This window comes from Variovorax sp. FG153 (genome assembly GCF_057809595.1).
In genome coordinates, this window is record NZ_JBMDKG010000011.1 from 109340 (window position 1) to 165039 (window position 55700).

Sequence of the window (55700 nt, forward strand, 5' to 3'; positions counted from 1 at the left end):
AGGCCCGTCATCGTGAGATGACGGGCTTTTTTGTGTCGCCTTGTTTCGGCGCCCGTGCGCCGAGGCCCTGAAAGAACCGATTGTTCCTAAGGTGCGGGCCGCGTAGTGCTTTTTTCGCCGTGACCTTCTGCACTGGCGAGCTCGCCGCGCTTCACCTACCGTTCGGGCGGTTTCAACGCAACACGGGAGCAGCTCATGGCGGTAGACATGTTCATGCGCGTCGAAGGCGCGAATGGCGAATCGAAGGACGCGAACCACAAGGACTGGACGGACATCAAGTCCTTCGCATGGGGCGCGACCCAGCCCGGCAACATGGTCAGCGGTGGCGGCGGTGGCGTGGGCAAGGCCAGCTTCAACGACCTGCAGGTGCTCGCGCGCATCGACAAGGCGGCGCCGTCCGTCATGAAGAACTGCGCCAGCGGCAAGCATCTGAGCAAGGTCGAGGTCTCGGTCTGCAAGGCCGGCGGCAGCCAGATCGAATACACGCGCGTGACGCTCGAGGAGGTGCTGGTCACCTCGGTGCAGTACACGGCCGAGCAGGGCAGCGACGCGGTGTTCGTGCAGTACGCGTTCCAGGCCGCCAAGGTCAAGCAGCAGTACTGGGAACAGACCGACAAGGGCGGCAAGGGCGCCGAAACCCAGCTCGGCTGGAACATCAAGGAAAACAGGGAAGCCTGAGCACCGCGCGTGCGGGCCGGCGCGCGAGGTGCGCCGGCCCGCGTGCGCCTGTGCGTTGCATTCGCTTTGTCGCAAGGTCCCCGCCCCCATGACCCGCAGCTTAATCGCCCACAGTGCCCTGGGCGAGCGCCTCAAGTTCCGTTCGATGACGGGGCAGGAGCGCATCTCCACGCTGTTCGAATCGCGCGTGCGGCTGGTCAGCGAGCTGCCTGGCATCTCGGCCAGGCAGATGCTCGGCGAGGACATGACGATCGAGGTCAACCTCGCGACCGAGCTCGGCGGCGTGGGGCAGCGCTTCATCAGCGGGCAGGTCACGCGCTTCGCGCGCGTGGGCAAGGACGACGGCGACATGCACGTCTACGAAGCCGTGCTGCGCCCCTGGCTCTGGTATGCGACGCGGCGCTCGGATTTCAAGATCTTCCAGTTCAAGACCGTGCCCGACATCGTGCAGGAGGTGCTCGCGCCTTACGGCTTCGGCATCGACGCGCGCCTGAGCGGCAGCTACCGCAGCTGGGACTACTGCGTGCAGTACGGCGAGACCGACTTCGACTTCGTGAGCCGGCTCATGGAGTCCGAGGGCATCTACTACTTCTTCGCGCATGCAAAAGGCAGCCATCAGCTCGTGCTGTGCGACGGACCGGGCTCGCATGCGCCGCTGCCCGCGGGCCCGGTGAAGGTGCCCTACCACGCGGGCGTGCTCGCGGCGCAGATCCTCGAGCAGGACTTCATCGACAGCTGGCACCACGCCGAGGACATCGCCTCGGGCCATTTCGCGACCGACGACTACGACTTCAGGAAGCCTCACGCCGAGATCGACACGCTGCGCCGCCAGCCCGCGGGCCACAGCCGCGACAGCTACGAGATCTACGACTGGCCCGGCGGCTACACCGAACTCGGCGACGGCGAGAACTACGCACGGCTGCGGCTCGAACAGCAGATCGGCCGACGCGAATCGATCGAGGCCGAAGGCAACCTGCGCCACATCGCGCCCGGCTACCTGTTCGACCTCGCGCGCCATCCCGATGCCGAGGACAACCGCCGCTACCTGATCGAGGCCGCGAGCCACGACTTCCAGGAGAACGCGCTGCGCGTGGCCGCCGCCGGTGCTGCCTACGGCGAATCGACCAGCAGCACCAGCTACCGCCAGGCCTTCGCGGTGGTGCCCGACAGCGCGCCGTATCGAGTGCCGCGCCTCACACCGCGCCCGCGCACCACCGGCCCTCAGACCGCGGTGGTGGTGGGCCCCGCGGGCGAGGAGATTTACACCGACGAGTACGGCCGCATCAAGGTGCAGTTCCACTGGGACCGCTACGGCCAGCGCGACGAGAACGCCTCGTGCTGGATCCGCGTCTCGCAGACCTGGGCCGGCGGCGGCTACGGCAGCATGCAGATCCCGCGCATCGGCCAGGAGGTGATCGTCGACTTCCTCAACGGCGATCCCGACCACCCGATCGTCACGGGCTGCGTCTACAACGCCGCGCAGATGCCGGCCTGGGAGCTGCCGCGCCACAAGACGCAGTCGGGCATCCAGACGCACTGGAGCAAGGGCGGCGGCGGCAAGCACATGCTGCGCTTCGAGGACCAGCGCGGCAGCGAGCACATCGAGCTCTCGACCGACCATGGTGCCACCCACCTGCACATGGGCTACCTGATGAACCAGGGCTCGGAGGTGCAGCGCAGCTACGGCTTCGAGCTGCGCACCAACGAGTGGGGTTCGATCCGCGCCGACAAGGGCCTGCTGCTGACCACCTACACGCAGGACTTCACGCAGCGCGTGTCGCGCGACAACCCCGACGGCCACGAGCACATGGGCGCCGCGCTCGCGCAGAGCGGCGCGCTGATGCAGTCGGCCGGCCAGGCCATCGCCGCCACCAAGGCGCTGGTCGGCGCCATGGCCAAGGGCAAGGGCCAGCAGCTCATGGGACTGGTGCAGGGCGTGCAGTCGCTGGCCGGCGCGGCGCAGGCCGTGAGCGCGCTGGCTGGGGGCGATGCTTCCGACGAGGCCGGCGTCTCGGGCGATGCCGACCCCGCCATGGCCGATGCGCAGCGCATGCTCGACCTCTCGCGCAGGATCGACAAGCCCGTGGTCTCGATCGTGAGCCCCGAGGGCCAGACCATGATCAGCCCCAAGCCCATCGTCGTGAGCTCGGGCCAGAGCGTGTCGATGCGCTCGCAGTCGGCCATGACGCTCACCACCGGCGCGCAGCTCACGCAACTGGTGGCGGGCGGCATGCTGACGCAGATCGCCAAGGGCGGGCAGGTCAACGTGGTATCGGGCGGCGACATCGTCTCGCATGCGAGCGAGGGCGCGATCAACCTCGTGGCCAAGACCGATGCCTCGGTGACCTCGACCGAGAGCAACGCCAACCTCGTGGGCCGCAAGTCGGTGCTGGTGCAGGCGGTGGACCAGGACGTGTTCGTGATGGGCAAGACCAGCATCTCGCTGATCTGCGGCAAGTCGTCGATCGTGCTGCTCGAGGACGGAACGATCCGGATCATCGGCGTGAAGGGGCTGGTGAACTTCACGGAGGATCTGGATCAGCGGGGCGGGAAGATCTTTCTGAACTGCGAGGCGCCGGTGGGCGCAGCGCCGCCCGAGGCCACCGAAGAGGAACAGGCGCCCACCTTGCCCGCGGCGGCGGCGCCGGCGACACCGCAGAGCGCGGCCACCTCCGGTTCGCCCATCAAGTCCAAGGTTCTCGCCGAGCAGATGAAGAGGCTGAAGGATGCGAACTGGAAGATCGTCTATGGGCCGAGCGGCAAGGGCTCGCACACCAATCTGCAGACCAAACGGATCACGCTTGACAGCGACGTCAAGACGAACCCGGCGATGTTCCACGAGCACCTCGCCCACGAGCTCGGGCATGCGCTGTATCCGGGAAAAATCGATCTTCAATCAAAGGAGAGCTACATCGACAGCATGCTGATGTCGGAGGGCGCGGCACAGATGAACGAGATCACGGTGCAACGCGAACTGCTGGCGATGGGCGCGGACGACATCAAGGCGACGACCAATCCCATTCACATGGCCATCTACAACGGCGCCTACGACAACGCCTTGAAAACGGGCGACACCGAATCGGCGATCCGGACCATGGGCACGATCTACGGCACCGGGAAGACTTCGACGACCCAGGAGTCCTACTACGACTACTACGCCAAGGGCTACCCCCAGGCCCTGAAGGCCATGTCTCAAAGCAATCCGAAGGGCCCGAAGTGAGCGCGGCGATGAACGGTCCGTCGTCTGCGTTGTCGTTGTGGAGCATGGTCGATGCCTTGTCCGCGCAGATTCCGTTCTCGGCGCCGGCCGTGGCGAGGCTTCTGCCGGGGCACTTGGCGGAAGCCTCGTCGGCCGATGACGAACCGTTCCGCTTCTTCGAGGGCGGGCCGATCCGCCTCGGCGATGGTGTCGAGATATCGAGCGTCGACCTGAGGATCCGGCGTGAACCCGGGCACCCCGGATTTCTCGTCATCGAGCTGCAGGGCCGCTGCGTCCCGCTCGAGGAGGTGAGGGCACGCCATCAGCTGCTGTCGCTCACCGGCGTGCCGCGCGGCCGTTCGCCCGAGGAGGCGATCACCCTCAGCGCCGAGACGACATGGGGACGGCTGTCGTTCGGCTTCAAGGAACGCCGCCGCGACTGCCTGGCCTACATCGTCTTCGCGCCCCACTGAACTGCAGGACGCCCATGCGCTATCACATCCAAGAAGGCCACTTCGACCTCCCCGACGACGGCCGCATCGACCGCTCGATGAACGTGCTCGCCATGCCCGACGGCAGCGGCGTCACCTTCATCGTCAGCCGCGACGCCTTGCGCGCGCACGAAACCCTGGCGCAGTTCGTCGAGCGCCAGATGAACGACCTCAAGCGCCAGGTGAGCCAGCTGCAGGAGACCTCGCGCAACCCCATCGGCGTGGGCCCCGCGATGCGCAGCCTGGCCGCGATCGAGATCGCCACCCGCTTCAGGCAGAACGGCCAGGCGCTGCACCAGCGGCAGGCCGCCTTTCAACTGCCCGACGGCCGCGCGGTGCTGATCCTCACCGCGAGCAGCCCCGAGCCCTTCGGCGAGAGCGAGCTCGCGCTGTGGCAGCGCACGCTCGCGAGCTTCCAGCCCAGGGACTGACGCGGCACCGCGCCCGCGTGCCTCGCCATCGACCATGCCCGGCCAACCCGCAGCGCGCCTGCACGACCCCATTGCCCACACCAACGCGCATGCGCGCTTCTGGGCCAAGTTCGCCGGCGGGCTGATCGGCGGCATCGCCGTGGGCTTCGCGGCCGGCGTGGCCGTGGCGGCCGTGGTCGGCACCGGCGGGCTCGCGGGGCCGCTGGTAGCGGGCGCGGTGGTGGTCGGCGCGCGCATGGCCGGCGGCTACGTGGGTGCGAGCATCGGCGAATCGATCGCCGATGCGCTGGTGCCCGAGACGCTCACCGTGACCGGCGCCATCACCAGCGCCTCGTCGGACGTGTTCGTCAACGGCAAGGCCGTGGGCGCGGCGCGGGCCTCGCCCGACATTCCGATGGACACCGTGAGCTGCTCGCGCGACTCGCCGCAGATCCTGCTGGCCGAGGGCGCCGAGACCGTGTTCATCAACCGCGGCGTGGCCTCGCGCAAGGACGACCACACCGAGTGCGGCGCCAAGGTCAGCGAAGGCTCGCCCAACGTCTTCATCGGCGGGCCGACCGCGCGCGTGCGCGAGGTGGCCGACGAGGTGCCGCTGATCTCGAAGGTGCTGGTGACCGTGTTCAACGTGGTCATGATCTATCGCGGCCTGCGCTGCCTGCCGAAGCTCGCGCGCCAGGGCCGCCAGGCATTGCCTTGCCTGATCGAGGGCGCGGTCGGCGTCGGCCTGGGCATCCATGGCCTGGTGAGCTCGTTCGGCAACCCGGTGCATGCGGCCACGGGCGCCAAGTTCCTCGGCGGCGAGGGCGAGCTCGATTTCAGCCTGCCGGGCCCGCTACCGATCGCGTGGCAGCGCTTCTACAACAGCCGCGACCTGCGCCACGACGGACCGTTGGGGCAGGGCTGGAACCTGCCGTACTCGATGCTGCTGCGCCTGGGGCAGGGGCATGACGGGCAGCGGATGCTGACGCTCGTCGACCGGCAGGGTCGCGAGTTGCCGCTTCCCGACATTCCCGCCGGCTCGCGGCGCCATGACCCGTGCGAGGGCGTCGAACTGTGCCGAACCGAGAGCGGCCACTATTTCATCCACGTGCCCGGCGGGCTGTTCTACATCTTCGAGGCGCCGCCGGCCGATGCGCCGACGGGTTGCACGCTCAGGCTGGCAAGGCTCGAGGACCGCAACGGCAACTTCATTGCATTGAGCCACGATGCATCGGGCCGGCTCGCCGAGATCGTCGACGGCACCGGTCGCCGCATCGTGCTCGAGCACGAGGAGCGCACGGGCGCCGCGCGGCTGTGCGCGGTGCACCTGGCGGCGGGTGCCCGCGGCGAGACGCCCGGCCTGCTGGTCGCCTACCGCCACGATGCCGAAGGCAGGCTGGCCGAGGTGAGGGACCGCGCCGGCGCCGCGACACGCCGCTTCGGCTATGACGGGCAGGGCCTGATGCGCTTCCATGCCGATGCGGCGGGCCTCGAATGCCACTACGAGTGGACCGGCGTGAATGCCGAGGCTCGCGTGCGCCGGCACTGGACCAGCGACGGCCGCCGCTACGAGGCGAGCTACGCGCCGCCGCGCGCAGGCCAGGCTTTCGGCGAAACCCGCGTCGTCGACAACCTCGGGCGCGTGCTGCTGTGGCAGTGGAACGACGCGCACCAGCTCGTTTCGCACACCAACGCGCAAGGCCAGCGCTGGCAGGCGCGCTATGACGAGCTGGGACTGCTGGCCGCGCTCACCGAGCCCGATGGCGCGACCATGCGGTGCGACTACGACGCGCAAGGTTTTCCCTGCAGCCGCACCGATGCGTTGGGCCGCACCTGGCGCACCGGCTGGACCGACTTCGGCCTGCCGTGGCACGAGACCCTGCCGGATGGCAGCGCCTGGACCTACGCCTACAGCGACGAAGGCAACCTCGTGCGCGAGACCGATCCGCTGGGGCATGTCACCGAGTACGCCTACGACCGACGCGGCATGCCCGTTCGCGTCACCGACCCCCATGGCGGCAGCCAGAAGCTGCGCTGGAACGAGCGGGCGCAGCTCGCGGCCTTCACGGACTGCTCGGGCAGCACCACGCGCTACGACTACGACGGCTGGGGCTACCTTGCGGCCGTGACCGACGCGCTCGGCCAGCGGACCCTGCTCGCGCACGATGCCAGGGGCCGGCTGCTGTCGGTGTCGCGGCCCGACGGCAGCCATCAGGGCTTCGAGCGCGACGCCGCGGGCCGCCTCGTGGCCGCGACCGACGCGCTGAGCCGCCGCACGCACTTCGTGCTCGGTTCGCGCGGCGAGCCGATGCTGCGGCGCGACGCGGAGGGCCGCCAGATCGCCTGGCACTACGACGCCGCCGGGCGACTGCAGCGCCTGGTCAACGAGAACGGCCGCGCCTTCGAGTTCGTGCGCGACCAGGCCGACCGCATCGTCGAGGAGCGTCGCGTGGATGGCACGCGCGTGCAGACCGAACACGACGCCAACGGTCGCGTGGTGGCGGTGACGCACTGGCCCGGCATCGGCGACGAAGACCTCTCGCTCGACCCCGCCGCGCAACCGCGCCGGATCGCGCGGCCGCTTCGCACCGAGCTGGTTCGCGACGCCGCGGGCCGCCTGCTCGAGAAACGCACCGCAAGCCATCGCTATCGCTACCGCTACGACCTGCTCGACAGGCTGGTCGAGGCGCTCAAGCTCGAGGTGGTGGAGGGCGAGGGCGCATCGGCCACGCTGCGTCCCCTGCATCGCACCTGCCTGGCCTACGACCGCCTCGGCCGCATCGTCAGCGAGATCGCCATCGACGAGCGCAGCGGCGAACGCCACGCACTGCATCACGAGCACGATGCCTTCGGCAACCGCACGCGCACCGTGCTGCCCGCGCTGGATGGCGCGGGCGGCGCCAGCGGTGCGGACGACGGGCGACGCGTGCTCGACTACCTCCACTACGGTTCGGGCCACCTGCACCGGATCGACTTCTCGCACGAGTCCGCGGGCGAACCCGCGCGGCGACGTGTCGTGTGCGACATCGAGCGCGACGCCCTGCATCGCGAGGTGGCGCGCAGCCAGGGTGCGCTGTCGCTGCGCTTCGCGCTCGATCCGCTCGGGCGGCGCAGCGCGTCGTGGTGCCGGCCGGGCGCGCTGCCCGGCGCCTTCTCGACCGCCGACGAGGATTGGCGGCGTGCGATGGACAGTGTCGGCACCGCCGATGCGCGTGTGCTCGATGGCCTGATGAAGGAGTACCGGCACGATGCCGTGGGCGAGCTGCGCGGCAGCCGTCATTCCATAGAAGGCGCGACCGGCTACCGCTATGACGCGACCGGACGCATCGAGGAGCGCGTGCGCATCGTCGGCGCGGCGCAGCAGCCCGATCGCGCCGATCGCGGCGACCGGCACGAGCGCTTCGGCTACGACCCCGCGGGCAATCTGCTCGACGCCGCCGCGACCTTCGCGCCGCCGCAACTGCGCGACAACCTCGTGCGCGTGAGCGGTGCCCATCGCTACGTGTATGACGGCCACGGCCGCCTGGTCTGCAAGAAGTCGGGGCGGCACACCGAGCAGCGCTTCGACTGGGACGACGAGAACCGCCTCGCCGCCGTGCACACGACGCGGCGACCGCACACGCCCGAGGCGATCAGTCAGACCACCCGCTTCGACTACGACGCACTCGGGCGACGCGTGGCCAAGCGCGATGCCTTCGGGCACACGCGTTTCGTCTGGGAGGGCATGCGGCTCATCGAGGAGCGCCGTGGCGGGCAGGCCGTGGCCTACGTCTACGAGCCCGGCAGCTACGTGCCGCTCGCGCGCCTGGAGGCATCGCCGCCCGAGGCCGGCGGGCGGCACGGCGGGCGCATCCGCCACTTCCACACCGACACCGCGGGCCGGCCCGAGGAGTTGAGCGACGAGCAGGGCCGCCTCTGCTGGCGTGCCAGCTACCGGACCTGGGGCGCGACCGTCTCCGAGCACTGGGAACTCGCCACGCTCGATGGCCGGCCGGCGCTGTCCGCAATGCCACGGGACGACGATTCGCCGCGCATCGAGCAGAACCTGCGCCTGCAGGGGCAGTACCTCGACCGCGACACCGGCCTGCACTACAACACCTTCCGCTACTACGACCCCGACATCGGCCGCTTCATCGGCCCCGACCCGATCGGCCTGGCCGGTGGCATGAACCTGCATGCCTATGCGCCGAACCCCATCGCGTGGATCGATCCCTGGGGCCTCAACACCCTGGAGAAGGGCTCGCCGCTGCCCGATGCCGCCAAGGTGTATCGCGTGAGCACCGACGGCCCCTTCAACTTCGATTTCAACGCGCGCGAGCTCGATGCGATCGGCAAGGGCAAGCTCAATCCACCGGGCGTGTCGGTGATCCGCGCCAACAGCGCCGACGAGGCCATGGGCATCTGGAACAAGGCCTTTCCCAACCGTCCCGCGGCCAGCGTGGGCGAGATCGGCGCGGCCGACCTGCGCGCCACGGGCTTCGACGTGATTCACGACCCTTCCAAGGGCGCGCTGGGACAGAATCACGCCAGGCTGATCCATCCCGAGGGCGTGGATGGATTCAATGCGAACAAGGGAAAGCTGCTCAGCGCATTCAAGGGATGCGCAGGATGAACATGATCGACCACATCGTTTCGCGCCGCGGCGGCGAGGTGTACGCCACCGTCGAATTCCTTCCGGACGAGAAGATCGACTTCTTCTTTCGCGGGCGCTTGCTGCGCAACGACTTCCCCGCGGAGCTGCTCGCGCTCGTCGCCGAATACGAGGGCATCGTCGAGGACATGGTGTTCTCGCTCGTCGACGAGGTCGAGGAGAGGATTTACGCCTATGACCTCGGGTTGCGCGAGATGGGCGTGGGAGTTTTCAATCTCTCGATAGGCACGCATGGCGAGATCTCGTTCTTCACGAAATACCCGACTGGCAGCGGCTTCAAGGACCGGTATCCGGGTTGAGGCGCAAGCAGTAGACGACGAATAGCTGCGTCTACACTCGTTCCAAACAAAGCTTTCGGCCGCCGGGAGACGGTCGATAGCGACTCGTGCGCTGCGCGAGCTTCCGCAATTTCCGGAGGGATTGGGATGAGGTTAGTGAAGGCGAAGCAGGAGCTGGTTCATCGGATTCGGCTGAACGAGGCCTCGGGGAACGCGCTTACGAAGCAAGGGCTTGCGAAGTACCTGTCCTTGTTTGCCGAATACGTCGTTCGGAATCCAGTGGCCCTCGCCACATCCGCGGCACTCACGCTCGGAGGATTGCTTCTTCTGGGGTTCTTTCTTCGCATTGGGTTCATGCCGGATGTCGATCTGGCGGGGTCCATGGCACTGCTTTTTGCCGCAGCTCTTGTAGGCATCGGCACTCTGATCGCGCTGATACTGGCCACCGTCCTACCCGGCGTGAGCATGCGCTACCTGCTTGATGACGCGAAGATCCCGGTGAACTGGTCTTCGGTGCTGGCTACGGCCGGACCTGCTGTCTTGTCGATCACCCTTGCGGTCTTGTCGCCGTTGATGCTTGAGCCGGCAAAGAGACCGAGCATCTGGGTGATTTCCCTGGGTTGTTGGGCGATCGCGCCCATCTTGGGAATCAGTTTGATCTGGTTCGCTCAACGCCGTGCGACGCCATTCACTTGGCGTGCGCAACTTCAGAAGATATGGCCCTTTTTTGTGTCCAGTGTCCTGTGGACCCTGGGACTTTTCCAGGTCTTGCAGGCAGCCATTTACATGGGAGTGGACAGCCCTCATCCGCAGGTCCTCACGATCGTTCTTCTTGCGGTCTGGCTTCTTCTGATCGGGGCGATCAATTTGTTCATGACGCGGATACCGCTGCGGGTATCGCTGATCGTCGGGCCTATCGCAGGGATTTTTAGCTTGGCTGTCTTGGCTCTCCTCACAAGCAGCTATTCGACGGTGTCGGCAACGACGATGAGGATGCTCGGCATCGGCGACATCCCCAGCACCAACCTGCTCCTCACAGCTGATACCTGTCAAGCATTGAGCGCGGCACCGGGCACACTGCATTGCGAAGCCTTGCCCGATAAAGCGACGGCGGGAGTACTCAAGGACGTCACCATCCTCTCGCGCATCGGTTCGAACGTCGTCGTCGAAGGCCAGATTCCCAAAGCAGATCCAACGCAACCGCGGCCGCGTTTGATCCTTCGCAAAGAGGCCGTGATCGCGTGGACCATGCCCGGCACCAAGGGCCGCTGACCTGGCAACAACCGCGCGCTCCTGCGCGTTCTTGTTCTTGTCACGGTCGTGCCACTGAATTCGACCGGCCCACAATTGTTCACTTCCAAGGGCTGGCCTTGCCCGCCTTCTCTGCCTACATTCCAAGGGGTCACGCCCCGCGCAAGCTCCCTTGGCAAGCGCGAAGGCGAGGCACAAAAGGCGACGGCCGAGGTGCGCTAACACCCCGGCCGTCTAACCAAGTGACGTGCATTACTTTGGAAAGGCAGCACACCAAATGGCTGAAGAGATTATGGCCGGCGCCCCCGCGCCTTCCGCGTTCATCCCGCCCACAACGCCGGACGCATTCGATCTACTCGAGAACAAGTTGTCTCAGCTGCATGCGCTGCTGAGCAGTTGCTACGGCATGGGCAGCGACTGGTTCGAGGAGATAGGCCCGAGGCGGCGCGACATGATGTTGTGGATCGCCTCGGACCTCACGCGCGACGCTGAATCCCTTCTGCAGGAGGTGGCGCCTCAGGTGCTGCGGGGCTCAGGCGCCTAGAGGCCGAACACCGCGACCGTCGCCCAGAATGCCAACCATCCTGCGCCGAAGGCTATGAGCGACATGCCCAACAAGAAGGCAAGCAAGTAGCCGAACCGCTTCGGTCCATCCGCGGCGCGGGGTACGCACCACACATAGATCGCGACGGCCCAAGCCAGCAGAAAAACGAGCGATCCTGCGGCAATGCTGCCTGAGACAGGCACGATCTCTCGCCGGTCGAGCCATGTGACGCCGAGGTTGAGCAAGGGAATCGCGGCGGCCCACAGAAAAACGTTGAGAGCGAGTCGAGAGCCGACCTTCATCGGATCGCCTCCCCTTTGTAGTAGTACTCCGGCATGGGGCTTTCCCACCCGGGCGCTTGGTAGCCCGGTGTGGGAACGAGCGGTACTTAGCCCATCACGCTCTTGAGTAGACCGGCCACGTAAGAGCTGCTGTTGTATTCCCCCGAGCGCATCTGCGAGCCACGCACGTTCTTGGGTGCGGAATAAGGGGCCACGTAGCTGGCAAAGCGCTGCGAGTTTTCGATCAGCTTGCGTGCGAATTCCTGGCGGCTCATGCCTGCTGGAGGATTCAAGGGAATCCGCACTTTCGCTCCACCGGGCAGCGAGTTCTCGTACTTGTTCGTCCTGATCAGCTTGAAGTTGCCCACCCCGGCTTCGGTGAACGTCGGCTGCCCATCGATGACGGTGATGCCGCTGTAGGCGTCGTCGATGATGATTGAGAAATGAAGATCTGGTGGATCAGGCCAGCTGACGTATCCCGCCAATCCAGCTGCGACACGGCCATACAAGGTGACGGTGGGCTCGGAATGCTGGGCTTGAGCTACGGATGCTGCACTCGAAGACATAAGTACTCCCTAGTGTGGCGGCTCTCGAACGAGAGCGCGAAACATCATATGACGTGAGCTCGTCGCTGCGTCAATCAGGCTATGAGTGCACGCGGACAGGTCACTCGATGTGCCGCCGATCGTCGCGCGGATGGCGGTTGGTTCGATGACGTTGACCTGAGATGTCTAGGTCTGCCGCAAAGGATGAGGGCGATCTTCTGACGCGCGATGCGTCAATCCCATGATCAGGGATCTCGATGGCGCGTTCAGCAGCCCAGGCGCTGCTTGATCTCGCGCAAGCGCAGCGAGTGGGCCGAGAGAAATTCCGGCCCCGCATCTTCCTTGGATGCGCCGCGATAGCTGATCTGCCCGATGTCGTCGTTCGACGCGCGCGGCCCCGTGTGGCAGGCCGGCGAGCAGTAGCGGCAACCGTTGACCTGCCGGTAGAACGCCCTTGCCGTCTGCATCGCCGAACGGCAGTCTTCGTGCCAGTCGAGCGACAGCGTGTTCACCGGATGCGGCCAAAAAATGCACCCCTGTGCGTGTACCTCATGGTCGCCATTGAGTTGTGCGGTCTTGTTGACGCAGTACTGTGGCATTTCGATCCTCTTGGCCCCTTTGCTTGGGGAGGATCGTAGGAGGGAGAGGCGGGGAGGTGAACGTCACTCCGGGTGATTGACATTTGTGGCCCGCTTCCATACGGGTCAGGCAAACGCTTTCAGTGTCCGGAAATTCGAGATCTAAAGTATTCAGTCGTCTCAGCGTCGCTGCAGTAGATGTAGCAGCCCTTCATGCCACGCGTCATGAGCGTACGGTAGGTGTTCTTGATGATCAGAGCAGCCAAGGCCTTGGCCTTTTCGGGCGTGGCCTTCACCTGTGTCTTATAGCCGCGCAACGTCTTGTCGTGACGGTCCCGCGCTTCAGGCACGGTGACGACTTCGCCATCTCGCACGATCAGATCGGGGCCGATGATCACGCCGATGTACTCGACTTCGAGGCCTTGGCAGGTATGGATACAGCCGACTTCGTTGATCGAGTTGGGCGCGACGATCCACAAGCTGCCATCGACATCCAAGTTCCAGCGCCTGCGATAGTCCGAGCCGATCACGATGTCGAAGGATTGCGGGCTCTTCTTGCTGATCCAAGGCCAGCAGTAGCCGGCAACCACGCGGGCGGCATTCGTCGAGTTCTTTTGCTCGATGGCGGCGTGGAGCGCGCCGGGTGTATCGAAGACACGGAATTCGAAGCTCGTATCCGTGAGCGTCTTGTTGGCGGTTTCGCGAACGTCGAGCGTGTTGTCGAGCCAAGCGATGTAGCCGTCCGATCCGCTGCACCTGAACTGAGAGGCTAGTTCGTGTTCGAGCAACTCGGCACCTTTGCCGCCGCCGAAGCCGCGGATCGCTTCCTTGGTGCCGATGTCGCTCATCGCGACACGCTGGTCCTCATCGATGAAGAACACAGTGCACTTGGAAGCAGCGACCAATTCCTTGATTTGGTTTTCGCCGAGGTTGCCGTAGAGGCCACTCTTTTCGTTCAGCCGGTGAGCTTCGTCCACGATCAGGACGTCGAAGGTATTGGCAGGCGTATCGATGAAACCGCCAGAGCCTACGAATAGATTCGAGTACTGAGTGCGCCGCATCGTGCCTGCCAGCTTGCTCTCGTACACCCGCCGGGGTGCGGCGTTCTTAGAGACGTACTTGCAGTTGAGCCCCGCGCTCGTCAGCGCGACCAGTGCGTTGATGGCCAAGACCGTTTTGCCGGTCCCTGGTCCTCCTTCGACGATCACTACCTTGGGATGCGTTGCAGATGCGGAGCGACCGGCCGCCAAGATGTGTTCGTACGCTTCCTTCTGATCGTCGATCAGGATGAACTCGGCGTTTCCTTTGAGCAGTCCCGCCAAGCTATCGCTCAAAGCCTTCGACGGTCGAATCCTTCCGTTGACCAGCTCATACAGGACTTTCGGATCGCCGTACTTGATGTGCTGCTTGATGAAGGTCCGCAGTTGGCTGCGCTCGGTCTCGCCCTTGAGGAACAGCGGGGCCTTCTCGATGTAGCCAGCGTAGTGATCGGAATCGATCACGCCATCGCGTTCGTAGTTGTGCAGGTATGCGCAGGCCTGGACGCCGATATCGCCCGTGTGCACCGCTTCGTTGAAGCCTTCGAGCAGGGAGGCGTACGACCATGCTTGGTAGGAAGGGTGGACTACTTCGCGCTGGCCCTTGCCCAAATAGGTGGTGACCAGGGCATCCTTGGTGGAAGCCCGCACCTTCTCCCATTGCTTCAGCTCGACGATCACAACCTTCTTTGATTGATCGGCGTCGCGACCCGTGAGGCTGATGTCGATGCGCTTGGAACTCTGCGGGATGTGAAGCTCGACTGCGACGCCCACGTCATCAGGGATCAACGGGTCGCGAAGAACCTTCGACATGTAGCCCAAGGATTCTTTCCACGCGCGCATCTCTGCCGTGGGAACCTTGCGGCCTGTCACGCTGTGGTACTTGCCGAGGATGACGTCTTCGATGTCCCTGTCGTCGTTGTCGCTGAGGAACTGACCTTTGCTGGCTTCGTAGACGATCACTTCGGATTCGCTCCGGGGGCCACGTTGGTGTCGTTGCTCTGGGCTTTCCGACTGCTGCCTCGGACCTTGTCTGCGGGGTAGCGAAGCTCGTTGGACCGCAGCTTTTGCTGCACGGCTGCATTCAAGTCGACGCCGAGGACCGAAGACAAGCGGACGAGGTACAGCAGCACGTCGGCGAGTTCGTCTTGGACAGCTTGCGCGGTTTGCGGGTCGGAGCCGGCCTTGACGGATGCCTCTTCGGACATCCACTGAAAGATTTCGTTGAGTTCGCCGACCTCGCCGGTCAGCGCCATGACCAAGTTCTTAGGGGAGTGGAACTGGGCCCAATCGCGCTCGGTCGCGAACTGGTCGAGCTTCGCAGCAAGCCCTGCGACGTCGACGAGAGGAGCGTCTCGCCCCGGACTGTGGACCTCGGTCACTTGAAATTCTCTGGTTTCCCCTAGCACGGCATCGAGCCAGGGGCGGGTTTCAGAAGCGGTTTCGAGAAACGAGTGTATCTAGCGATGAGGGCGATTCGTTGCTTCTCCCTCTGGGAAAACCCAGGGAAGACCCAAAAGGGGCAACATTGTTAAATTCGATGCCTTCAGGCTTAAAGCAAAAAGATTGGCTCGACCCGGCCTTGTCGAGGCCTCCGCATGGGACCTTCGCTCTTCTCCGCCTCGACATGACTCGCATATTCAGCTTTGAGGATTTGCCGACCGCTGACCTCGTCGTGGACGCCATCTATGAGGGCGGTAGCGCACGAAATACGGGAAGCGATCCGATTGCGCGCTTGCTCCCTGGGGCAGGCAACCAAGGCGGGTTTCGTGCGTCTGGCCTAGGCTCCCAGAAGAAGTTCGTGGTTCTCTACTCCAGCGGAGAGGAGGGGGACTGGCCCGACCGACTGGATCTCAATACGGGTCAGTTCGTGTACTACGGTGACAACCGCACGCCGGGCCATGACCTTCATGACACCACGCGTCGCGGCAATCTCATCTTGAAAGCTGCCTTCGAAAGCGCACACGGAGGTGTGGCGAAGAGATCGCAGGTCCCTCCGTTCTTTGTCTTCACGAAATGCCCGACGGCAAAGAGCAACAGATCCGTTCAGTTCAAGGGGCTCGCGGTGCCAGGCTTCTCGGGGCTGCCTATGACGGAAGACTTGGTCGCGGTATGGAAGACGACCTCGGGCGAGCGGTTTCAGAACTATCGCGCAGTCTTCACGGTACTGAACACGCCAGTTGTTCCGCGAGCTTGGATCAACGGACTCTCTGAATTCGGCTCGGTACTTTCAAGCGCGCCTAGTGCATGGCGCTCATGGGTCGAATCGGGGGTCTATAGCCCTCTGACCTCCGAGCCCACGAAAGTGATTCGAACAGAGGAAGAGCAAACGCCAGACACGGAGCTGAAGAAAGCAATCCTTGAACAGGTGTGGCGGCATTTCAAGGATTCGCCCTACGCCTTCGAATCGTTCGCTGCGCGGATCTATCAACTGACTGACCAACGTGTGGTCATTGACGAGATCACCCGAGGCAGTGTGGATGGTGGGCGAGATGCCGTCGGCAGGTATCTGCTGGGTTTGAGTGCTGACCCGGTGTACGCAGAGTTTGCTTTGGAGGCAAAGTGCTATCGCCCGTCATCTGGGGGCATATCGGCGAATACGGTTGGAGTGCGTGAGGTCGCTCGATTGATTTCGCGCATTCGGCATCGACAGTTCGGCGTACTCGTGACCACGTCCTGGGTCGCAAGGCAGGCGTACGCAGAGGTGAGGGACGATCGTCATCCCATCGTTTTCATCTCGGGTCGAGATATCGCCGAGGTGCTGATCAAGTCTGGCTATAGCTCTGGCGAGCGAGTAGCTGATTTGCTTGCTGAGTGGCCTGTAGGCACGAACGACAGCCCACAAGATCCGATCTAGCTTGCCCGCGCCGGATCTCCCAGTTGCCTTGGTGAGTTCGGGCAAAGAAAAAAGCCCCGCTATCTTTTCAATAGCGGGGCTTTCTAGATTGGTGCCGGAGAGATGAATCGAACACCCGACCTTCTCATTACGAATGAGCTGCTCTACCGACTGAGCTACACCGGCGAAGCCTTCGATTATAGCGAGGTTTTCAGTCCTTTTGAGCGTGGTACTGGGTCAAACGCTCGACTTCGTTTCGCGAACCCAACATCACGCTGACGCGCTCGTGCAGCTTGGTGGGCTGCAGCTCCAGGATGCGCTGCTTGCCGTTGGTGGCGGCGCCGCCGGCCTGTTCCACCAGCCAGCTCATGGGGTTGGCCTCGTACATCAGGCGCAGCTTGCCGGCCTTCTCGGGCTCGCGCTTGTCCCAGGGGTACATGAAGACGCCGCCGCGCATCAAGATGCGGTGCACGTCGGCCACCATGCTGGCGATCCAGCGCATGTTGAAGTCCTTGCCGCGCGGGCCTTCCTTGCCGGCCAGGCATTCGTCGATGTAGCGCTTCACGGGCTCGTCCCAGTGGCGCATGTTGCTCATGTTGATCGCGAATTCCTTGGTGTCGGGCGGAATCTGGATGTCTTCCTGGGTCAGCACGAAGCTGCCCTGCTCGCGGTCGAGGGTGAACATGGCGACGCCGTTGCCCACGGTCAGCACGAGGGTGGTCTGCGGGCCGTAGATGCAGTAGCCGGCGGCCACCTGCTGGGTGCCGGCCTGGAGGAAGTCGCCCTCCTGCACGCCGGGGTGGCCCTCGGGCTTCTTGAGCACGCTGAAGATGGTGCCGATGCTGACGTTGACGTCGATGTTGCTGCTGCCGTCGAGCGGGTCGAACATGAGCAGGTACTCGCCCTGCGGGTAGCGGTTGGGCACGACGTAGATGCTGTCCATCTCCTCGCTGGCCATGGCGGCGAGGTGGCCGCCCCATTCGTTGGCCTCGATCAGGACCTCGTTGGCGATGATGTCCAGCTTCTTCTGGATCTCGCCCTGCACGTTCTCGCTCTCGGCGGTGCCGAGCACGCCGCCCAGGGCGCCCTTGTTGACGGCCTGGCTGATGCTCTTGCAGGCACGGGCAACCACTTCGAGCAGCAGCCGCAGCTGGCCGGGGATGAGGCCGTCGGCGCGCTGCTGTTCGACGAGGTAGCGGGTGAGGGAAATCTTCTGTTGAGCCATGAGGGTTCTTCGGTTTCTCTTCGATGCGTTGCTTGTGTGCGGATCAGCTGCCGGCCAGGGCGCGGGTCACGACTTCGTGGGTGTCCTTGCTCAGGTCGGGCTTGGCGGCCACGCGCGCGATGGCTTCGCGCGCGGCGCTGCGGTAGGGCTCGGCGAGCTTGCTCCAGCGGTCGAGGGCGCGCGCGAGGCGGGCGGCCACCTGGGGGTTGAGGGCGTCGAGCTCGATGACGCGCTCGCTCCAGAACACGTAGCCGGCGGCGTCGGGGCGGTGGAAGGCGCCGGGGTTGGCGCTGCAGTAGCTGAAGATGACGCTGCGCGCGCGGTTGGGGTTCTTCAGCGAGAAGTCGGGGTGCTTCATGAGCTGCTTCACTAGCGGCAGGATGTCGCCGCCGCGGTCGCTGGCGCCGGCCTGCAGCGAGAACCACTTGTCGATGACCAGGGCCTCGTTCTTGAACAGGGCATGGAAGCGCGCGAGCGCCTGCGCGGCCAGGGTGTGGCCCGAGGAGACGAGGGCGTTGAGCGCGTTGAAGCGGTCGGTCATGTTGCCCGCGTCCTTGAAGCGCTGCAGGGTCTTGCCGGGCCAGACGGTGTCGCCCGACGAGCGCGCGGCCAGGCACAGGAAGTTGAGCGCCATGCCGGCCAGGGCGCGGCGGCCCGAGCTTAGCGGATCGGGGCTGTAGGCGCCGGTGTCGTGGTGCGCCTCGTAGGCCTGCTGCCAGTCGCTGAACAGGGCGGTGGCGAGCTGGGCGCGCATGGCTTCGCGCACGAGGTGCACGCGCTGCGGATCGACCACGTCGAGCTGCTCGGCGATGTAGGTTTCCGACGGCAGGGTGAGCACCAGCTCCTTGAAGGCCGGGTCGAGCTGCGGATGGCGCAGCACGCTGCGCATGGCTTCGAGGTAGGCCTCGCCGAGCACCGGGGTGGTGTCGGTGGCCAGGGCGGCGATGCCCTGCAGCGCGGCGCGCAGGCCCAGGCGCTGGCCGGCTTCCCAGCGGTTGAAGGGATCGGGGTCGTTGGCCAGCAGGGTCAGCAGCTGGGCGTCGCTGTACTCGAAGTCGAGGATCACCGGCGCGCTGAAGCCGCGCAGGATCGAGGGCACGGGCTCGGCGTCGAGGTTGGTGAAGGTGAACTGCTCGCCGGCGCGCGACAGCACCAGGGTGCGGGTGCCGGCGCTGCCTTCGGCCTCGCCCTCGAGCTGCACGGGCAGCTCGCGGCCGCTGGCGTCGAGCAGGCCGAGGTTGAGCGGGATGACGAACGGTTCCTTGTTGGGCTGGCCCGGGGTGGGCGGGCAGCTCTGCAGCACGCTGAGGGTGTAGCTGCGGTTGGCGCTGTCGTACACGCCGCTGGCCTTCAGCCGCGGGGTGCCGGCCTGGCTGTACCAGCGCTTGAACTGGGGCAACAGGCGCGCGAGTTCGGAGTCGGGGTTGGCGTCGGCGATGGCCTGGGCGAAGTCGTCGCAGGTCACGGCCTGGCCGTCGTGGCGCTCGAAGTAGAGGGTGATGCCCTTCTCGAAGCCCTTGCGGCCCACCAGGGTCTGCATCATGCGCACGACCTCGGCACCCTTCTCGTAGATGGTGACGGTGTAGAAGTTGCTGATCTCGATGTAGCTGTCGGGCCGCACCGGGTGGGCCATGGGGCCGGCGTCCTCGGGGAACTGGGCCGTGCGCAGCACGCGCACGTCTTCGATGCGCTTGACGGCGCGCGCCGAGGCGTCGGCGCACAGGTCCTGGCTGAACTCCTGGTCGCGGAAGACGGTGAGGCCTTCCTTCAGCGAGAGCTGGAACCAGTCGCGGCAGGTCACGCGGTCGCCCGACCAGTTGTGGAAGTACTCGTGGCCGACCACGCTCTCGATGTTGCTGTAGTCGGCGTCGGTGGCGGTGGCCTGGTTGGCCAGAACGTACTTCGTGTTGAAGATGTTCAGGCCCTTGTTCTCCATGGCGCCCATGTTGAAGTCGCTGGTGGCCACGATCATGAAGCGGTCGAGGTCCAGCGGCAGGCCGAAGCGGGCCTCGTCCCACAGCACCGAGTTGATCAGCGAGTTCATCGCGTGCTCGGTCTTGTCGAGGTCGCCGGCGCGCACGTACACCTGCAGCAGGTGTTCCTTGCCGCTGCGTGCCTTGATGCGCTGCTCGCGCGCCACCAGCTTGCCCGCGACCAGCGCGAACAGGTAGCTGGGCTTCTTGAAGGGGTCGACCCACTTGGCGAAGTGGCGGCCCTCGGGCAGGTCGCCGTGCTCGACCAGGTTGCCGTTCGACAGCAGCACCGGGTAGGCGGCCTTGGCGGCGCGCAGGGTGACGGTGTACATCGCCATCACGTCGGGCCGGTCGAGGAAGTAGGTGATGCGGCGGAAGCCCTCGGCCTCGCACTGCGTGAAGAAGGTGTCCTCGCTCACGAACAGGCCCATCAGCTTGGTGTTCTTGATGGGGCAGCAGGTGGTGAAGAGCTCGAGCTCGAACGAACCTTCTTCCGCCGCGGGCAGGCCGTCGAGCACGAGCTGGTCGCCTTCCATGCGGAACGAGGCGCCCTGGCCGTTGACCAGCACGCGCGCGAGGTTGAGCTCGTCGCCGTCCAGGCGCAGCGGCTGCGCCGGCACGTCGGGGTTGCGGCGCAGGCGCATGCGGTTGAGCACGCGGGTCTTGGCCGGGTCGAGGTCGAAGGTGAGGTCGACGGTGTCGATCCAGAAGGCCGGCGGTGCGTAGTCTTCGCGGCGGATGGCGTTCGGTGCGGCTTGGGCACCGCTGAAATCAGGCAGCAACGGCATCGAGGGTCTCCAGAAAATTCGAATGGGCGAGTTCGTTGTAGTCGCGCACGGCGGCGATCACGTGGGGGCCGGCGAGTTCGGTGGCGCTGTGGGTGCTGCACACGGCCACGGCGCGCATGCCGCCGCGGCGCGCGGCCTCGATGCCGAAGGGGGCGTCCTCGAACACGATGCAGCGTTCGGGCGCCACGCCGATGCGGCGCGCGGCCTCGAGAAAGATGGCGGGCGTGGGCTTGCCGCTGAAGCCTTCGTCGCCGCCGACGATGGCCAGCGGCAGCGGGTCCATCTTCAGGCGCGACATGGCGAACTCGATGTTGTGGCGGTCGCCCGCGGTGCCCACGGCCACCTTCAGGCCGCGCGCGACGGCGGCCCTGGCGAAGGCGGTGAAGCCGGCGACTTCGGTGAAGTTGTCGCTGAACATCGCGCGGTAGATCTCTTCCTTCTCGTGCACCAGCGCCTGGCACTCGTCATCGGACAGCTCGCGCTCGAACAGCTCGCGCATGCACTCGGCGCCGGTGCGGCCCGTGGTGCGCGCGAGGATGTCGCTCACGTCGAGCACCAGGCCGTGGCGCGCCACGAACTCGACCCACGAGCGCGCATGCCAGGGCATGGAGTCGATCATGGTGCCGTCCATGTCGAAGATCAGGGCTTCGACCTTGCCGTTGAGGTTCATGCGGGGCTGCGCGGGTGGTTGCGGTGGTGACGAAAAGGAGGAGGCGGGATCAGACGCCCTGCTTGAGCGAGGCTTCGATGAACACGTCGAGGTCGCCGTCGAGCACCTTCTGGGTGGCCGAGATCTCGACGTTGGTGCGCAGGTCCTTGATGCGGCTGTTGTCCAGCACGTAGCTGCGGATCTGGTGGCCCCAGCCCACGTCGGTCTTGCTGTCCTCGAGCTTCTGCTGCTCTTCCATGCGCTTGCGCATCTCGTGGTCGTACAGGCGCGAACGCAGGCGCTTCCACGCCACGTCGCGGTTGCTGTGCTGGCTGCGGCCGTCCTGGCACTGCACCACGATGCCGGTCGGGATGTGCGTGAGGCGCACGGCCGAGTCGGTCTTGTTGATGTGCTGGCCGCCCGCGCCGCTGGCACGGAAGGTGTCGGTGCGCACGTCCGCCGGGTTGATCTCGATCTCGATGGAGTCGTCGATCTCGGGGTAGACGAAGATGCTCGCGAAGCTGGTGTGGCGCCCGCCCGAGGAGTCGAACGGCGACTTGCGCACGAGGCGGTGCACGCCGGTCTCGGTGCGCAGCAGGCCGAAGGCGTAGTCGCCCTCGACCTTGATGGTCGCGCTCTTGATGCCGGCGGTGTCGCCCGGGGTCTCGTCCTCGAGCTGGATCTTGAAGCCCTTGCGCTCGGCGTACTTGGTGTACTGGCGCAGCAGCATGCTGGCCCAGTCGCAGGCCTCGGTGCCGCCGGCGCCGGCCTGGATGTCGACGAAGGCGTTCAGCGGGTCGGCCGGGTTGTTGAACATCCGGCGGAACTCGAGCTGCTTGATGTCGGTTTCGAGCGTGGCGGCGTCATCGGCGATGGCCTGCAGGCCGTCGACGTCGCCTTCCTCCTTCGACATCTCGTAGAGCTCGGTGTTGTCCGCGAGGCCGCTGGTGAGGCGGTCGAGCGTGACGACGACGTCGTCGAGCGACTTCTTTTCCTTGCCCAGCTCCTGGGCCTTCTTGGGGTCGTTCCAGACGTTGGGATCTTCGAGCGATGCGTTGACCGTCCTCAGACGTTCGGCTTTGGCATCGTAGTCAAAGATACCTCCGGAGATCCACGGTCCGGGCGCTCAGGTCCGCAAGCGTTGCGCCGATCTGGTTGATTTGTTCTGCGTCCATGGGGTGGTCCTGACTGTGTGGGTTGGCGAGGGGAGGAGAGGCGTGCCCTCCAGGGAACCCGCCATTTTCTCACGGGTGGCGGATGACCCCATGGGCAGTGCCATTCCAGTGCCGCCAAAGGCGAAAAGCCCCCTGGGCGCGGCGCGCGCAGGGGGCCGGGAGGGCGTGGGGCGGCGGCGTCAGAACGCGGGAACCAGCGCGCCCTTGAACTGGGTCTCGATGAAGCTCCTGACCTCGGGCGACTGGTAGGCCGCCACGAGGCGTTTGGCCCAGGGCTTGTCCTTGTCGGCGCGGCGCACGGCGATCAGGTTGGCATAGGGGCCCTTGGGCGATTCCTTGATGACGGCGTCCTTGTTGAACGAGAGGCCGGCCTTCTCGGCGTAGTCGTTGTTGATGGCGGCGATCGCGAGGTCGTCGAGCGAGCGCGGCAGCTGCGCGGCGTCGAGCGGCACCAGCTTGAGCTTCTTGGGGTTGGTCACCACGTCGAGCGGGGTGGCGGTGTTGTTCTTCACGGCCTCGGGTTTGAGCGTGATCAGGCCGGCCTGCTGCAGCAGCAACAGCGCGCGGTTGCCGTTCGACGGGTCGTTCTGGATGCCGACCGCGGCGCCCTCGGACAGCTGGTCGATGCTCTTGAGCTTCTTCGAATAGAAGCCCAGCGGCGCGGTGATGGTCAGGCCCACGGGCACGAGGTCGAAGCCGCGCGCCTTGATCTGGTTGTCGAGGAAGGGCTGGTGCTGGAAGGCGTTGGCGTCGAGGTCGCCGGCCGCGAGCGCGGCATTGGGCAACTGGTAGTCGTTGAAGACCACGACCTGGACCGTGAGGCCGTCCTTGGCGGCGACCTTCTTCACCACTTCGAAGATCTGCTCGGCGTTGCCGACCGAGATGCCGACCTTGACGGTGTTCTTGTTGTCCTGGGCCTGGGCGCCGCCGGCGATGCCGCCGAGGAGGGAAGCCGCCAGGGTGGCGGCAAGGAGGCCGCGGCGGCGAAGGATGCTGTGCATGGTTGGAGTGGCGCTGCGCGCTCGAAAAAGAAAGGCGCGAATGTGGCAGCACGCGGGCGCGATGGGAACGAACCAATGCGCATATCCATATGGGAGCCCCTGCTCGCTTTATGGTGTATGTGGTTGAAGGTTGGCGCCTTCTTATGTGATTTCGGGAATAAGCATCGCCCGATTTGTTCGTTCCCTTTCGATGCCTTTCTTTTCATACTCGCCACCTTTTTGCGAATCCGTGGCCGGTGTTCCTGTTGGCGGCCGCGCGCATCCGTTCCTTGGTTCCCCCAGACATGAGCAACCCATCGTCCGACCCGGCCCGCGGCAGCGCGGAACCGGTCATCCGCCTCCAGTCGGTGCAGAAGTCCTTCGCGCTGCCCAGCGGCGAGGTCTTCGACGCCGTGCAATCGCTGTCGCTCGACATCCAGCAGGGCGACGTGTTCGGCCTGATCGGCAAGAGCGGCGCCGGCAAGTCGACCCTTCTGCGCCTGATCAACCTGCTCGAGCGGCCCGATGCGGGCCGCGTGCTGGTCGGCGGGCGCGACCTGACGACGCTGTCGCGCCGCGAGCTGCGCGACACGCGCCAGAACATCGGCATGATCTTCCAGCAGTTCAACCTGCTGCAGAACGCCACGGTGTTCGACAACGTGGCCTTCCCGCTGAAGATCCACGGCCGCCACTCGCGTGCCGAGATCGACGCCCGGGTGCGCGAATGCCTGGCGCTGGTGGGCCTGTCGGAAAAGATCGACACCTACCCGGCCCAGCTCTCGGGCGGCCAGAAGCAGCGCGTGGCGATCGCCCGCGCGCTGGCGCCGCGCCCGCAGGTGCTGCTGTGCGACGAGCCGACCTCGGCGCTCGACAGCGAGACCACGCGCTCGCTGCTCGAGACCTTGCGCGACATCAACCAGAAGATCGGCGTGACCATCGTGATCGTGACGCACGAGCTGTCGGTGGTCGAGGTGCTGTGCCGCAACGTGGCGATCCTCGAGAAGGGCCGGCTGGTCGAGCAGTTCGAGGTCGATGCCGCGCCGAGCGAGGCGCGCAAGACCGCGCTGGGCCGCGAGATCGACGAACTGGTGCGGCGCCGCGAACGCGATGCACGCGAAGCGCGTGAGGCTGGCGAAGCCGCCTCGGCCAGCGCCCCGGTTGCCACGCAACGCAGCGCGCTGGAGGTGGCCTATGTTTGAGAACATCGCCCCCATCCTTCCCGAGCTCTGGGTCGCGACCGGCCAGACCTTCATGATGCTGGCCATCGGCCTGTCGGCCGCGGTGCTGATCGGCGGGCCGCTGGGCATCCTGCTGTTCCTGCTCGGCCCGGGCCAGTCGCTCGCCAACCGGCCCGCGTTCCTGATCCTGAACTGGCTCGTGAACACGGTGCGCTCCTTCCCGTTCATCATCCTGCTGGTGGCGCTGGTGCCGTTCACGCGCATCATCGCGGGCACCTCGATCGGGCCGCTGGCCGCGGCGGTGCCGCTGTCCTTCGCGGCCATCCCCTATTTTGCGCGGCTGGTCGACCAGTGCCTGCGCGAGGTGCCGCGCGGCGTGATCGAGGCGGCCCATGCGATGGGCGCCTCGGAGCTGCAGATCGTCTGGCGCGTGCTGGTGGTCGAGGCCCGCTCGGGCCTGGTGCTGGCGCTCACGGTGCTCGCGGTGAGCTTCCTCTCCTACTCGGCGATCGCCGGCGTGGTGGGCGGCGGCGGCATCGGCGACCTGGCCATCCGCTACGGCTACTACCGCTTCCAGACCGACGTGATGGTGCTCACCGTGGCGCTGCTCGTGGTGCTGGTACAGATCCTGCAATTCGTCGGCAACACCGCGGCGCGCAGGCTCGACAAGCGTTGATTCGCTTTTCCTTTTCCCTCTCTCTTTTCCTGCAAAGCCTTCCGTCATGACCACCGCACTGCTGCGCCGTTCCGTCCTCGCCCTGTCCCTCGCCGCGCTGTCGCTCGGCGGCCTTTCGCTGCCGGCGCAGGCGCAGGACGCCAAGAAGAACCTCACGATCGGCGGCACCGCCGGCTCGAACATCGACCAGCTCAAGCAAGGCATCGTGCCGATCCTCGAGAAGAAGGGCTACAAGGTGAAACTGGTCGAATTCAACGATTACGTGCAGCCCAACCTGGCGCTGGCCCAGGGTTCGCTCGACGCCAACTTCTTCCAGCACCAGGTCTACCTGAAGAAATTCGCGGCCGACCAGAAGCTGGACCTGGCCGAGCTGGTGCAGGGCCCGATCGCGCCGCTGGGCGTGTACTCGACCAAGCGCAAGACGCTGGCCGACCTGAAGGACGGCGACCGCGTGACGCTGCCGAACGACCCGAGCAACCTGGCGCGCGCGCTGGTGCTGCTGGAGCAGAACAAGCTGATCACGATCAAGCAGGGCGTGGATCCGCTGCGCGCTTCCGAGAAGGACGTGGCCGACAACCCCAGGAAGCTGAAGTTCATTCCGCTCGAGGCTGCACAATTGCCGCGCTCGCTCGGCGACACCGAGTACGCGATCATCAACGGCAACTTCGCGATCTCCTCGGGCCTGAAGCTCACCGAAGCGGTGGTGCTCGAGAAGACGCCCGACTACTACCTGAATGTCGTGGCCGTGAAGACCGCGGACAAGAACACCGCCTGGGCCAAGGACCTCGTGGAGGCCTACCACTCGAAGGAGTTCAAGACGGTGGTCGACACGAAGTTCCAGGGCTACGCGAAGCCCAGCTTCCTGCAATAAACCAACTACTTTCTGAGAGGGACCTTCCCATGCCCGTGCTGGCCGTGTTCGATGCGCAAGCGAGCTGGAGCGACACCCATGTGTGCGACGGCTGGATCACCGATCGGCTGGCCGCGCAGGGCGTGCGATGGGGGCGCGAGGACGCCCCCGCGCCGCTCGCGGGCGAGGAGGTTCGCGTGCTCGGGCAGGCCGGGTTGTTCTATGTGCCGGAAGGCGAGGGCTATCTGGGCCTGCTGCTCGAGGCCGGCGAATGGGTCGCGCTGCCGGTGGGGCGGGCCCGGGTGTTCTTCGACGACGGCGAGGGCGCGGACGATGCGCTGCCGCATGCGGCGCTGCCGGGCTTCGAGGCCTTCGTCGAAGAGGTGCTGTCGTTGACGGGGAACGACGCCGACGAGGGCTGAGGCCCGCCGCCGCTCCCCGGGCGGCGCTTTTTCTTCTTTCTAAGCCGCCAGGCGCTGCGCCGTTCGCCCTTCGGGCCGCACCAGCCCCAGGTGATCGCGCAAGGTACGCCCCTCGTACTCCGTGCGGAACAACCCGCGCTTCTGCAGGATCGGCACCACCCCGTCGACGAAATGTTCGAGCCCGTGCGGCAGCGCATCGGGCATCAGGTTGAAGCCGTCGGCCGCGCCGCCCTTGAACCAGTGCTCGATGTCGTCGGCGATCTGCTCGGGCGTGCCCACGATCACGCGGTGGCCGCCGCCGCCCGCGAGCTCGCGGATCAGCTGGCGCACCGTGTAGCCGTGGGTGCGGCCGGCCGCCACCACCGCGTTGAAGAAGGTGTGGTTGCCGTTGCCATTGCCGGGCAGCGGCAGGTTCTCGGGCAGGCGCTCGTCGAGCTTCAGGCGATCGGGCGCGATGCCCAGCGTGCCCGCGATGCGCGTGAGGCTGTAGTCCCAGGGGATCAGGTCGACCAGCTCGTCGCGGCGACGCAGCGCCTCGGCCTCGGTGCCGCCGACGATGGTGGTGAGGCCCGCGAGCACCTTCACCGCGTCGGGGCCGCGGCCCAGCTCGGCCGCGCGGGTCTTGAGGGCGCGCGCATAGGCCAGCGATTCCTCGAAGGACTGCGAGGCCGAGAACACGGCCTCGGCATGGCGCGAGGCGAGCTCGCGCCCGTCGGCCGAGGCGCCGGCCTGTACCAGCACCGGATGGCCCTGCGGCGCGCGCGGCAGGTTCAGCGGGCCCTGCACCGCGAAGTGCTCGCCGCGGTGCGCGATGGGGTGCACCCTGGTGGCGTCGACGAAGCTGCCCGTGGCCTTGTCGCCGACAAAGGCGCCGTCTTCCCAGCTGTCCCACAGCGCCTTCACGATGTCGGCGAACTCCGAGGCGCGCGCGTAGCGCTTCGCATGGTCGGGCGTGGCCTCGAGGCCGAAGTTGCGCGCCGAGGGCAGGTCGGCCGTGGTCACCATGTTCCAGCCCGCGCGGCCGTTGCTCACGTGGTCGAGCGTGGAGAAGCGGCGCGCGATGTTGTAGGGCTCGTTGTAGCTGGTCGAGGCGGTGGCGATCAGCCCGATGTGGGTGGTGGCCGCGGCCACGCAGGCCAGCAGGATGGTGGGCTCGAGCGCGGTGATCGGGCGGAAGTGGATCTGGTCGACGATGGCCGCGTTGTCGGCCAGGAAGATCGCGTCGAGCTTGCCCGCTTCCGCGATCCGTGCGGTGCGGATGTAGTGCTGGATGTCGGCGAAGGCCCGGGGGTCGGCCTCGGGCAGGCGCCAGGCCGAGGGCACGAAGCCCGAGTGCAGGATGTTGACGTTCAGGTGCAGCCGCCGGGGAGGCGCGCCGCGGGTGGTGGAGCCGCTCATCGTGCGATCACTTCGAGAAGTAGTCGGGCAGCCGGTAGCCGGCCCACACGGGATTGGCGAGGAAGACGCGCTGGAACTCTGCCGACTGGTAGGCCGCGACGATGTCCTTCGCGAACTTCGCGTTCTCGTTGCCGCGCTTGACCGCCACCACGTTGACGTAGGGCAGGGTCATGTCCTCGAGCTTGAGCGCCTCGGTGAGCTTGAGGCCCGAGGCGACGGCGAAGTTGCCCTGCACGGCCGCGAGGTCGGCGTCGGCCAGCGAGCGCGGTGCCTGGGCGGCGTCGAGCGGCACCAGCTTCAGGCGCTTGGGATTGCTCGCGATGTCGCGCTCCGACACGCTCAGCGGATTCACGCCGGCCTTGAGCTGCACCCAGCCGATGGCCGCGAGGATGTTGAGCGCGCGCGCCGCGTTCACCGGGTCGGCCGGCAGCGTGACGGTGGCGCCGTCGGGCACGCTGGCCAGCGACTTGTGGCGCTGCGAATAGAGGCCCATCGGCGGCGTCGGCACGTGGACGATCGGCACCAGGTCGAAGTTCTGCTGCTGGTTGGTGGCGTTGAGGTAGAGCGTGTGCTGGAAGATGTTGGCGTCGATCTGGCCGCGCTCGACGGCGTCGTTGGGCTGCACGCCCTGGCTGAATTCGACGTACTTGACGGTGTAGCCGAGCTTGGCGAGCTGGGGCTCGATGCCCTTGGTGAAGGCGTCGCGGTACGGGCCCGGCATGAAGCCGACGCGCAGGTCGGCGGCCTGAGCCGCGACCGCGAGGCCCAGCGTGAGGACGAGGCCGCCGGCCAGGGCCAGGCGGCGGGAAAGGGCGAAAGGGCGCATGAGAGAGGGGCTCCAGAACTGAACCGGGCACTCTAGGAGCCGCTGCCGCGCGCGCGAACGAATATTCGCAAGCTTGCATATGCGGACAGCGGCCATAGGATCGCAGGCATGACCCAACACATCGGAATCGTGGGCTGCTCCGCCGAAGGCGCGGCCCTTTGCTACAAGACCATCTGCGTGGAGGGCGCCGCGCTGCTCGGGCCCCATGCGCACCCCGAGGTGTCGATGCACACGCCCTCGCTCGCGGACTACGTGCGCTGCCTCGATGCGGGCGACGTGGCCGGCGTGGGCGAGCTGATGCTCGCTTCGGCGCGCAAGCTGCAGGCCGCGGGTGCCGACTTCCTGATCTGCCCCGACAACACGATCCACCAGGCCTTCGAGTACGTGGCGCCGCGTTCGCCGCTGCCCTGGCTGCACATCGCCGAGGTGGCCGCCGACGAGGCCGTGCGGCGCGGCTTCCGGCGCATCGGCATCACGGGCACGCGCTGGCTGGTCGACAGCGAGGTCTATCCGTCCAGGTTCGCGGCGCGCGGCCTCGAGTACCGCCGGCCGAACGCGCAGGAGCGCGACGAGACCGGGCGCGTGATCATGGACGAACTGGTCAACGGCATCTTCAGCCCCGCGGGCGTGGCGAGCTTCCAGCGCGTGATCGAGCGCATGAAGGTAGAGGAGGGCTGCGACGCGGTGGTGCTGGGTTGCACCGAGATCCCGCTGATCATCGGCGATGCGAACTCGGCGCTGCCGACGCTCGATTCGACGCGGCTGCTGGCGCGCGCGGCGTTGCGGCGCGCCGTGCAGCAGGCCTGACTAGGTAAGGAAATCCTCGATCAGCTTCGCCACCCGCTGCGGCTGGTCGTGGTGCAGCATGTGGCCGGCATCGGCCAGCTGCTCGATGCGCACCGAGGGCACCGAAGCCAGCCGCTGGTGGAACTCCTCGAGCGTGTAGCGGTTCTTCCACCAGCCCTGCAGGCTGTCGTCGGCGGCCTCGATCATCAGCGTGGGCGCGGCAATGCGCGCATAGAGCGCGCGCACCTCGTCGACGCGGAAGATGTTGGCATTGACGACCTTGTGCGCGGCCTCGCCGAGGATCTGCCAGCGGGCGCTGCCGTCGGGCTGCGCGCGGCTGGCCGACCAGTGGCTCGCGAGCCAGTCGGCCTTGTCCTGCGACAGCCGCGGGTTGGTCTTCATGAGCCGGCGCGCCACGCCGTCGACGGCCGAGTAGCCGGCGAGCTCGAGTTCGCCGCGGTGCAGCCGCTTGAGTTCGTCGATCCATTGGCCGTAGCGCGCGGGCGCTTCCTCGGGCTGGCGCGCGGGCATGCCGAAGCCCTCGAGGTTGACCAGCCGGCGGATGCGCTCGGGCCGCACGCCCGCGTAGTGCATGACGACGTTGCCGCCCATGCTGTGGCCCACGAGGTCGACCGGGCGCGCGGCCTCGCCTTCGCCCGCGTAGTGGTCGAGCAGCCATTCGAGGTCGGCCAGGTAGTCGGGCAGCCAGTAGTTGTCGACCCCGCCGCCGTCGGTGAGGCCGAAGCCGCGCCAGTCGGGCGCGACGATGAAGCGCTCCTCGGCCAGCGCGTCGACCACGAACTGCCAGGAGGCGGCCACGTCCATCCAGCCGTGCACCAGCACCAGTGGCGGCCGCTCGGCCGAGGGCTGGCCCCAGAGGCGCACGTGGTAGCGGAGGTTGCGCACGGGCACGAATTCGCTGCGCGAGGGACGGAGGGCGTGGTACATGGCTCCGATGATAAGGAGCCGGGTCGATGCGTACAGTCCGCCAGACGACAGTGGCGTGACGGCCGCGCCGCTCGGGTTTGGCGCCGCCGCCAGCGCGCCGCGAAGCCCGGCGGTACATTTCCGCGCATGCAAAAAATCAGACTCGGTCAGAGCGACCTTCACGTCACGCCCATCTGCCTCGGCACCATGACCTTCGGCGAGCAGGTCGACGAGCCCACGGCCCATGCCATCCTGGCGCGCTCGCTCGAGCGCGGCGTCGACTTCATCGACACGGCCGAGATGTACTCGGTGCCCACGCGCCAGGAGACCTACGGCGCGACCGAGACCATCATCGGCAACTGGTTCGCGGCCAACCCCGGCGCGCGCCGGAAGCTGACGCTGGCGAGCAAGGTCGCGGGCCCGCTGCGCAACACGCCCTGGGTGCGCGAAGGCGTGGGCATGACGGGCGCGGACATCGTGGCCTCGTGCGAGGCGAGCCTCAAGCGGCTGCAGACGGACGTGATCGACCTCTACCAGATCCACTGGCCCGAGCGCCACGTGCCGGCCTTCGGCAACATCTACTACGACCCGGCCAAGGAGGTCTCGCAGACCCCGATCCGGGAACAGCTCGAAGCGCTGGCCGGGCTGGTGAAGGCAGGGAAGATCCGCGCCATCGGCCTGTCGAACGAGACGCCCTATGGCGTGCACGAGTTCGTGCGGCTGGCCGAGGAGCACGGGCTGCCGCGCGTGGCGACGGTGCAGAACGTCTACAACCTCGCGAGCCGCGGCGCCGAGAACGGCCTCGACGAAACCATGCACCGGCTCGGCGTGTCGCTGCTGGCCTATTCGCCGCTGGCCTACGGCCTGCTGACCGGCAAGTACGACCAGAGCGGCATCACCGGCCCGGACGCGCCGCAGGAAGCGCGCATCACGCGCTACGAATCGGTGCGCAAGCTGCGCTGGGGCCGGCCCGACGCGCTCAAGGCCGCGCGCCGCTACAACCAGCTCGCGCGCGACAACGGCCTGACGCCGGTGAAGCTCGCGCTGGCCTTCTGCTACACCAAGTGGCAGGTGGCGAGCACCATCATCGGCGTGCGCACGGTCGAGCAGCTCGACGAGGACATCGATGCCTGGGGCACGACGCTGTCGCCCGAGCTGCTGGCCGAGATCGACGCGATCCGCTGGGAGATCCGCGACCCGGCCGCCTGAGCCGGCCTCGCCCGCCATGGCCAGGAAGAACGCCCACGTCTCCGAGACGCCCGCCACCCAGCTCTTGCGCGCCCACAAGGTCGCGTTCACCGAGCACCCCTACGAATACATGGAGCACGGCGGCGCCCAGCGCGGCGCCGAGATGCTGGGGCTCGACCCGTTCATGGTGATCAAGACGCTGGTGATGCAGGACCAGGACGCCAGGCCGCTGGTGGTGCTGATGCACGGCAACCGCACCGTGTCGACCAAGAACCTCGCGCGCCAGATCGGCGCCAAGTCGGTCGAGCCCTGCAAGCCCGAGGTGGCGCAGCGCCACAGCGGCTACATGGTGGGCGGCACCTCGCCCTTCGGCACCAGGCGCGAAATGCCGGTGTACGTGGAGGCGACGGTGCTCGCGCTGCCGCGCATCGTGCTCAACGGCGGGCGGCGCGGTTACCTGATCGGCATCGACCCGCAGGTGTGCGTGCAGCTGCTGGGCGCGACCCCGGTGGAGTGCGCGCTGGCAGAATAGCCGGCTCCTGCGATTCGATCGTCGGCGCTGCGCGTCCCGCCCGGGGCGCATCGGCGCGGCGATGCGTCCCCCGAAGAACAACACCGATCCGCGGAGACCCGCCTTGACCTTTCACCTGCCTACCCTGATCGCCATCGTGGCGTCGTACCTGCTCGGCTCGCTGTCCTTCGCCGTCATCGTGAGCAGGGCGCTCGGCATGGCCGACCCGCGCAGCTACGGCAGCAAGAACCCCGGCGCGACCAACGTGCTGCGCTCGGGCAACAAGGGCGCGGCGCTGGCCACGCTGCTGCTCGACGCGGTCAAGGGCTGGGTGCCGGTGTTCGTGATCCGCCACTGGGGCGCCCAATGGGGCCTGGACGACGGCGTGGCCGCGGTGGCCGGCGTGGCGGCCTTCCTCGGCCACCTGTACCCGGTGTTCTTCGGCTTCCAGGGCGGCAAGGGCGTGGCGACGGCGGCCGGCGTGCTGGTGGGCATCGCGCCCTGGCTCGGGCTCGCGACCGGCGCCACCTGGCTGATCATCGCGGTGTTCTTCCGCTACTCCTCGCTCTCCTCGCTGGTCGCCGCCTTCTTCGCGCCGGCCTACTACCTGATCGGCGGCGGCATCGCGTGGCCGCTGAGCCGCACGGCGCTGGTCGCCATCATCGTCATGAGCCTGCTGCTGATCTGGCGGCATCGCGAGAACATCCGCCGGCTCGCCGCCGGCACCGAGTCCAAACTGGGCTCCAAAAAGAAAAAGGACTGAAGGAATCACCATGGGCACCATCACCCGCTTCCACGTCGGACCGCGTCTTTCCGAGACCGCGGTGCACAACGGCACCATCTACCTCGCGGGCCAGGTGCCCGACGACACCACGCAGGACATCCGTGGCCAGACCCAGCAGGTGCTGGCCATGGTCGACCGCCTGCTGGCCGAGGCCGGCAGCGACAAGTCGCGCATCCTCATGACCCAGATCTTCCTGGCCGACATCGCGGACATCACGGCGATGAACGAGGTCTGGGACGCCTGGATCCCGGCCGGCAACACGCCGCCGCGCGCGACGGTGCAGGCCAAGATGGCCAACACCGGCTACAAGATCGAGATCGTGGTGACGGCCGCGCAGGCCTGATTCGCGAGCTTCGCTTCAGTAGCGCTTCTCGAGCACCATCTGGTCGGCGTCGCGCCGCATCGAGAAGCGGTTGATGAAGCTGTTGCCCAGCAGCACGAAGGGCATGGACTGCGGCGAGACGATGGCCTCGAGGTCGTAGACCTCGACGTCGCCCACGCGCACCGAGCGCAGCCGCAGCAGGTAGCCGGGTGCCACGCCGTTGGCGGTGTTGACCTGCACCGGCCGGCCCTTGCTGTAGTCGAGGCCGATGCGCTGCGCGTCGGCCACCGACATGGCGACCGTGGTCGCGCCGGTGTCGAGCATGAAGGTGACCGGGCGATCGTTGATCAGGCCCTGGGTCATGAAATGGCCGCGGCTGTCGGCCGGCAGCACGATGCGGTTGCCGCTGCCGCCCGAGGGGCCGCCACCGCCGATGCTCACGGGCGTGTCCATGCGCAGCGTGACGCGCTTGCCCTCGGACTCGACCACCGCCTGCTCGGACTGCAGCGAAACCAGCTTCACGCCCTGGAAGCTCTCGCCCACCGCCACCGTCTTGGGCGCGCTGCCGTTGACGATCAGGATCGCGCGGCTGCCGATGGTGCCGGTCAGCATGACCGAGTCGGCCGCCTGGGCCGACGGCGCCGCCACCGCGGCCAGGACGAACGCGGCGACGGCGAATGCCTTCATGGGCCGGGGCTCAGTCGCGGAAGTTGTTGAAGGACAGCGGGGTATCGGGCACGTCCTTCTTGATCAGCGCCATGGCGGCCTGCAGGTCGTCGCGCTTGGCGCCGGTGACGCGCACCGCGTCGCCCTGGATCGCGGCCTGCACCTTGAGCTTGCTGTCCTTGATCAGGCGCTGGATCTTCTTGGCGATGTCGCCCTCGATGCCGTTCTTGATCTTGATGACCTGCTTGACCTTGTCGCCGCCGATCTTCTGCACGTCGCCCTTGTCGAGGAAACGCACGTCGACGCTGCGCTTGGTGAGCTTGCTGCGCAGGATGTCCTCGACCTGCACGAGCTGGAACTCGGCATCGCCGGTCATGGTGATTTCCTTGTCCTTGAGCTCGACCGCGGCCGCGGTGCCCTTGAAGTCGAAACGGGTGGCGATTTCCTTGGCGGTGTTCTCGACGGCGTTCTTGACCTCGGGCAGATTGGGTTCGCAGACGGTGTCGAAAGACGGCATGGGCTCTCCTCAGGTGTCACGGTAGCTGGATGCGACAATTCTCCCATGATCGTGGAGCACAACGTCCCGCTGCAGCCGTACAACAGCTTCGGCATCGTCGCGCGCGCGCAGCACCTGGTGCGCATCGCGAGCGAGGCCGACCTGGCCGCGCTGCATGCCGACACCGAATGGCGCGACGCGCCGCGTTTCGTGCTGGGCGGCGGCAGCAATATCGTGTTGACCGGCGACGTGAAGCCGCTGGTCCTGAAGGTGGAGATCCAGGGCCGCCGGCTGGTCGAGGAGACCTCGCGCGCCTGGATCGTGGAGGCCGGCGCCGGCGAGGTCTGGCACGACACCGTGCAGTGGACGCTGGCGCAGGGCTACCCGGGGCTCGAGAACCTCGCGATGATCCCGGGCACGGTGGGCGGCTCGCCGGTGCAGAACATCGGCGCCTACGGCGTCGAGCTGCAGGACCGCTTCGATTCGCTCGATGCCTTCGATCTGGAAACCGGCCGCAGCTTCACGCTCGACGCGGCCCAGTGCGCCTTCGGCTATCGCGACTCGGTGTTCAAGCACGTGCGCGGCGCCGGCGGCGCCAACGACTTCGGCCTGGCGGGCCGCGCGCTCATCACGCGCGTGCGCTTCCGGCTGCCCAAGCCCTGGAAGGCGGTGGCGGGCTACCTCGACCTGGAACGCAGGATGGAGGAGACCGGCAACTTCACGCCCGATGCGAACGACATCTTCGACTGGATCTGCGCCATCCGCCGCGCCAAGCTGCCCGACTGGCGGGTGCTGGGCAACGCGGGCAGCTTCTTCAAGAACCCGACCGTCACGCCCGAGCAGTGCGCCGACATCATCGCGCGCGAGCCGAAGATCGTGCATTACCCGATGGACGACGGCAGCATCAAGCTCGCGGCCGGCTGGCTGATCGACGCCTGCGGCTGGAAGGGCAAGTCGGTAGGCAATGCCGGCGTCTACGAGAAGCAGGCGCTGGTGCTGGTCAACCGCGGCGGCAGCGAGAACCCGGTGACCGGCGGCGAGGTGATGACGCTGGCCAAGGCGATCCAGACCAGCGTGTACGAGCGCTTCGGCATCCGGCTCGAGCCCGAGCCGGTGGTGGTCTGAACACCCGGGGACATGGACCTCGACTTCCTGCCCCTGAACTACCGCCGGCGCATCTTCGCGCTGGTGTGGCTGCGGCGGCTGGTGATCCTGGCGGCAATCGCCGCGCTGGCGTTCTCGAGCGGGCGCTGGTGGAGCATGGTGCTCGGGCTGATTGGCGCGGGCCTGCTGGTGGTGGTGATGGGCTGGTTCGAAACCAGCCTGCGCCGCCAGTTCGTTCGCGAGGCGCGGCTGCCGCCTTTCCTGGTCCACAAGCTGATCGCGGCCCATCCGCAGCTGAGCCGGCGCGACGCCGAGCTGGTGCTGCGCGGCCTGCGGCAGTTCTTCATGGCCCACCTGCGCAGCGGGCGCAAGTTCGTCGGCATGCCCTCGAAGGTGGCCGACACCGCCTGGCACGAGTTCATCCTCCATACCCAGGGCTACCAGCACTGGTGCCAGGCGGCCTTCGGCGGCCTCTTGCACCACACGCCGGCCGAGGTGCTGGGGCGCGATCCCAAGCGCAACGACGGCCTGCGCCGCAGCTGGTACTGGGCCTGCAAGGAGGAGAGCATCGATCCGCGCAAGCCGGCGCGGCTGCCGCTGCTGTTCGCGCTCGACGCCAAGTTCGGCATCGAGGGCGGCTTCAACTACGTGCCCGACTGCCGCGACATCGACCGGCAGGCGGGCTCCGATACCCACTGCGGCACGAGCTTCGGCGAAGGCAACTCGTCGAGCGGCGGCTGCGGCGGCGACGCGGGCGGCTTCGGCGGCAGCGAATCGAGCAGCGGCGATGGCGGCGGTGGCGATTCTTCCGGCGGCGGCGCGGATGGCGGCGGCTGCGGTGGTGGCTGCGGCGGCGGAGGCGGCGGGGACTGAGCGCCTCGCGCCGGCTGCACCCCAAAAAAAAGCAGGCGCGAGGCCTGCTTTCTTCATTCGAAGCCGCTCGGGCTTCTTACTTGCCGCTGTCGTCGTTCGCGAGCTTCGGCAGCGCCGCGCCCTGGCTCGAGGCCAGCAGGCCGGTCTTGGTGTAGATGCCGAGCTTCTCGCGCGTGTCGACGATGTCGAGGTTGCGCATCGTCAGCTGGCCGATGCGGTCCAGCGGCGTGAACGCGCCTTCGACCTTCTCCATGCTCAGGCGTTCGGGCTTGTAGGTGAGGTTCGGCGACTCGGTGTTGAGGATCGAGTAGTCGTTGCCGCGGCGCAGCTCGACCGTGACCTCGCCGGTGATCGCGCGCGCCACCCAGCGCTGGGCGGTTTCGCGCAGCATGATGGCCTGCGGGTCGAACCAGCGGCCCTGGTAGAGCAGGCGGCCCAGGCGGCGGCCGTGGTCGCGGTACTGCTCGATGGTGTCCTCGTTGTGGATGCCGGTCACCAGGCGCTCGTAGGCGATGAACAGCAGCGCGAGGCCGGGGGCCTCGTAGATGCCGCGGCTCTTGGCCTCGATGATGCGGTTCTCGATCTGGTCGCTCATGCCCAGGCCGTGGCGCCCGCCGATGCGGTTGGCCTCGAGGATCAGCTCGACCAGGTTGGGGTAGCTCACGCCGTTGAGCGCGACCGGCACGCCTTCCTCGAAGCGCACCGAGACGGTTTCGCGCTTGACCTCGACCTCGTCCTTCCAGAAGGCCACGCCCATGATCGGCTGCACGATCTGGATGCCGCTGTTCAGGTGCTCGAGGTCCTTGGCTTCGTGCGTGGCGCCGAGCATGTTGGAGTCGGTCGAGTAGGCCTTCTCGGCCGACATCTTGTAGGCGAAGCCGGCCTGCTGCATGAAGGCCGACATTTCGGCGCGGCCGCCGAGCTCGTCGATGAAGACCTGGTCGAGCCAGGGCTTGTAGATCTTCAGGCCCGGGTTGGTCAGCAGGCCGTAGCGGTAGAAGCGCTCGATGTCGTTGCCCTTGTAGGTGCTGCCGTCGCCCCAGATGTGGACGTCGTCTTCCTTCATGGCCGACACCAGCATCGTGCCGGTGACCGCGCGGCCCAGCGGCGTGGTGTTGAAGTAGGTGACGCCGGCCGTCGTGACGTGGAAGGCGCCGGCCTGCAGCGCGGCCAGGCCTTCGTTGGCGAGCTGCGCGCGGCAGTCGATCAGGCGCGCGTTCTCGGCGCCGTAGAGCATCGCCTTGCGCGGGATCTCGTCGTAGTCGGGCTCGTCGGGCTGGCCGAGGTTGGCGGTGTAGGCGTAGGGGATCGCGCCCTTGTTGCGCATCCAGTGCAGCGCCGCGCTGGTATCGAGGCCGCCCGAGAAGGCGATGCCGACCTTCTGGCCGGCGGGGACGTTTTGGAGGATGGTCGACATGCTGGGTGACTCCGTGCGGTTCAGCCGAAGTGGCAGATGTAGCTGTAGGGCTCGCCGCTCACGCGGATCTGGAAGCTGGAGTTGCCCGGAACGTCGAACTTCTGGCCGGGGCCGGAGGCGATCCACTCGGTGCTGCCCGCGAGCTGGTATTCGCAGCTGCCGGCGGTGCCTTCCATGATCTCGGGGGCGCCGGTGTTGAAGGTCAGGGTGGACGGCAGGATCACGCCGACCGATTTCTTCGTGCCGTCGGCCAGCGTGAGGCTGTGGCTCACGCACTTGCCGTCGAAGTAGACATTGGCCTTGGTGGCCACAGCGGCGCTGTTCAGGGTGTCGGTAATCGTCATGGAATGGCGCCGGCGCCGGGGGCGTTCGGCTGGTCGAGGACGGCACCGCGCGGGCGGCGCACCCCTCAGGGGTTGGAGAAGTCCTCGATTTTAGGGGCTTGGCCGGCGGCGCCTGGCCGGCCGGCCGGCTCAGTGGTGCCAGCCGTGATAGCCGCCGCGCCAGCCGCCATAGCCGCGGTAGCCGTAACCCCGGTAGCCGCCGCCCCAGCCGCGCGAGTAGCCGAGGTTCAGCGAGATGCCGACCGGCGGGTAGACGTAGGGCTGCGGATAGGCATAGGCCGGCTGCACGTAGACCGGCGCCGGATAGACCGCGGCCGGGTAGGCGGGCTGGGCATAGACCGGGGCCGGCTGCGTGCCCGACACCACCACGCCCGGCTCGGGCACGACGTCGTCCCAGGGCGAGCCCGTGCTGTATTGCTGGCCCTGCTGCTGGGCATAGCCGCGGTTGTCGCTTTCGACCGGGTAGGGCGTGAGCCGGTTCTGCGGCGTCACCGGCGCGGTGGTCACGCCGTAGGCGTTGGCCTCGACGGGGATGGTGGCGCCCGGCTGGTAGTCGGTGCGCGTGGTGTAGCGGCGGCCGTTGTACTCGTAGGTGACGTTGTAGCTGGTGCCGGCGCCGTCGCGCACCGGCGTGGCCGAGAGCACGCGCGCCTGCACGGTCTGGCCCGACTGGGCATGGACCAGGCCCGCGCTGGCGGCGAGGACGCCGGCCAGCGAGAGGCCGAGGACGGTACGGATGGTCTGGGTATTCATGTTGGAGACTCCTGCGGATCGGACGCGGTGCGCTGCGAGGGTTGCCCGGCCGCGCCCGGTCCGGGTTCGACGCCGGCCCGCCAGGCGGGTTCCGGCATTTACACGGCGTTCACAGCACGGTTTTTCACAGGCGCTTACAGCGACCTGGCCCATTGTTCACAGGCGCTTACAGCGACCTGGCCCATTGTTCGGCGTCGAAACCCGCGGTGATGTCGGCCTGGCGCGCTTTTTGGCGCCAGTCCACCACCGGCCGCTTGATCAGGCTGGGATTGGCGAGCAGCACGGCGCGCGCCGAGGCGGCGTCGACCACCGATTCGCGCGTGGCGTCGTCGAGCTTGCGCCAGGTGGTGCCGCGGCGGTTGACCAGCGTTTCCCAGCCCAGCGCGGCCAGCCAGCGGTCGAGCTCGGCCTCGGGCACGCCCTGTTTCTTGAAATCGTGGAAGCCGTAGGCGATGTCGTGGTCGGCTAGCCAGGCGCGGGCGCGCTTGACGGTGTCGCAGTTCGGAATGCCGTACAGAGTGGTCGAAGGGGTTGTCATGGCGCCGATGATGCGCGAGCGGCGGGTGGGCGACAATCCCGGCCTCCATGGAAACCCTGAACGACTGGCTCGAGCGCGCCGAGCGCCTGCATCCCAAGAACATCGAGCTCGGACTCGAGCGCGCGCGCGAGATGGCCCAGCGCATGGCGCTGCGCTTCGGCTGCCCCGTGATCACGGTGGCCGGCACCAACGGCAAGGGCTCGACCTGCGCCATGCTGGAGTCGATCCTGATGCACGCCGGCTATCGCACGGCGGTCTTCACCTCGCCCCACCTGGTGCACTTCGAGGAGCGGCTGCGCCTGTCGGGCCAATCGGTCGATGCTTCCAAATTGGTAGCAAACTTCGAAGCCGTGGAAAAGGCCCGGGGCGACCTGCCGCTGACCTATTTCGAGTTCACGACGCTCGGCATCCTGCGCTGCATGATCGAGGAGAAGCCCGACGTGGCGATCCTCGAGGTGGGCCTGGGCGGGCGGCTCGACGCCGTCAACATCATCGACGCCGACTGCTCGGTGATCACCAGCATCGACCTCGACCACATGGAATTCCTCGGCCCCGACCGCGAGAGCATCGGCTTCGAGAAGGCGGGCATCCTGCGCGCCGGCAAGCCGGCCATCGTGAGCGACCCGATGCCGCCGCAGAGCGTGGTCGACCATGCCGAGGCCATCGGCGCCGACCTCTGGCGCTTCGGGCGCGACTTCAACGTCTCGGGCGACAAGCAGCAGTGGGGCTGGAGCGGCCGCGGCCGGCGCTACAGCGGGCTGGCCTATCCGGCGCTGCGCGGCGCCAACCAGCTGGTCAACGCGGCCGGCGTGCTGGCGGCGCTCGAATCGCTGCGCCAGCAACTGCCGGTGACGGCACAGGCGATCCGCAGCGGCCTCGCGATGGTCGAGCTGCCGGGGCGCTTCCAGATCGTGCCGGGCCAGCCGGTGCTGGTGTTCGACGTGGCGCACAACGCGCACGCCGTGGCCGCGCTGACCGAGAACCTCGACGCGATGGGCTTCTACCCGACCACCCATGCCGTGTTCGGCGTGATGGCGGACAAGGACCTGGCGCCGATCCTCGCGCGCATCGGGCCGCTGATCGACCGCTGGTACTTCACCGACCTGCCGACCGCGCGCGCCGCCAAGGCGGCCGACCTGCTGGCCGCATGGCAGGCGCAGAACACGCGCAAGGACGCCGCCGGCGAGGTCTTCGCCGGCCCCATGCAGGCGCTCCAGGCGGCCATCGAGCGCGCGGACCCCGCTGATAGAATCGTGGTCTTCGGATCGTTCTTCACCGTGGGCGGCGTGCTCGAGCATGGCACCCCCCGGCTGCAAGCCAAACACCTGTCCTAAACCTTGTCGCCCGGCGGCCGATTCGCAGGTCGATCTCGCCGGATTCCGCAGCTTCCCGCATCACTCGCAGCACTCCTTCAGGGACCGAACTTCATGGCGTTTTTCAAGTTCCGCGCGCGCGGCCCACAAGGCAACGAAGGACGCAGCGCACCGGCTGCGGTGCCGGCGGAAAGTGTCGAATCCATGCGCCGTCGCGCCCGCCACCGCCTGCTGGGCGCCGCGGTGCTGGTGCTGCTGGGCGTGATCGGTTTCCCGCTGCTGTTCGACACCCAGCCGCGCCCGGTGTCGGTCGACATCCCGATCGAGATTCCCGACCGCAACAAGGTCAAGCCGCTGCCGGTGCCCCAGGCGCCCGCGCCCGCTGCCACCAGCGGCAGCGGCAGCGACAACGGCGACACCCGCGTGGCCGCCGCGACGCCGTCGCGTCCCCCGGCCGCGTCGAGCGGCGGCATCATCACCGAGACCGCCGACGGCACCGAGATCGATGCCTCGGGCAAGCCGGTCAACGCCGCGCCGGCGCCGGCGCCCGCCCCCGCGCCGGCCAAGCCGGCCGAACCCAAGCCCGAGCCGAAACCGGAGCCCAAGCCCGAACCCAAACCCGAGGCCAAGCCGAAGCCCGAGGCCAAGCCGGAACCGAAGCCCGCGCCCAAGCCCGCCGCGGTCGACGACGGCGCCCGTGCCCGCGCGCTGCTCGAAGGCAGGCCCGTCGCCGCCGCGCCCGCCACGCCCAAGCCCGCCGCCGCGTCGGACGACAACGGCCGCTTCGTGGTGCAGGTCGGTGCCTTCGCCGATGCCGACAAGGCCCGCGAGGTGCGGCAGAAGCTCGAGAAGGCCGGCCTCAAGACCTATGTGAACGTGGCGAAGACGGCCGACGGCGAACGCACGCGCGTGCGGGTCGGTCCCTTCGGCTCGCGCGCCGAGGCCGACAAGGCCGCCGAGCGGGTGAAGGCCTTGTCTTTGTCGGCCGCGATCCTCACCTTGTAATTCGCCACCGCCCGTAACCGCCGTGGCCTTGCTCGACTGGATCGCCGTCGCGCTCATCGTGGTGTCGATGCTGTTCGGCCTCGTGCGCGGGCTGGTGTTCGAAGTGATCTCGCTGGTCGGCTGGGTGGTGGCTTTCGTGGTGGCGCAGTGGTTCGCGTCCGATGTGGCGGCCTGGTTGCCGGCCGGCGATCCGCAGGCGTCCTGGCGCTATCCGCTGGCCTTCGTGCTGCTGTTCGTGGCGGTCGCGTTCGGCGTGGGCCTGGTGGCCGCGCTCACGCGCAAGCTGATCGCCGCCGTGGGATTGCGTCCGGTCGACCGGATCCTGGGCGGTGCCTTCGGCGCGGCCCGGGGCGCGGTAGCGCTGCTGGTGCTGGCAGTGGTTGTTCATTTGCTGGCGTTGAGCGACAGTGCCTGGTGGCACGAATCGCGCAGCGCCGTTGTTCTCGACGCGGCATTGCAGAGCCTGAAGCCTGCATTGCCCGAAAAATTGGCAAGCTACCTGCCCTGAGAGGATCGCTTCATGTGTGGAATCGTCGGCGTTGTCAGCAACGCACCCGTCAACCAGCTGCTCTATGACGCGCTGCTGCTGCTGCAGCACCGCGGCCAGGACGCGGCCGGCATCGTCACGCTGCAGGAACGCAAGTTCTTCATGCACAAGGCCAAGGGCATGGTGCGCGACGTGTTCCGCACCCGCAACATGCGCGCGCTGCCCGGCAGCGTGGGCCTGGGCCAGGTGCGCTATCCGACCGCGGGCAACGCCTACAGCGAGGAAGAGGCGCAGCCCTTCTACGTCAACGCGCCCTTCGGCATCGTGCTGGTGCACAACGGCAACCTGACCAACGCCCACGCACTGCGCGCCGAGCTGTTCTCGACCGACCACCGCCACACCAACACCGAGAGCGACTCCGAGGTGCTGCTCAACGTGCTCGCCAACGAGCTCGAGCAGGCATCGCACGGCGTGCCGCTGAATCCGGCCGAGGTCTTCGCCGCGGTGCGCAGCATGCACAAGCGTCTGCGCGGCTCGTACGCCGTGGTGTCGCTGATCGCGGGCCACGGCCTGCTGGCCTTCCGCGATCCCTACGGCATCCGCCCGCTGTGCATCGGCCGCAGCGCCGACGGCACCGTGATGGTGGCCAGCGAATCGGTGGCGCTCGAGGGCTCGGGCCACACCTTCGAGCGCAACGTGCTGCCGGGCGAGGCGGTGTTCGTCGACATGCAGGGCCAGCTCCATTCGATGCAGTGCGCCGAGGCGCCCACGCTCAATCCCTGCATCTTCGAGTTCGTGTACCTGGCGCGTCCCGACTCGGTGCTCGACGGCATCTCGGTCTACCAGGCGCGCCTGAACCTCGGCGAGACGCTGGCCAAGCGCGTGGTCTCGACCGTGCCGCCGAACCAGATCGACGTGATCATCCCGATCCCCGAATCGAGCCGCCCGAGCGCGACGCAGCTCGCGCACCTGCTGGGCATTCCGTACCGCGAGGGCTTCGTCAAGAACCGCTACGTGGGCCGCACCTTCATCATGCCGGGCCAGGGCGTGCGCAAGAAGTCGGTGCGCCAGAAGCTCAACGTGATCGCGAGCGAGTTCAAGGGCCGCAACGTGCTGCTGGTCGACGACTCGATCGTGCGCGGCACCACCAGCCGCGAGATCGTGCAGATGGCGCGCGACGCCGGCGCGCGCAAGGTCTACCTCGCGAGCGCCGCGCCGCCGGTGCGCTATCCCAACGTCTATGGCATCGACATGCCGACCAAGGACGAGCTGGTGGCGCACGACCGCACCGTGGAAGAGATCCGCGAGCTGATCGGCTGCGACGCGCTGATCTACCAGGACGTCGACGCGATGAAGCGCGCGATCGGCTCGCTCAACGGCAAGCTCGACGGCTTCGATGCCTCGTGCTTCGACGGCGTCTATGTCACCGGCGACATCGACACCGAAGCCATCTCGCGCATGAACGGCAACCGCCCGCGCATCGAGGAGACCGAAGAGGATTCCTCGCGCCTCGCGCTGCCCAACCTGAGCTGATCTTCTTCCGACATTCCTCGTTGGCCTCGCGCCCGAAAGTTTCCGTGACCGATCGACCCCTGCCTCCCGGCCTGCACCGCGACACGCTGGCCCTGCGCACCGCGCTCGAACGCAGCGTGCATGGCGAGCACTCCGAAGCGCTCTACCTCACCAGCGGCTTCGTGCAGCCCGACGCCGAGACCTCGGCCCGCCGCTTCGCCGGCACCGAGGAAGGCTTCACCTACGCGCGCACCTCGAACCCCACCGTCAGCAGCTTCGAGCGCCGGCTCGCCGCGATGGAAGGCACCGAGGCCGCGATCGCCGCTTCCAGCGGCATGGGCGCGATCCTCATGATGTGCATGGGCCTGCTCAAGGCCGGCGACCACGTCGTGTGCTCGCGTTCGATGTTCGGCTCGACCATCAACCTGATCGGCCGCGAGTTCGGCAAGTTCGGCGTCGAGACCACCTTCGTCTCGCAGACCGACGTGGCCGAGTGGCGCGCCGCGGTGCGTCCCACCACCCGGCTGCTGTTCGCGGAGACGCCGACCAATCCGCTGACCGAGGTCTGCGACATCCGTGCGCTGGCCGACGTGGCGCACGAGGCGGGCGCGCTGCTCGCGGTCGACAACTGCTTCTGCTCGCCCGCGCTGCAGCGGCCCGCCGAGCTCGGCGCCGACCTGATCATCCATTCGGGCACCAAGCATCTCGATGGCCAGGGCCGCGTGATGGCGGGCGCGATCTGCGGTCCCTCGAAGCTGATCGTCGACGTGTTCGGCCCGGTGGTTCGCACCGCGGGCATGGTGCTGTCGCCGTTCAATGCCTGGGTCGTGCTCAAGGGGCTCGAGACGCTCAACGTGCGCATGCAGGCGCACTGCGCGAACGCGCTGGCCGTCGCGCAATGGCTCGAGGCCCAGCCGGGCATCGAGCGCGTGTACTACCCGGGGCTCGCCTCGCATCCGCAGCATGAACTGGCGATGCGCCAGCAGGCGGGGCAGGGCGGGGCGGTCGTGTCCTTCATCGTGAAGGGCGGCGATCCCGAGACCGCGCGCGCCAACGCCTTCCACGTCATCAACAGCACCGAGGTCGTGAGCATCGCCACCAACCTCGGCGACGTGAAGACCATCATCTCGCATCCGGCCACCACCTCGCACGGACGCCTGTCCGAAGCGCAGCGCCAGGCGGCCGGCATCGGCCAGGGCCTGATCCGCCTCGCGGTCGGCCTCGAGCACGTCGACGACATCAAGGCCGACCTGTCGCGCGGCCTTTCCACCCTGAATTTCTGAATCCCGCCTCCATGACCGGCAAAGTCCGCACCCGCATCGCTCCGTCTCCCACCGGCTTCCTGCACCTGGGCACCGCGCGCACCGCGCTCTATTCGTGGGCCTATGCGCGCCACCATGGCGGCGAGTTCGTGCTGCGCATCGAGGACACCGACGTCGCGCGCTCCACGCAGGATTCGACCGACCAGATCCTCGCATCGATGCACTGGCTCGGCCTCGACTACGACGAGGGCCCGATCTACCAGATGCAGCGTCTCGAGCGCTACCAGGCCGTGATCGCGCAGATGCTCGAAGCCGGCACGGCCTACCACTGCTACGCCACGCCCACCGAACTCGACGAGATGCGCGAGGCGCAGAAGGCGCGCGGCGAGAAGACCCTGTACGACCGCCGCTGGCGCCCCGAGCCCGGCAAGGTGCTGCCGCCCATTCCCGAAGGCGTGCCGCCGGTGGTGCGCTTCTGCAATCCGCCCGAAGGCGACGTGACCTGGAGCGACCTCGTCAAGGGCGAGATCACCATCAACAACCGCGAGATCGACGACCTCATCATCCTGCGGCCCGACGGTGTGCCCACCTACAACTTCGCCGTGGTGGTCGACGACTGGGACATGAACATCACGCACGTGTTCCGCGGCGACGAGCACATCAACAACACACCGTGGCAGATCAACATCTTCCACGCGCTCGGCGCACCGCTGCCGCAGTTCGGCCATGTGCCCGTGATCCTCGGCGACGACGGCCAGAAGCTCTCGAAGCGCCGCGGCGCCGTGAGCGTGACCGCTTACGAAGACAACGGCTACCTGCCCGAGGCGATGCTCAACTACCTCGCGCGCCTCGGCTGGAGCCACGGCGACGACGAGCTGTTCACGCGCGAGCAGATGGTGAGCTGGTTCGACGGCTCGCACCTGTCGAAGAGCCCGGCGCAATGGGACGCGGCCAAGCTCGCATGGGTCAACGCGCAGTACATCAAGGCCAAGAGCGACGACGCGCTCGCGCCGCTGGTGGCCGCGCAACTGAAGAAGCGCGGCATCGAGGCCGACGATCGGCTCGTCGCCATCTGCGCGCTGTTCAAGGACCGCTGCGAGACCACCGTCGCACTGGCCGACTGGGCCGCGGCCTTCTATGCAGACGTCCACGCGAGCGAAGCGGATCGTGCGCAACACATCACCGATGCGGTGAAGCCTGCGGTGGCCACACTTGCGGATAAACTCTCCACCCTTCCGACGTGGGACAAGGCGACGATCGCCGCGGCCATCAAGGAAACCTTGGCTGCGCATTCGCTCAAGATGCCTGCTCTGGCGATGCCGGTGCGTGTTCTCGTGATGGGGACGCCACAGACGCCATCGCTCGATGCGGTCCTCGCGATTTTTTCTAAAGAAAAAATCATCGAGCGTTTGAAAGTGGCCTAAAAATCGGTCTATAATTTGAGGCTCGACACCGACACAAGGTGATTCTGAAAAGAAGCACTGGAATGTCAAAGAGGGGGTATAGCTCAGCTGGGAGAGCGCTTGCATGGCATGCAAGAGGTCATCGGTTCGATCCCGTTTACCTCCACCATCAAAAGTGTCGAGAAGAGAAGAAGTGCTGATCGCAGCACGGTTCCTAAGGTTTTGACCCTATCGTCTAGAGGCCTAGGACACCACCCTTTCACGGTGGCTACCGGGGTTCGAATCCCCGTAGGGTCGCCAGTTTCATGCAAGTGAAGCAGGCACGAGTCGTCAACACTCGGCTCCGCAAGGAGTGAACGTTGTCTACCAGGAGTGGTAGTTCAGTTGGTTAGAATACCGGCCTGTCACGCCGGGGGTCGCGGGTTCGAGTCCCGTCCACTCCGCCACACAAAGCAACGGGCTACGCGAGCGATCGCGTAGCCCGTTTGTCTTTTCGGGTTTCGATTCCTTGTTGGGCTGGTCATCGTGCGCGAACGGTGGCCCAAAACGAACAAAGCCCGCACGAGGCGGGCTTTGGAAATATGGTCGTGAACTCTTACGCGGTCCACGCTACGGCAAAGATTTCTTTGCGGAAGTCATTGTTGTTTTTCTCGTCGTAGTGACTTCGACGCGCTGGTGTGAGATTCAGCTTGCCTGGCCAGGCAACGCTCAGGTGGTCCGAGCGAAGGCGCATTGTAGCAGGCACGCGCATGCGGCCCCGTACAAGGGATCATCCACGGCGCGCGTAGCGTCCCGGCGGCAGTCCCACATGCCGGCTGAAGGCCGTGCTGAAGGTGCTCGCCGAGCCGTAGCCCACGCGTTGGGCAACCTCGGCGATCGCGAGATCGTGATGCTCGAGCAGCTTCTTCGCGAGCGCCATGCGCCAGGCCAGCAGATATTCCATCGGTGGCAGTCCGACGGCGCGCGTGAAGCGATCGAAGAAGGCCGAGCGCGACAGCGCGGCCTGCCGCGCGAGTTGCGCCATGGTCCATGGTCGCGCGGGATCCGCGTGCAGTTGGCGCAGCGCCAATGCGAGCCTCGCGTCGGCCAGTCCGCGCAGCAGGCCGGGTGGCGCATCCTCGCCGGAAGACGAACGCAGCGCTTCCACCAGCAGCACCTCGACGAGGCGCGTGAGCACGAGCTCGCGCCCGGAGCGCTCCTCGCTCGACTCCTCGCCGACCAGCCGCACCAGCACCGACAGCCGGTCGACGCCGCGCACGTGCACCAGCGTCGGCAGCAGCGAGACCAGCAAGGCCGCATCGGGCGAATCGAACACGAAATAGCCGCCGAGCAGGCGCACGTCGGGTGGGCCATCGCGCCTGCCGTGGCGAACCTCGCCTTCGGGTGCGGGCGCGAGCTTGGGATCGATGTGAACGGGTGCGGCCGCCTCGAAGCTCGACAGCGTGAAGCCCGGCGTCGCCGGCATGAGCACGAAGTCGCCTGCTTCGAGGGCGATGGCTTCCTCGCCCTCGACCGCGAGGCGGCAACTTCCGCTGATCACCGCGCAGAAGCTGGGCTGGCCGAAATCGGAATAGCGGACGGCCCAGCGACCAGCGCCGCTGATGCCCTTCGAGAACACGGCGCGCGGATTGAGCAGCGCGATGACCTCTGAGAGCGGATCGTTCATGGCTGGACGTTCGCAAAAGAATCGTGGACTTTTCATTGTAGATGGTCCGGTTTTCTCTGGATATCGTTCGCTTCCATCTCAACCACTCAGCAAACACCCATGAAAACCGTCCTCATCACCGGCTGCTCGTCCGGCTACGGCCTCGAGACCGCGCGCCATTTCCTGTCGCAGGGCTGGCGCGTGATCGCCACCATGCGCACGCCGCGCGAAGACCTGCTGCCGCGCGACGAGCGGCTGCGCATCGTGGCCCTCGACGTCACGAATCCGCACAGCATCGCCGCCGCGCTCGAGGCGAGCGGACCCATCGACGTGCTCGTCAACAACGCGGGCATCGGACTGCTCGGTGCCTTCGAGGCGACGCCGATGAGCACCATGCGCGAAGTCTTCGAGACCAACACCTTCGGCGTGATGGCGATGACGCAGGCGGTGTTGCCGCAGTTCCGCGCGCGCCGCGCCGGCGTGGTGGTGAACGTGACTTCGAGCGCCACGCTGGCACCGATGCCGCTGGTCGCGGTCTACACGGCCAGCAAGACGGCCATCGAAGGCTTCACGGGCTCGCTGGCGCACGAACTCGCGGCCTTCGACGTGCGCGTGAAGCTGGTGCAGCCAGGCTATGCGCCGAGCACGAACTTCACGAGCAATGGCCAGTCGCGCATGGAGGGCTTGATCCCGCCGGCCTATGGGGCCTATGCGCAGCAGGTCTTCGCGTCCTTCGCGGGCATCTCGGAAGTGACCACGGCATCCGACGTGGCCGAGACCGTGTGGCGCGCCGCGAACGACGAGACGGGGCAACTGCGCTTCCCCGCGGGTGCCGACGCGGTGGCGCTGGCCCGCTCGAACGTGCCTTCTGCATCGGCTTGAGTTGGCGTAGGCGGTCTTCCACAACGCGCCATGGAGCGATATGCGCGCCGTAGCATGGCCAGGCCCGCATCGTCGCGGGCACGGTTTGCGTCATGTTTCAGCAAAGGAGTTCGCCATGCCCATCTCTTCGCTTCGTACGGTGGCCGTCGCCTGTGCAGTGGCCGCGAGCAGCATTGCCTTCGTCGGTTGCACGACCACGCGTCCCGAGAACCAGGCCAGCAGCGCGTCCTCGCGCGCATCGATCGACGCACAGGTCGATGCCTCGCTGTCCAAGCTCTACGACTCGGTGCGCGGTTCGCGCGAACTCGTCGCCAAATCGAGCGGCGTGCTGGTGTTTCCGGCCGTGGTCGGCGCGAGCATGGGCGTGGGCGCCGAATACGGCCGCGGCGCCTTGCGCGTGAACGGCCGCACGCAGTCCTACTACAGCACCACCTCGGGCTCGATCGGCTTCCAGGCGGGCGCGCAGTCGAAGGCCGTGATCTACCTGTTCACCACGCAGGCCGCGCTCGACAAGTTCCGCAGCAGCAAGGGATGGACGGCCGGTGCCGATGCCACGGTGGCCGTCGCGACCATCGGTGCCAACGGCAGCATCGACACCAACACGGTCCGCCAGCCCGTGGTGGGCTTCGTGCTGACGAACGTGGGGCTCGAGGCCGGTGTCTCGGTGCAGGGCGCGAAGGTGACGGAGATCGCGCTCTGACGCGGTGCCCGCGGCCGCGCGCTCAGGCGGCCGCCAGTTGCAGCTGCAGCGTGGCGATCTGCTCGCGCAGCGCCTTGTTCTCGGATTCGAGCGCCGCCACGCGCTGCTTCAGCGCCTGAACCTGCTCGGAATCGGCCACATCGAACGGCGGCGATTCGGTGTCGGACGAGGTTTCGGCATCGTCCTCGCGCGGCTTGCGCTTCGCTTCGCGCGCTCGCTTGGCCGCGAGCTTCAGTTCGTCCTTGCCCGCGTTCGCGGCGGCCACCTGCTCCTCGGCGGGCAGGCTCGCCACGGCAGCAGCCGCGTTGATCGAGATAGTGCCGGACTTCACCGCGGCCACCACTTCGGGCGCGGCCTGCTTCTGGATCTTCTCGATCATCTGCACCTGGGTGCTGCTGATGCGCGCGGCCTTGGCGATGGCTTCGCGGCTGTTGAGCGGTGGAGGCGGCGGCACGCTCGCATCGTCGGCGCTCGCGGCCGAGCTCGCGGGCGCTTCGGCATCGGCGGTCGAAGACGACACGTTCGCCGAGCGCGCGCGGCGCTCCGTCACGATGTCCTTCTTGCGCAGCGCGAGCACGCCGCGCACGAAGTCCGAGATGCTGCGCCGGCCCAGGTGCTGGTCGATCATCCACAGGTGCACGTCCTCGATCGACTGGAAGCGCGTGTTCTGCACGGTCTGGAACGGCAGGCCATGCTTCTGGCAGATCGCATAGCGGTTGTGGCCGTCGACGAGAACGTCGCCCCACAGCACCAGCGCATCGCGGCAGCCTTCGGTCAGGATGCTGCGTTCGAGGGCTTCGTGCTCCTCGGGCGTGAGGGGATCGATATAGGCTTTGAGTTCTTCGTTGACGACGATGTTCATGGAGACGCGATCGGGCTGAGGGGCGGAATTCTAGAGGGCCGCCGATGCTGCAATGCCGCGAAGCAGTGCGCTGGATTGTCGACGTGCCGCAATGGCCGGCATGCAATGCCTGACGCATGCCTGTCAAACAATCTGGGCTATCATCGCCCGCCACCGCGCAAGCCAATGCGGGCCTGATGTTCCTTTCGCGGAACATCGTTCCGGTCCCGCTGCAACGTCAGTCCCCCCAAGTTTTTTCGTCCTGATTTCTCGCCCGAACGCGAGTTCAGAGGTGCCCGGAAACATGGCTATAGATAGGAATGATTCTTATTCTGTTTTGGATTACCAAAGTAGTAATCCAGAGCCTCCAGGATTCGCGTCGTCCACTTCGTCCCGCTCTCAAGAGGTGTTGCACATGCCATCGCATTTGTCCGAGCCCTCGCTCGGAGAGGTCTTCATCGCCCATCGAGCACAGCTGTGGCGCGTTGCCCGCAAGATCGTCAACACCCCGGACCTCGCGGACGACGTCGTGCAGGACGCCTATCTGAAGATCGTCGACGGCGCGTCCGTGCGGCTGGCCGAGAAACCCATCGGCTACTGCTGCCAGGTGGTGCGCAACATGGCGCTCGACTACTGCCGGCGCCACCGCGTCGAGGCGAACTACCGCACCTTCGACGTGGACGTGGAAGTGCTCGAGATCCCGAACGTCGAGACGCCCGATCGGCGCATGCGCGAGCGCCAGGTCCTGCATGCGATCGATCGCGCGCTGGCCGGGCTGCCGCCGCGCACGCGGCTGGTCTTCGAGCTCTATCGCCTCGAGGGGCTCACGCAGCGCGAGATCGCGGCGCGGCTCGATTGCGCGTTGGGCCTCGTCAACGGGTTGATCGCCGATGCCGCGGCCGCGATCAAGGGCTGTGCCCACCTGCTCGACGCCGACTGAGGGCCGAAGACCGTCCATGCATCGAGGCATGGGCATGGTTTGGTATGGTTCGTGCCTGCTGCGCTGGCAGCAAGGGGCCACCGGCACCGGCAAGAACAAAGCGAACCACCTTCTGGCATGACTCAAGACAAGGACGATCCCGTCTGGAATGCCGCGTGGACGTGGGTGCAGCGGGAATACGACCGCGACACCTTCGACGACGCGGCGCGGGACGAAATGACGACCTGGCTGGCGGCCGACCCGGCTCACCGCCGCGCCTACGACAAGGCGGCCCGCCTCTGGCTGCTCGCGGGCATGGTGCCACCCGTCAACGACATCGGCGGCGACGACATCCCGCACGACGACGCCGGCCACGCGCCCGGCAAGCACTGACGCATCGACGCGCGGCGAGCGCCTCGCCCGCGCGTCCGCATCCGGGGCCCGTCGACCCCGTGCAAATGAACAGATGACCCGCTGAAGCGTCCTGTTGAGCAGGAGCGCCCTTCCACGCGACGCCCGCACGGGCGGTCGCCGGCGCTTCCCATGTTCAACCGCACAAGGATGCCTCGATGTCTACCAGCTGTTTCGACCGCGAAGACGAAACCTTCATCGTCCTGGTCAACCACGAAGACCAATATTCCATCTGGCCGCACTGGAAGGCCGTGCCCAGCGGCTGGACCGTCGTCGACGGCGTCAAGGGCGACAAGAAGACGGTGCTGGCCTATGTCGAGCAGACCTGGACCGACATGCGCCCCCGCTCGCTGCGCGAATGGATGGCCGCGCAGGAAGGTCGGTCCGCGGCCACCGAAGGCGCGATCGGTTGAGCGTGGGCACGCCGGAGCTCGCGCTGCTGTGCCTGCCTTGTGCCGGCGCGAGCGCCACCATGTACCTGCGCTGGCGCCGCCTCGTGCCGCAATGGCTGCGGATCGTGCCCGTCGAACTGCCGGGCCGTGGCGCGCGCATGGGCGAGGATTTCGTCGAGGACTTCGATGCGCTCGTGGCGCGGCTGTGCACCGAGCAGGCCGCGGCGCTGCAGGGGCGCTTCGCGCTCTTCGGCCACAGCATGGGCGCGTTGCTGGCCTGGGGCATCGCGCGGCGCCTGCATGACGAGCGGCGTGCCTTGCCTCGGGCGCTGCTGGTGTCCGGCAGCGCGGCGCCTTCGTGCCGCGATCCCGATCGTTTCGCGGACAGGAACGACGACCGGGCGCTGATCGCCGACCTGCGCAGGCAGGGCGGCACGCCCGAGGAGGTCTTCGCGAGCGAGGAGCTGATGCGCATCACCCTCGACGTGCTCGCCGCCGACTACCGCATCTGCGAAAGCTTCGGCCAGCGCGAACGGCCGCCGCTGCCGTTGCCGATCCATGTCTTCGCGGGCCGCGACGACGACATCGACGCGGCGCGTGTCGAGGCCTGGTCGCGCGAGGCGACGCATGCGGTCACGCTCGACTGGTTCGATGGCGGCCACTTCTTCCTGCGGCATGGCGAAGGCGCGTTCCTCGAGGCCTTGTCGCGACGGCTCGCCCCGGGAGCGGTCGTGCCGGGCGGCCGCCACGCGACCCCTTCGCTGGTCTGACGATGGCCAGGACATGAGGCGGTGGGCTCGGCGACGGTGCAGGGATGCACCCCAATGACACGCGGCCGCGATGCCGCTTTCGATCGTCTGGAGGCTAGAGAAATGACAAGCAAGGCAGCGGCGCCGGCATCCGCATCCGCGCGCCCGCGCAACTTCGTGGCCCATCTGCGCGCACTGGCGCGGCAGCGCGCCGACCACACCTGGCTCACCGTCGTCGACGAAATCGGCGGCGTCCCGCGCGAGCAGTCCTTCTGCTACGGCGAGTTCGAGCACGGCGTGCGCGCGCTGGCCGCGCGGCTGCAGCGCGACCTGTCGCGCGGCGACCGCGCGCTGGTCATGCTCGACAACGGCGAGCACTACGCGATCGCCATGCTGGCCTGCTTCTACGCGGGCGTGATCGCGGTGCCGATCTTCCCGCCAGAGTCGGCCCGGCCCCAGCACCTCGCGCGCCTCGCGGGCGTGGCCGCCGACTGCGGCGCGCGCTGCGTGCTGACCACCGCGGCGCTCGAAGCGGCCATCGCCGCGACCGCGCCGACGCAGTTCGCCGGTGCCGCGATCCTCGCCGTCGATGCGGTCGACGCAGCGCTGGCCGAGTCCTGGCAGCCCTTCGATCCCGGCGACGACGACATCGCCTTCCTGCAATACACCTCGGGCTCGACCTCGGCACCCAAGGGCGTGATCGTCACGCACGGCAACCTGATGGCCAACGAGCATGCGATCCAGGTCGGCATGGGCATCGGGCCCGACGACAAGTTCGTCTCGTGGGCGCCGCTCTATCACGACATGGGCCTGATCGGCGGCCTGCTGCAGCCGCTCTACAGCGGCATCCCGCTGGTGCTGACCTCGCCGCGCCACTTCCTCGAGCGGCCGGTGCGCTGGCTCGAGCTGATCTCGCGCCACCGCGCCACGCTCAGCGGCGGGCCCGACTTCGCGTTCCGCCTGTGCCTCGAGCGCGTGAAGGACGCGCAGCTCGCCACGCTCGACCTGTCGAGCTGGCGCGTGGCCTACACCGGCGCCGAGCCGGTGCGCGCCGACACCGAGGCTGCCTTCATCGAGCGCTTCGCCGCCGCCGGTTTCGATGCCGGCGCGGCCTATCCCTGCTACGGGCTGGCCGAGGCCACGCTCTACGTCACGGGCGGGCGGCGCGGCGACGGCATGGTCGCGCGCGCTTTCTCGAACGCGGGCCTGGCCGCGGGGCAGGGCACGCCGAGCCTGCCGGGCGAGGACGGCACGGTGCTGGTCGGCTGTGGCGGCGTGGCGGTCGAGCACCGCGTGGAGATCGTCGATCCGGCCACGCGCGCGGTGCTCGAGGAGGGCGCCATCGGCGAGATCTGGATCGCCGGCGCGAGCATCGGTGCCGGCTACTGGGGCAACGAAAGCGCCTCGGGCGAGACCTTCGTCGAGCGCGACGGCCTGCGCTGGCTGCGCACCGGCGACCTCGGCTTCTTCCATGAGGGCCAGCTCTACGTCACGGGCCGCATCAAGGACCTGATCATCGTGCGCGGCCACAACATCTATCCGCAGGACATCGAGCGCGCGATCGAGGCCGAGGTCGAGGCGGTGCGCAAGGGCCGCGTCGCGGTCTTCGCGGCCCATGGTCCCGACGGCGAGGGCATCGGCGCGGCCGCCGAGATCTCGCGCAGCATGCAGAAGCTGGTGCCGCCGCAGCTGCTGGTCGAGGCGCTGAGCGCCGCGGTCAGCGAGGTGTTCGGCGAGCCGCTGTCGGCCGTGGTGCTGCTCAACCCGGGCGGCATGCCCAAGACCACCAGCGGCAAGCTGCAGCGCGGCGCCTGCCGCGCGGGCTGGCTCGATCGCAGTGCCGATGCCTATGCGATCCACGAGCGCGGCCGCTTCGTGAAGGGCGGCCCCGCCACCGAGGCGGTCGCGGAAATGGTGCTCGACGACACGGAACGCGTCCTCGATGCGATCTGGCGCGAGGTGCTGCGCCAGGCCGACGCGCCCGCGCTGCCGCGCGACGCGCACTTCTTCGCGCGCGGCGGCAACTCGCTGAGCGCCACGCAGGCCGCCGCGCGCATCGCCTCGCACTGGGAGATCGACTTTCCCGTGCGGCTGCTGTTCGAGCAGCCGCGCCTGCGCGAATGCGCGGCCGCCGTGGGCCGGCTGCGGGCCACGGGCCGGCGCGAGCGTCCCGCGCCCGTCGCCGTGCTCGGCGCGGCGCAGCGCGCGCAGGGCCTGCCGCTCTCGCATGCGCAGGAGCGCCAATGGTTCCTGTGGCAGCTCGATCCCCGAAGCGCGGCTTATCACATGAGCGGTGCGATGCAACTGCGCGGCGCCCTCGATGCCGATGCGCTGCGCGCCGCGCTCGGCGACCTGGTGGCGCGCCACGAGTCGCTGCGCACCGTGTTCCGCGCGGGCGCGGACGGCGTGCCGATGCAATGGGTCCGGGAGGCCGCCGAAGCCGGCGTCGAGATCGTCGACCTGCGCGCGCTGCCCGCCGAAACGCGTGAAGCCAAGCTGGCCGAGGAAGCGCGCCGCATCAAGGCCACCCCCTTCGATCTCACGCAAGGCG

54 protein-coding genes and 4 tRNA genes (1 of these 58 cut by a window edge) are annotated in these 55700 nt (G+C 67.3%); 36 read left to right on the forward strand and 22 right to left on the reverse strand.

Features of this window, described 5'->3' with window-relative positions; translation table 11 throughout:
* Positions 1-195: 195 nt before the first annotated feature.
* The 8 genes from ACODT0_RS14920 (at position 196) to ACODT0_RS14955 (ending at position 11502) form a co-directional block, all read left to right on the forward strand.
* Positions 196-678, forward strand: coding sequence for an Hcp family type VI secretion system effector (locus tag ACODT0_RS14920; RefSeq protein WP_261217952.1), 483 nt, complete (start codon positions 196-198; stop codon positions 676-678).
* Between the two features lie 88 nt (positions 679-766).
* Positions 767-3898 carry a type VI secretion system Vgr family protein gene (locus tag ACODT0_RS14925; RefSeq protein WP_489041609.1) on the forward strand — a complete coding sequence of 1044 codons (3132 nt, stop codon included), beginning with the start codon at positions 767-769 and terminating at the stop codon, positions 3896-3898.
* A gap of 8 nt (positions 3899-3906) precedes the next feature.
* Entirely contained in the window at positions 3907-4350 is a 444-nt protein-coding gene (locus ACODT0_RS14930; RefSeq protein WP_261216724.1) for a hypothetical protein, read from the forward strand.
* Positions 4351-4364: 14 nt separating this feature from the next.
* Positions 4365-4799: a DcrB-related protein gene (locus ACODT0_RS14935; RefSeq protein WP_057594923.1), complete on the forward strand. Its 435-nt coding sequence runs from the start codon at positions 4365-4367 to the stop codon at positions 4797-4799.
* Between the two features lie 34 nt (positions 4800-4833).
* Positions 4834-9390 (forward strand): RHS repeat-associated core domain-containing protein, encoded by a 4557-nt coding sequence (locus tag ACODT0_RS14940; protein ID WP_489041610.1) that lies wholly within the window; start codon positions 4834-4836, stop codon positions 9388-9390.
* A complete protein-coding gene (locus ACODT0_RS14945; RefSeq protein ID WP_057594921.1) occupies positions 9387-9728 on the forward strand; it encodes a hypothetical protein in 342 nt (113 codons plus the stop codon). The genes ACODT0_RS14940 and ACODT0_RS14945 overlap by 4 nt, the downstream gene beginning before the upstream one ends.
* A 126-nt stretch (positions 9729-9854) precedes the next feature.
* A complete protein-coding gene (locus ACODT0_RS14950) occupies positions 9855-10979 on the forward strand; it encodes a hypothetical protein (RefSeq protein WP_489041611.1) in 1125 nt (374 codons plus the stop codon).
* A 256-nt stretch (positions 10980-11235) separates the two neighbouring features.
* Positions 11236-11502 (forward strand): hypothetical protein, encoded by a 267-nt coding sequence (locus ACODT0_RS14955; protein ID WP_489041612.1) that lies wholly within the window; start codon positions 11236-11238, stop codon positions 11500-11502.
* On the opposite strand, the gene ACODT0_RS14960 is transcribed toward ACODT0_RS14955, so the two are convergent.
* From ACODT0_RS14960 to ACODT0_RS14980, 5 genes are all read right to left on the reverse strand, one after another.
* Positions 11499-11804 (reverse strand): hypothetical protein, encoded by a 306-nt coding sequence (locus tag ACODT0_RS14960; protein WP_057594919.1) that lies wholly within the window; start codon positions 11802-11804, stop codon positions 11499-11501. The two genes, ACODT0_RS14955 and ACODT0_RS14960, sit on opposite strands and share 4 nt — an antisense overlap.
* A gap of 86 nt (positions 11805-11890) precedes the next feature.
* On the reverse strand, positions 11891-12349 hold the full coding sequence (locus ACODT0_RS14965; protein ID WP_489041613.1) for a hypothetical protein: 459 nt from the start codon (positions 12347-12349) through the stop codon (positions 11891-11893).
* A gap of 245 nt (positions 12350-12594) precedes the next feature.
* Positions 12595-12927 (reverse strand): hypothetical protein, encoded by a 333-nt coding sequence (locus ACODT0_RS14970; protein WP_216087416.1) that lies wholly within the window; start codon positions 12925-12927, stop codon positions 12595-12597.
* Between the two features lie 119 nt (positions 12928-13046).
* Positions 13047-14906 carry a DNA/RNA helicase domain-containing protein gene (locus ACODT0_RS14975; protein WP_479670493.1) on the reverse strand — a complete coding sequence of 620 codons (1860 nt, stop codon included), beginning with the start codon at positions 14904-14906 and terminating at the stop codon, positions 13047-13049.
* Positions 14903-15325 carry a nucleotide pyrophosphohydrolase gene (locus ACODT0_RS14980; RefSeq protein ID WP_057594916.1) on the reverse strand — a complete coding sequence of 141 codons (423 nt, stop codon included), beginning with the start codon at positions 15323-15325 and terminating at the stop codon, positions 14903-14905. Before ACODT0_RS14980 ends, ACODT0_RS14975 begins: the two co-directional genes overlap by 4 nt.
* Before the next feature lie 245 nt (positions 15326-15570).
* On the opposite strand from ACODT0_RS14980, the gene ACODT0_RS14985 reads away from it, so the two are divergent.
* Positions 15571-16800 carry a restriction endonuclease gene (locus tag ACODT0_RS14985; RefSeq protein WP_489041614.1) on the forward strand — a complete coding sequence of 410 codons (1230 nt, stop codon included), beginning with the start codon at positions 15571-15573 and terminating at the stop codon, positions 16798-16800.
* A gap of 89 nt (positions 16801-16889) precedes the next feature.
* On the opposite strand, the gene ACODT0_RS14990 is transcribed toward ACODT0_RS14985, so the two are convergent.
* From ACODT0_RS14990 to ACODT0_RS15015, 6 genes are all read right to left on the reverse strand, one after another.
* A tRNA-Thr gene (locus ACODT0_RS14990) sits at positions 16890-16965 on the reverse strand.
* A gap of 25 nt (positions 16966-16990) precedes the next feature.
* Positions 16991-18004 (reverse strand): class 1 fructose-bisphosphatase, encoded by a 1014-nt coding sequence (locus tag ACODT0_RS14995; RefSeq protein ID WP_261216704.1) that lies wholly within the window; start codon positions 18002-18004, stop codon positions 16991-16993.
* Positions 18005-18047: 43 nt separating this feature from the next.
* A complete protein-coding gene (gene pepN / locus ACODT0_RS15000; RefSeq protein ID WP_489041615.1) occupies positions 18048-20765 on the reverse strand; it encodes an aminopeptidase N in 2718 nt (905 codons plus the stop codon).
* Complete coding sequence (locus tag ACODT0_RS15005) at positions 20749-21435, reverse strand: HAD family hydrolase (RefSeq protein ID WP_296731094.1); 687 nt, start codon at positions 21433-21435, stop codon at positions 20749-20751. Before ACODT0_RS15005 ends, pepN begins: the two co-directional genes overlap by 17 nt.
* A 49-nt stretch (positions 21436-21484) precedes the next feature.
* A protein-coding gene (gene prfB, locus ACODT0_RS15010; RefSeq protein WP_172705610.1) for a peptide chain release factor 2 occupies positions 21485-22589 on the reverse strand; the annotation gives its coding sequence in 2 pieces (ribosomal slippage) (positions 21485-22507 and positions 22509-22589; 1104 coding nt in all).
* Positions 22590-22768: 179 nt separating this feature from the next.
* Positions 22769-23590, reverse strand: coding sequence for a MetQ/NlpA family ABC transporter substrate-binding protein (locus ACODT0_RS15015; protein WP_261216701.1), 822 nt, complete (start codon positions 23588-23590; stop codon positions 22769-22771).
* Positions 23591-23874: 284 nt separating this feature from the next.
* On the opposite strand from ACODT0_RS15015, the gene ACODT0_RS15020 reads away from it, so the two are divergent.
* Genes ACODT0_RS15020 through ACODT0_RS15035 form a run of 4 tightly spaced genes read left to right on the forward strand, consistent with a single transcriptional unit; the run spans position 23875 to position 26695 of the window.
* A complete protein-coding gene (locus ACODT0_RS15020; RefSeq protein ID WP_057594910.1) occupies positions 23875-24768 on the forward strand; it encodes a methionine ABC transporter ATP-binding protein in 894 nt (297 codons plus the stop codon).
* Positions 24761-25423 (forward strand): methionine ABC transporter permease, encoded by a 663-nt coding sequence (locus ACODT0_RS15025; protein ID WP_093340247.1) that lies wholly within the window; start codon positions 24761-24763, stop codon positions 25421-25423. The genes ACODT0_RS15020 and ACODT0_RS15025 overlap by 8 nt, the downstream gene beginning before the upstream one ends.
* Positions 25424-25469: 46 nt before the next feature.
* Entirely contained in the window at positions 25470-26294 is an 825-nt protein-coding gene (locus ACODT0_RS15030) for a MetQ/NlpA family ABC transporter substrate-binding protein (protein WP_057594908.1), read from the forward strand.
* Between the two features lie 29 nt (positions 26295-26323).
* Positions 26324-26695, forward strand: coding sequence for a hypothetical protein (locus ACODT0_RS15035; protein WP_057594907.1), 372 nt, complete (start codon positions 26324-26326; stop codon positions 26693-26695).
* 39 nt (positions 26696-26734) lie between these two features.
* On the opposite strand, the gene ACODT0_RS15040 is transcribed toward ACODT0_RS15035, so the two are convergent.
* Both ACODT0_RS15040 and ACODT0_RS15045 read right to left on the reverse strand, forming a co-directional pair.
* Positions 26735-28093, reverse strand: a complete 1359-nt coding sequence (locus ACODT0_RS15040; protein WP_489041616.1) for an LLM class flavin-dependent oxidoreductase — start codon at positions 28091-28093, stop codon at positions 26735-26737.
* Between the two features lie 7 nt (positions 28094-28100).
* Positions 28101-28919, reverse strand: coding sequence for a MetQ/NlpA family ABC transporter substrate-binding protein (locus ACODT0_RS15045; protein ID WP_489041617.1), 819 nt, complete (start codon positions 28917-28919; stop codon positions 28101-28103).
* A 108-nt stretch (positions 28920-29027) separates the two neighbouring features.
* On the opposite strand from ACODT0_RS15045, the gene ACODT0_RS15050 reads away from it, so the two are divergent.
* On the forward strand, positions 29028-29726 hold the full coding sequence (locus ACODT0_RS15050) for an aspartate/glutamate racemase family protein (protein ID WP_489041618.1): 699 nt from the start codon (positions 29028-29030) through the stop codon (positions 29724-29726).
* Here ACODT0_RS15050 and ACODT0_RS15055 read toward each other — a convergent pair whose 3' ends face one another.
* Entirely contained in the window at positions 29727-30653 is a 927-nt protein-coding gene (locus ACODT0_RS15055; RefSeq protein ID WP_489041619.1) for an alpha/beta fold hydrolase, read from the reverse strand. It abuts the gene before it with no gap.
* 126 nt (positions 30654-30779) lie between these two features.
* Here ACODT0_RS15055 and ACODT0_RS15060 point away from each other — a divergent pair, with 126 nt between their 5' ends.
* The 4 genes from ACODT0_RS15060 (at position 30780) to ACODT0_RS15075 (ending at position 33458) form a co-directional block, all read left to right on the forward strand.
* The gene (locus tag ACODT0_RS15060; protein WP_489041620.1) at positions 30780-31841 is read left to right on the forward strand and encodes an aldo/keto reductase; all 1062 of its coding nucleotides are present in this window, start codon (positions 30780-30782) and stop codon (positions 31839-31841) included.
* A 16-nt stretch (positions 31842-31857) separates the two neighbouring features.
* Entirely contained in the window at positions 31858-32352 is a 495-nt protein-coding gene (locus ACODT0_RS15065) for an aminoacyl-tRNA deacylase (RefSeq protein WP_261216682.1), read from the forward strand.
* 103 nt (positions 32353-32455) lie between these two features.
* Positions 32456-33094: a glycerol-3-phosphate 1-O-acyltransferase PlsY gene (gene plsY, locus ACODT0_RS15070; RefSeq protein ID WP_057594898.1), complete on the forward strand. Its 639-nt coding sequence runs from the start codon at positions 32456-32458 to the stop codon at positions 33092-33094.
* Positions 33095-33104: 10 nt separating this feature from the next.
* Positions 33105-33458, forward strand: coding sequence for a RidA family protein (locus ACODT0_RS15075; protein ID WP_057594897.1), 354 nt, complete (start codon positions 33105-33107; stop codon positions 33456-33458).
* Positions 33459-33473: 15 nt separating this feature from the next.
* Here ACODT0_RS15075 and ACODT0_RS15080 read toward each other — a convergent pair whose 3' ends face one another.
* Both ACODT0_RS15080 and ACODT0_RS15085 read right to left on the reverse strand, forming a co-directional pair.
* A complete protein-coding gene (locus ACODT0_RS15080; RefSeq protein ID WP_057594895.1) occupies positions 33474-34124 on the reverse strand; it encodes a retropepsin-like aspartic protease family protein in 651 nt (216 codons plus the stop codon).
* A 10-nt stretch (positions 34125-34134) separates the two neighbouring features.
* A complete protein-coding gene (locus ACODT0_RS15085) occupies positions 34135-34620 on the reverse strand; it encodes a YajQ family cyclic di-GMP-binding protein (protein WP_057594893.1) in 486 nt (161 codons plus the stop codon).
* A gap of 45 nt (positions 34621-34665) precedes the next feature.
* On the opposite strand from ACODT0_RS15085, the gene murB reads away from it, so the two are divergent.
* Positions 34666-35724: a UDP-N-acetylmuramate dehydrogenase gene (gene murB, locus ACODT0_RS15090; RefSeq protein WP_296731135.1), complete on the forward strand. Its 1059-nt coding sequence runs from the start codon at positions 34666-34668 to the stop codon at positions 35722-35724.
* Positions 35725-35736: 12 nt separating this feature from the next.
* Entirely contained in the window at positions 35737-36576 is an 840-nt protein-coding gene (locus tag ACODT0_RS15095; protein WP_489041621.1) for a glycine-rich domain-containing protein, read from the forward strand.
* 76 nt (positions 36577-36652) lie between these two features.
* Here ACODT0_RS15095 and argG read toward each other — a convergent pair whose 3' ends face one another.
* The 4 genes from argG to ACODT0_RS15115 form a co-directional block, all read right to left on the reverse strand.
* Entirely contained in the window at positions 36653-37993 is a 1341-nt protein-coding gene (gene argG / locus ACODT0_RS15100; RefSeq protein WP_057594890.1) for an argininosuccinate synthase, read from the reverse strand.
* 20 nt (positions 37994-38013) lie between these two features.
* Positions 38014-38337, reverse strand: coding sequence for a pyrimidine/purine nucleoside phosphorylase (gene ppnP, locus ACODT0_RS15105; RefSeq protein ID WP_057594888.1), 324 nt, complete (start codon positions 38335-38337; stop codon positions 38014-38016).
* A gap of 129 nt (positions 38338-38466) precedes the next feature.
* Positions 38467-39090, reverse strand: a complete 624-nt coding sequence (locus ACODT0_RS15110; RefSeq protein WP_422096298.1) for a hypothetical protein — start codon at positions 39088-39090, stop codon at positions 38467-38469.
* A gap of 166 nt (positions 39091-39256) precedes the next feature.
* Positions 39257-39628, reverse strand: a complete 372-nt coding sequence (locus ACODT0_RS15115; RefSeq protein ID WP_489041622.1) for an ArsC family reductase — start codon at positions 39626-39628, stop codon at positions 39257-39259.
* Between the two features lie 35 nt (positions 39629-39663).
* On the opposite strand from ACODT0_RS15115, the gene folC reads away from it, so the two are divergent.
* From folC to ACODT0_RS15160, 9 genes are all read left to right on the forward strand, one after another.
* Complete coding sequence (gene folC, locus ACODT0_RS15120) at positions 39664-40962, forward strand: bifunctional tetrahydrofolate synthase/dihydrofolate synthase (RefSeq protein WP_413764636.1); 1299 nt, start codon at positions 39664-39666, stop codon at positions 40960-40962.
* Between the two features lie 93 nt (positions 40963-41055).
* The gene (locus tag ACODT0_RS15125) at positions 41056-41946 is read left to right on the forward strand and encodes an SPOR domain-containing protein (protein WP_489041623.1); all 891 of its coding nucleotides are present in this window, start codon (positions 41056-41058) and stop codon (positions 41944-41946) included.
* Positions 41947-41968: 22 nt separating this feature from the next.
* Positions 41969-42454: a CvpA family protein gene (locus ACODT0_RS15130; RefSeq protein WP_261216659.1), complete on the forward strand. Its 486-nt coding sequence runs from the start codon at positions 41969-41971 to the stop codon at positions 42452-42454.
* Between the two features lie 12 nt (positions 42455-42466).
* Positions 42467-43966, forward strand: coding sequence for an amidophosphoribosyltransferase (gene purF, locus ACODT0_RS15135; protein WP_057596104.1), 1500 nt, complete (start codon positions 42467-42469; stop codon positions 43964-43966).
* Positions 43967-44010: 44 nt separating this feature from the next.
* Positions 44011-45228 (forward strand): O-succinylhomoserine sulfhydrylase, encoded by a 1218-nt coding sequence (locus tag ACODT0_RS15140; protein ID WP_082321975.1) that lies wholly within the window; start codon positions 44011-44013, stop codon positions 45226-45228.
* Positions 45229-45239: 11 nt separating this feature from the next.
* Positions 45240-46631, forward strand: a complete 1392-nt coding sequence (gltX, locus tag ACODT0_RS15145; protein WP_489041624.1) for a glutamate--tRNA ligase — start codon at positions 45240-45242, stop codon at positions 46629-46631.
* A 72-nt stretch (positions 46632-46703) separates the two neighbouring features.
* Positions 46704-46779, forward strand: a tRNA-Ala gene (locus ACODT0_RS15150).
* Between the two features lie 55 nt (positions 46780-46834).
* Positions 46835-46910, forward strand: a tRNA-Glu gene (locus ACODT0_RS15155).
* Between the two features lie 69 nt (positions 46911-46979).
* Positions 46980-47056 (forward strand) — tRNA-Asp (locus ACODT0_RS15160).
* 323 nt (positions 47057-47379) lie between these two features.
* On the opposite strand, the gene ACODT0_RS15165 is transcribed toward ACODT0_RS15160, so the two are convergent.
* Positions 47380-48276: an AraC family transcriptional regulator gene (locus tag ACODT0_RS15165; protein ID WP_489041625.1), complete on the reverse strand. Its 897-nt coding sequence runs from the start codon at positions 48274-48276 to the stop codon at positions 47380-47382.
* 99 nt (positions 48277-48375) lie between these two features.
* Between ACODT0_RS15165 and ACODT0_RS15170 the strand changes: the two genes are divergently transcribed.
* Together ACODT0_RS15170 and ACODT0_RS15175 are read left to right on the forward strand one after the other, a co-directional pair.
* Positions 48376-49137 (forward strand): SDR family oxidoreductase, encoded by a 762-nt coding sequence (locus tag ACODT0_RS15170; RefSeq protein ID WP_261216652.1) that lies wholly within the window; start codon positions 48376-48378, stop codon positions 49135-49137.
* 115 nt (positions 49138-49252) lie between these two features.
* Positions 49253-49837 carry a BPSL1445 family SYLF domain-containing lipoprotein gene (locus tag ACODT0_RS15175; RefSeq protein WP_261216651.1) on the forward strand — a complete coding sequence of 195 codons (585 nt, stop codon included), beginning with the start codon at positions 49253-49255 and terminating at the stop codon, positions 49835-49837.
* 22 nt (positions 49838-49859) lie between these two features.
* Here the strand turns inward: ACODT0_RS15175 and ACODT0_RS15180 are convergent, their stop codons facing one another.
* Positions 49860-50699: a plasmid replication/partition related protein gene (locus tag ACODT0_RS15180; protein WP_261216650.1), complete on the reverse strand. Its 840-nt coding sequence runs from the start codon at positions 50697-50699 to the stop codon at positions 49860-49862.
* Between the two features lie 394 nt (positions 50700-51093).
* On the opposite strand from ACODT0_RS15180, the gene ACODT0_RS15185 reads away from it, so the two are divergent.
* From ACODT0_RS15185 to ACODT0_RS15205, 5 genes are all read left to right on the forward strand, one after another.
* Positions 51094-51618, forward strand: a complete 525-nt coding sequence (locus tag ACODT0_RS15185) for a sigma-70 family RNA polymerase sigma factor (RefSeq protein ID WP_057596097.1) — start codon at positions 51094-51096, stop codon at positions 51616-51618.
* Positions 51619-51735: 117 nt separating this feature from the next.
* Positions 51736-51990 (forward strand): isopentenyl transferase family protein, encoded by a 255-nt coding sequence (locus ACODT0_RS15190; protein ID WP_261216649.1) that lies wholly within the window; start codon positions 51736-51738, stop codon positions 51988-51990.
* Between the two features lie 176 nt (positions 51991-52166).
* Positions 52167-52421 carry an MbtH family protein gene (locus ACODT0_RS15195; protein WP_261216647.1) on the forward strand — a complete coding sequence of 85 codons (255 nt, stop codon included), beginning with the start codon at positions 52167-52169 and terminating at the stop codon, positions 52419-52421.
* A gap of 59 nt (positions 52422-52480) precedes the next feature.
* Positions 52481-53170 (forward strand): thioesterase II family protein, encoded by a 690-nt coding sequence (locus ACODT0_RS15200; protein WP_409976597.1) that lies wholly within the window; start codon positions 52481-52483, stop codon positions 53168-53170.
* A 102-nt stretch (positions 53171-53272) separates the two neighbouring features.
* Positions 53273-55700, forward strand: partial view of an amino acid adenylation domain-containing protein gene (locus ACODT0_RS15205; RefSeq protein WP_489041626.1) — the 5' portion only. 2888 nt of this gene lie beyond the right edge of the window; only the first 2428 of its 5316 coding nucleotides appear in the window; its start codon is at positions 53273-53275; its stop codon lies off the right edge, out of view.

Coding starts and splice junctions, on each gene's coding strand:
- ACODT0_RS14920 (WP_261217952.1), top strand. CDS start 196: ATGGCGGTAGACATGTTCATGCGCGTCGAAGGCGCGAATGGCGAATCG.
- ACODT0_RS14925 (WP_489041609.1), top strand. CDS start 767: ATGACCCGCAGCTTAATCGCCCACAGTGCCCTGGGCGAGCGCCTCAAG.
- ACODT0_RS14930 (WP_261216724.1), top strand. CDS start 3,907: ATGAACGGTCCGTCGTCTGCGTTGTCGTTGTGGAGCATGGTCGATGCC.
- ACODT0_RS14935 (WP_057594923.1), top strand. CDS start 4,365: ATGCGCTATCACATCCAAGAAGGCCACTTCGACCTCCCCGACGACGGC.
- ACODT0_RS14940 (WP_489041610.1), top strand. CDS start 4,834: ATGCCCGGCCAACCCGCAGCGCGCCTGCACGACCCCATTGCCCACACC.
- ACODT0_RS14945 (WP_057594921.1), top strand. CDS start 9,387: ATGAACATGATCGACCACATCGTTTCGCGCCGCGGCGGCGAGGTGTAC.
- ACODT0_RS14950 (WP_489041611.1), top strand. CDS start 9,855: ATGAGGTTAGTGAAGGCGAAGCAGGAGCTGGTTCATCGGATTCGGCTG.
- ACODT0_RS14955 (WP_489041612.1), top strand. CDS start 11,236: ATGGCTGAAGAGATTATGGCCGGCGCCCCCGCGCCTTCCGCGTTCATC.
- ACODT0_RS14960 (WP_057594919.1), bottom strand. CDS start 11,804: ATGAAGGTCGGCTCTCGACTCGCTCTCAACGTTTTTCTGTGGGCCGCC.
- ACODT0_RS14965 (WP_489041613.1), bottom strand. CDS start 12,349: ATGTCTTCGAGTGCAGCATCCGTAGCTCAAGCCCAGCATTCCGAGCCC.
- ACODT0_RS14970 (WP_216087416.1), bottom strand. CDS start 12,927: ATGCCACAGTACTGCGTCAACAAGACCGCACAACTCAATGGCGACCAT.
- ACODT0_RS14985 (WP_489041614.1), top strand. CDS start 15,571: ATGACTCGCATATTCAGCTTTGAGGATTTGCCGACCGCTGACCTCGTC.
- ACODT0_RS14995 (WP_261216704.1), bottom strand. CDS start 18,004: ATGGCTCAACAGAAGATTTCCCTCACCCGCTACCTCGTCGAACAGCAG.
- pepN (WP_489041615.1), bottom strand. CDS start 20,765: ATGCCGTTGCTGCCTGATTTCAGCGGTGCCCAAGCCGCACCGAACGCC.
- ACODT0_RS15005 (WP_296731094.1), bottom strand. CDS start 21,435: ATGAACCTCAACGGCAAGGTCGAAGCCCTGATCTTCGACATGGACGGC.
- ACODT0_RS15015 (WP_261216701.1), bottom strand. CDS start 23,590: ATGCACAGCATCCTTCGCCGCCGCGGCCTCCTTGCCGCCACCCTGGCG.
- ACODT0_RS15020 (WP_057594910.1), top strand. CDS start 23,875: ATGAGCAACCCATCGTCCGACCCGGCCCGCGGCAGCGCGGAACCGGTC.
- ACODT0_RS15025 (WP_093340247.1), top strand. CDS start 24,761: ATGTTTGAGAACATCGCCCCCATCCTTCCCGAGCTCTGGGTCGCGACC.
- ACODT0_RS15030 (WP_057594908.1), top strand. CDS start 25,470: ATGACCACCGCACTGCTGCGCCGTTCCGTCCTCGCCCTGTCCCTCGCC.
- ACODT0_RS15035 (WP_057594907.1), top strand. CDS start 26,324: ATGCCCGTGCTGGCCGTGTTCGATGCGCAAGCGAGCTGGAGCGACACC.
- ACODT0_RS15040 (WP_489041616.1), bottom strand. CDS start 28,093: ATGAGCGGCTCCACCACCCGCGGCGCGCCTCCCCGGCGGCTGCACCTG.
- ACODT0_RS15045 (WP_489041617.1), bottom strand. CDS start 28,919: ATGCGCCCTTTCGCCCTTTCCCGCCGCCTGGCCCTGGCCGGCGGCCTC.
- ACODT0_RS15050 (WP_489041618.1), top strand. CDS start 29,028: ATGACCCAACACATCGGAATCGTGGGCTGCTCCGCCGAAGGCGCGGCC.
- ACODT0_RS15055 (WP_489041619.1), bottom strand. CDS start 30,653: ATGTACCACGCCCTCCGTCCCTCGCGCAGCGAATTCGTGCCCGTGCGC.
- ACODT0_RS15060 (WP_489041620.1), top strand. CDS start 30,780: ATGCAAAAAATCAGACTCGGTCAGAGCGACCTTCACGTCACGCCCATC.
- ACODT0_RS15065 (WP_261216682.1), top strand. CDS start 31,858: ATGGCCAGGAAGAACGCCCACGTCTCCGAGACGCCCGCCACCCAGCTC.
- ACODT0_RS15075 (WP_057594897.1), top strand. CDS start 33,105: ATGGGCACCATCACCCGCTTCCACGTCGGACCGCGTCTTTCCGAGACC.
- ACODT0_RS15080 (WP_057594895.1), bottom strand. CDS start 34,124: ATGAAGGCATTCGCCGTCGCCGCGTTCGTCCTGGCCGCGGTGGCGGCG.
- ACODT0_RS15085 (WP_057594893.1), bottom strand. CDS start 34,620: ATGCCGTCTTTCGACACCGTCTGCGAACCCAATCTGCCCGAGGTCAAG.
- murB (WP_296731135.1), top strand. CDS start 34,666: ATGATCGTGGAGCACAACGTCCCGCTGCAGCCGTACAACAGCTTCGGC.
- ACODT0_RS15095 (WP_489041621.1), top strand. CDS start 35,737: ATGGACCTCGACTTCCTGCCCCTGAACTACCGCCGGCGCATCTTCGCG.
- argG (WP_057594890.1), bottom strand. CDS start 37,993: ATGTCGACCATCCTCCAAAACGTCCCCGCCGGCCAGAAGGTCGGCATC.
- ppnP (WP_057594888.1), bottom strand. CDS start 38,337: ATGACGATTACCGACACCCTGAACAGCGCCGCTGTGGCCACCAAGGCC.
- ACODT0_RS15110 (WP_422096298.1), bottom strand. CDS start 39,090: ATGAATACCCAGACCATCCGTACCGTCCTCGGCCTCTCGCTGGCCGGC.
- ACODT0_RS15115 (WP_489041622.1), bottom strand. CDS start 39,628: ATGACAACCCCTTCGACCACTCTGTACGGCATTCCGAACTGCGACACC.
- ACODT0_RS15125 (WP_489041623.1), top strand. CDS start 41,056: ATGGCGTTTTTCAAGTTCCGCGCGCGCGGCCCACAAGGCAACGAAGGA.
- purF (WP_057596104.1), top strand. CDS start 42,467: ATGTGTGGAATCGTCGGCGTTGTCAGCAACGCACCCGTCAACCAGCTG.
- gltX (WP_489041624.1), top strand. CDS start 45,240: ATGACCGGCAAAGTCCGCACCCGCATCGCTCCGTCTCCCACCGGCTTC.
- ACODT0_RS15165 (WP_489041625.1), bottom strand. CDS start 48,276: ATGAACGATCCGCTCTCAGAGGTCATCGCGCTGCTCAATCCGCGCGCC.
- ACODT0_RS15170 (WP_261216652.1), top strand. CDS start 48,376: ATGAAAACCGTCCTCATCACCGGCTGCTCGTCCGGCTACGGCCTCGAG.
- ACODT0_RS15175 (WP_261216651.1), top strand. CDS start 49,253: ATGCCCATCTCTTCGCTTCGTACGGTGGCCGTCGCCTGTGCAGTGGCC.
- ACODT0_RS15180 (WP_261216650.1), bottom strand. CDS start 50,699: ATGAACATCGTCGTCAACGAAGAACTCAAAGCCTATATCGATCCCCTC.
- ACODT0_RS15185 (WP_057596097.1), top strand. CDS start 51,094: ATGCCATCGCATTTGTCCGAGCCCTCGCTCGGAGAGGTCTTCATCGCC.
- ACODT0_RS15190 (WP_261216649.1), top strand. CDS start 51,736: ATGACTCAAGACAAGGACGATCCCGTCTGGAATGCCGCGTGGACGTGG.
- ACODT0_RS15195 (WP_261216647.1), top strand. CDS start 52,167: ATGTCTACCAGCTGTTTCGACCGCGAAGACGAAACCTTCATCGTCCTG.
- ACODT0_RS15200 (WP_409976597.1), top strand. CDS start 52,481: ATGTACCTGCGCTGGCGCCGCCTCGTGCCGCAATGGCTGCGGATCGTG.